The 57530-nt window shown below is 58.6% G+C and carries 54 protein-coding genes, 3 tRNA genes and 1 other RNA gene (2 of these 58 cut by a window edge); 18 read left to right on the top strand and 40 right to left on the bottom strand.

What is annotated here, in order from left to right; genetic code table 11:
* The 3 genes from ampE to AB7M32_RS08585 form a co-directional block, all read right to left on the bottom strand.
* Positions 1 to 447 carry the 5' portion of a regulatory signaling modulator protein AmpE gene (ampE, locus tag AB7M32_RS08595; protein WP_454249653.1) on the bottom strand. The gene continues 390 nt to the left of window position 1, outside the view, so the window shows 447 of its 837 coding nt (coding positions 1-447); it begins with the start codon at positions 445 to 447; its stop codon lies beyond the left edge, outside the window.
* Positions 444 to 1004: a 1,6-anhydro-N-acetylmuramyl-L-alanine amidase AmpD gene (ampD, locus tag AB7M32_RS08590; protein ID WP_158457640.1), complete on the bottom strand. Its 561-nt coding sequence runs from the start codon at positions 1002 to 1004 to the stop codon at positions 444 to 446. The genes ampE and ampD overlap by 4 nt, the downstream gene beginning before the upstream one ends.
* 64 nt (positions 1005 to 1068) lie before the next feature.
* On the bottom strand, positions 1069 to 3282 hold the full coding sequence (locus tag AB7M32_RS08585; RefSeq protein ID WP_454249652.1) for a DUF1631 domain-containing protein: 2214 nt from the start codon (positions 3280 to 3282) through the stop codon (positions 1069 to 1071).
* 224 nt (positions 3283 to 3506) lie between these two features.
* Between AB7M32_RS08585 and nadC the strand changes: the two genes are divergently transcribed.
* Positions 3507 to 4355, top strand: a complete 849-nt coding sequence (gene nadC / locus AB7M32_RS08580; protein WP_454249651.1) for a carboxylating nicotinate-nucleotide diphosphorylase — start codon at positions 3507 to 3509, stop codon at positions 4353 to 4355.
* Positions 4356 to 4393: 38 nt separating this feature from the next.
* Here the strand turns inward: nadC and AB7M32_RS08575 are convergent, their stop codons facing one another.
* The gene (locus AB7M32_RS08575) at positions 4394 to 4699 is read right to left on the bottom strand and encodes a DUF6388 family protein (RefSeq protein WP_072341097.1); all 306 of its coding nucleotides are present in this window, start codon (positions 4697 to 4699) and stop codon (positions 4394 to 4396) included.
* Positions 4700 to 5003: 304 nt separating this feature from the next.
* On the opposite strand from AB7M32_RS08575, the gene AB7M32_RS08570 reads away from it, so the two are divergent.
* Positions 5004 to 5549, top strand: a complete 546-nt coding sequence (locus AB7M32_RS08570) for a hypothetical protein (protein WP_454249650.1) — start codon at positions 5004 to 5006, stop codon at positions 5547 to 5549.
* A 14-nt stretch (positions 5550 to 5563) separates the two neighbouring features.
* Here the strand turns inward: AB7M32_RS08570 and AB7M32_RS08565 are convergent.
* The 16 genes from AB7M32_RS08565 to rlmE all read right to left on the bottom strand — a co-directional run bounded on the left by AB7M32_RS08565 (position 5564) and on the right by rlmE (position 21104).
* Positions 5564 to 5636 (bottom strand) — tRNA-Thr (locus tag AB7M32_RS08565).
* A 125-nt stretch (positions 5637 to 5761) separates the two neighbouring features.
* Complete coding sequence (gene pnp / locus AB7M32_RS08560; protein ID WP_072411314.1) at positions 5762 to 7867, bottom strand: polyribonucleotide nucleotidyltransferase; 2106 nt, start codon at positions 7865 to 7867, stop codon at positions 5762 to 5764.
* Between the two features lie 194 nt (positions 7868 to 8061).
* Positions 8062 to 8331: a 30S ribosomal protein S15 gene (gene rpsO / locus AB7M32_RS08555; RefSeq protein WP_011332409.1), complete on the bottom strand. Its 270-nt coding sequence runs from the start codon at positions 8329 to 8331 to the stop codon at positions 8062 to 8064.
* A gap of 143 nt (positions 8332 to 8474) precedes the next feature.
* Positions 8475 to 9392: a tRNA pseudouridine(55) synthase TruB gene (gene truB / locus AB7M32_RS08550; protein WP_060739216.1), complete on the bottom strand. Its 918-nt coding sequence runs from the start codon at positions 9390 to 9392 to the stop codon at positions 8475 to 8477.
* Between the two features lie 3 nt (positions 9393 to 9395).
* Positions 9396 to 9797, bottom strand: a complete 402-nt coding sequence (gene rbfA / locus AB7M32_RS08545; RefSeq protein ID WP_454249649.1) for a 30S ribosome-binding factor RbfA — start codon at positions 9795 to 9797, stop codon at positions 9396 to 9398.
* A gap of 159 nt (positions 9798 to 9956) precedes the next feature.
* Positions 9957 to 12476 (bottom strand): translation initiation factor IF-2, encoded by a 2520-nt coding sequence (gene infB, locus AB7M32_RS08540; RefSeq protein ID WP_060739218.1) that lies wholly within the window; start codon positions 12474 to 12476, stop codon positions 9957 to 9959.
* A 27-nt stretch (positions 12477 to 12503) separates the two neighbouring features.
* The gene (gene nusA, locus AB7M32_RS08535) at positions 12504 to 13985 is read right to left on the bottom strand and encodes a transcription termination factor NusA (RefSeq protein ID WP_003177868.1); all 1482 of its coding nucleotides are present in this window, start codon (positions 13983 to 13985) and stop codon (positions 12504 to 12506) included.
* A gap of 59 nt (positions 13986 to 14044) precedes the next feature.
* A complete protein-coding gene (gene rimP, locus AB7M32_RS08530) occupies positions 14045 to 14503 on the bottom strand; it encodes a ribosome maturation factor RimP (RefSeq protein ID WP_053118762.1) in 459 nt (152 codons plus the stop codon).
* Positions 14504 to 14643: 140 nt separating this feature from the next.
* Positions 14644 to 14720: transfer RNA gene (locus AB7M32_RS08525), tRNA-Met, on the bottom strand.
* A gap of 97 nt (positions 14721 to 14817) precedes the next feature.
* Positions 14818 to 14903 (bottom strand) — tRNA-Leu (locus AB7M32_RS08520).
* Between the two features lie 21 nt (positions 14904 to 14924).
* Positions 14925 to 15308, bottom strand: a complete 384-nt coding sequence (gene secG / locus AB7M32_RS08515; RefSeq protein ID WP_454252113.1) for a preprotein translocase subunit SecG — start codon at positions 15306 to 15308, stop codon at positions 14925 to 14927.
* A gap of 4 nt (positions 15309 to 15312) precedes the next feature.
* The gene (gene tpiA / locus AB7M32_RS08510; protein WP_060739219.1) at positions 15313 to 16068 is read right to left on the bottom strand and encodes a triose-phosphate isomerase; all 756 of its coding nucleotides are present in this window, start codon (positions 16066 to 16068) and stop codon (positions 15313 to 15315) included.
* A gap of 66 nt (positions 16069 to 16134) precedes the next feature.
* A complete protein-coding gene (gene glmM / locus AB7M32_RS08505; protein ID WP_072411318.1) occupies positions 16135 to 17472 on the bottom strand; it encodes a phosphoglucosamine mutase in 1338 nt (445 codons plus the stop codon).
* Between the two features lie 16 nt (positions 17473 to 17488).
* A complete protein-coding gene (folP, locus tag AB7M32_RS08500) occupies positions 17489 to 18340 on the bottom strand; it encodes a dihydropteroate synthase (protein WP_454249648.1) in 852 nt (283 codons plus the stop codon).
* An 8-nt stretch (positions 18341 to 18348) separates the two neighbouring features.
* Positions 18349 to 20262, bottom strand: coding sequence for an ATP-dependent zinc metalloprotease FtsH (gene ftsH, locus AB7M32_RS08495; RefSeq protein WP_053118351.1), 1914 nt, complete (start codon positions 20260 to 20262; stop codon positions 18349 to 18351).
* A 191-nt stretch (positions 20263 to 20453) separates the two neighbouring features.
* The gene (rlmE, locus tag AB7M32_RS08490) at positions 20454 to 21104 is read right to left on the bottom strand and encodes a 23S rRNA (uridine(2552)-2'-O)-methyltransferase RlmE (protein ID WP_060739222.1); all 651 of its coding nucleotides are present in this window, start codon (positions 21102 to 21104) and stop codon (positions 20454 to 20456) included.
* A 106-nt stretch (positions 21105 to 21210) separates the two neighbouring features.
* Here rlmE and AB7M32_RS08485 point away from each other — a divergent pair, with 106 nt between their 5' ends.
* Positions 21211 to 21519: a YhbY family RNA-binding protein gene (locus tag AB7M32_RS08485; protein ID WP_003177852.1), complete on the top strand. Its 309-nt coding sequence runs from the start codon at positions 21211 to 21213 to the stop codon at positions 21517 to 21519.
* 10 nt (positions 21520 to 21529) lie between these two features.
* Here AB7M32_RS08485 and AB7M32_RS08480 read toward each other — a convergent pair whose 3' ends face one another.
* From AB7M32_RS08480 to grpE, 8 genes are all read right to left on the bottom strand, one after another.
* A complete protein-coding gene (locus AB7M32_RS08480; RefSeq protein WP_072411322.1) occupies positions 21530 to 21934 on the bottom strand; it encodes an MFS transporter in 405 nt (134 codons plus the stop codon).
* Positions 21935 to 21962: 28 nt separating this feature from the next.
* Positions 21963 to 22439 carry a transcription elongation factor GreA gene (gene greA, locus AB7M32_RS08475; protein WP_030139783.1) on the bottom strand — a complete coding sequence of 159 codons (477 nt, stop codon included), beginning with the start codon at positions 22437 to 22439 and terminating at the stop codon, positions 21963 to 21965.
* Positions 22440 to 22441: 2 nt separating this feature from the next.
* On the bottom strand, positions 22442 to 25663 hold the full coding sequence (gene carB / locus AB7M32_RS08470; protein ID WP_454249647.1) for a carbamoyl-phosphate synthase large subunit: 3222 nt from the start codon (positions 25661 to 25663) through the stop codon (positions 22442 to 22444).
* Positions 25664 to 25768: 105 nt separating this feature from the next.
* Positions 25769 to 26905: a glutamine-hydrolyzing carbamoyl-phosphate synthase small subunit gene (carA, locus tag AB7M32_RS08465; protein WP_454249646.1), complete on the bottom strand. Its 1137-nt coding sequence runs from the start codon at positions 26903 to 26905 to the stop codon at positions 25769 to 25771.
* A 255-nt stretch (positions 26906 to 27160) separates the two neighbouring features.
* The gene (gene dapB / locus AB7M32_RS08460) at positions 27161 to 27967 is read right to left on the bottom strand and encodes a 4-hydroxy-tetrahydrodipicolinate reductase (RefSeq protein ID WP_060739225.1); all 807 of its coding nucleotides are present in this window, start codon (positions 27965 to 27967) and stop codon (positions 27161 to 27163) included.
* 9 nt (positions 27968 to 27976) lie between these two features.
* Positions 27977 to 29101, bottom strand: a complete 1125-nt coding sequence (dnaJ, locus tag AB7M32_RS08455) for a molecular chaperone DnaJ (RefSeq protein ID WP_030139779.1) — start codon at positions 29099 to 29101, stop codon at positions 27977 to 27979.
* A 322-nt stretch (positions 29102 to 29423) separates the two neighbouring features.
* Positions 29424 to 31340 (bottom strand): molecular chaperone DnaK, encoded by a 1917-nt coding sequence (gene dnaK / locus AB7M32_RS08450; protein ID WP_014336568.1) that lies wholly within the window; start codon positions 31338 to 31340, stop codon positions 29424 to 29426.
* 101 nt (positions 31341 to 31441) lie between these two features.
* Positions 31442 to 32008 carry a nucleotide exchange factor GrpE gene (gene grpE / locus AB7M32_RS08445; protein ID WP_092258762.1) on the bottom strand — a complete coding sequence of 189 codons (567 nt, stop codon included), beginning with the start codon at positions 32006 to 32008 and terminating at the stop codon, positions 31442 to 31444.
* Between the two features lie 243 nt (positions 32009 to 32251).
* Between grpE and recN the strand changes: the two genes are divergently transcribed.
* Positions 32252 to 33925 (top strand): DNA repair protein RecN, encoded by a 1674-nt coding sequence (recN, locus tag AB7M32_RS08440; protein ID WP_072411328.1) that lies wholly within the window; start codon positions 32252 to 32254, stop codon positions 33923 to 33925.
* 75 nt (positions 33926 to 34000) lie between these two features.
* Here the strand turns inward: recN and fur are convergent, their stop codons facing one another.
* The gene (fur, locus tag AB7M32_RS08435) at positions 34001 to 34405 is read right to left on the bottom strand and encodes a ferric iron uptake transcriptional regulator (protein ID WP_003197684.1); all 405 of its coding nucleotides are present in this window, start codon (positions 34403 to 34405) and stop codon (positions 34001 to 34003) included.
* Between the two features lie 97 nt (positions 34406 to 34502).
* Here fur and AB7M32_RS08430 point away from each other — a divergent pair, with 97 nt between their 5' ends.
* Positions 34503 to 35030 carry an outer membrane protein assembly factor BamE gene (locus AB7M32_RS08430; RefSeq protein WP_072411330.1) on the top strand — a complete coding sequence of 176 codons (528 nt, stop codon included), beginning with the start codon at positions 34503 to 34505 and terminating at the stop codon, positions 35028 to 35030.
* 59 nt (positions 35031 to 35089) lie between these two features.
* On the opposite strand, the gene AB7M32_RS08425 is transcribed toward AB7M32_RS08430, so the two are convergent.
* Genes AB7M32_RS08425 through AB7M32_RS08415 form a run of 3 tightly spaced genes read right to left on the bottom strand, consistent with a single transcriptional unit; the run spans position 35090 to position 37243 of the window.
* Positions 35090 to 35392, bottom strand: a complete 303-nt coding sequence (locus AB7M32_RS08425; protein WP_092173262.1) for an RnfH family protein — start codon at positions 35390 to 35392, stop codon at positions 35090 to 35092.
* Complete coding sequence (locus AB7M32_RS08420; RefSeq protein WP_060739231.1) at positions 35389 to 35832, bottom strand: type II toxin-antitoxin system RatA family toxin; 444 nt, start codon at positions 35830 to 35832, stop codon at positions 35389 to 35391. The genes AB7M32_RS08425 and AB7M32_RS08420 overlap by 4 nt, the downstream gene beginning before the upstream one ends.
* Positions 35833 to 35839: 7 nt before the next feature.
* Positions 35840 to 37243, bottom strand: a complete 1404-nt coding sequence (locus AB7M32_RS08415) for a sodium-dependent transporter (RefSeq protein ID WP_072411349.1) — start codon at positions 37241 to 37243, stop codon at positions 35840 to 35842.
* 118 nt (positions 37244 to 37361) lie between these two features.
* Between AB7M32_RS08415 and smpB the strand changes: the two genes are divergently transcribed.
* Positions 37362 to 37844 (top strand): SsrA-binding protein SmpB, encoded by a 483-nt coding sequence (gene smpB, locus AB7M32_RS08410; RefSeq protein WP_042730880.1) that lies wholly within the window; start codon positions 37362 to 37364, stop codon positions 37842 to 37844.
* A 195-nt stretch (positions 37845 to 38039) separates the two neighbouring features.
* Here smpB and AB7M32_RS08405 read toward each other — a convergent pair whose 3' ends face one another.
* Entirely contained in the window at positions 38040 to 38807 is a 768-nt protein-coding gene (locus AB7M32_RS08405; protein WP_072411334.1) for an FCD domain-containing protein, read from the bottom strand.
* Positions 38808 to 39070: 263 nt separating this feature from the next.
* Here AB7M32_RS08405 and AB7M32_RS08400 point away from each other — a divergent pair, with 263 nt between their 5' ends.
* From AB7M32_RS08400 to AB7M32_RS08355, 10 genes are all read left to right on the top strand, one after another.
* Positions 39071 to 40765 carry a lactate permease LctP family transporter gene (locus AB7M32_RS08400; RefSeq protein WP_158457381.1) on the top strand — a complete coding sequence of 565 codons (1695 nt, stop codon included), beginning with the start codon at positions 39071 to 39073 and terminating at the stop codon, positions 40763 to 40765.
* Positions 40766 to 40915: 150 nt separating this feature from the next.
* A complete protein-coding gene (locus AB7M32_RS08395; protein WP_454249645.1) occupies positions 40916 to 41740 on the top strand; it encodes a (Fe-S)-binding protein in 825 nt (274 codons plus the stop codon).
* On the top strand, positions 41737 to 43206 hold the full coding sequence (locus tag AB7M32_RS08390; protein ID WP_454249644.1) for a LutB/LldF family L-lactate oxidation iron-sulfur protein: 1470 nt from the start codon (positions 41737 to 41739) through the stop codon (positions 43204 to 43206). The genes AB7M32_RS08395 and AB7M32_RS08390 overlap by 4 nt, the downstream gene beginning before the upstream one ends.
* Entirely contained in the window at positions 43203 to 43874 is a 672-nt protein-coding gene (locus tag AB7M32_RS08385; RefSeq protein WP_072411341.1) for a LutC/YkgG family protein, read from the top strand. The genes AB7M32_RS08390 and AB7M32_RS08385 overlap by 4 nt, the downstream gene beginning before the upstream one ends.
* Positions 43871 to 46711: an FAD-binding and (Fe-S)-binding domain-containing protein gene (locus tag AB7M32_RS08380; protein WP_454249643.1), complete on the top strand. Its 2841-nt coding sequence runs from the start codon at positions 43871 to 43873 to the stop codon at positions 46709 to 46711. The genes AB7M32_RS08385 and AB7M32_RS08380 overlap by 4 nt, the downstream gene beginning before the upstream one ends.
* 124 nt (positions 46712 to 46835) lie before the next feature.
* A complete protein-coding gene (locus tag AB7M32_RS08375) occupies positions 46836 to 47117 on the top strand; it encodes a hypothetical protein (protein WP_454249642.1) in 282 nt (93 codons plus the stop codon).
* A gap of 97 nt (positions 47118 to 47214) precedes the next feature.
* Positions 47215 to 47611, top strand: a transfer-messenger RNA (tmRNA) gene (gene ssrA / locus AB7M32_RS08370).
* A gap of 183 nt (positions 47612 to 47794) precedes the next feature.
* Positions 47795 to 48019, top strand: coding sequence for an integrase arm-type DNA-binding domain-containing protein (locus AB7M32_RS08365; protein WP_454249641.1), 225 nt, complete (start codon positions 47795 to 47797; stop codon positions 48017 to 48019).
* A 345-nt stretch (positions 48020 to 48364) separates the two neighbouring features.
* Positions 48365 to 48727 (top strand): DUF6124 family protein, encoded by a 363-nt coding sequence (locus AB7M32_RS08360; RefSeq protein WP_454249640.1) that lies wholly within the window; start codon positions 48365 to 48367, stop codon positions 48725 to 48727.
* Positions 48728 to 49034: 307 nt separating this feature from the next.
* Positions 49035 to 49352, top strand: coding sequence for a hypothetical protein (locus AB7M32_RS08355; protein ID WP_072411086.1), 318 nt, complete (start codon positions 49035 to 49037; stop codon positions 49350 to 49352).
* 361 nt (positions 49353 to 49713) lie between these two features.
* On the opposite strand, the gene AB7M32_RS08350 is transcribed toward AB7M32_RS08355, so the two are convergent.
* A complete protein-coding gene (locus AB7M32_RS08350; RefSeq protein WP_454252112.1) occupies positions 49714 to 49887 on the bottom strand; it encodes a hypothetical protein in 174 nt (57 codons plus the stop codon).
* A gap of 158 nt (positions 49888 to 50045) precedes the next feature.
* Between AB7M32_RS08350 and AB7M32_RS08345 the strand changes: the two genes are divergently transcribed.
* Complete coding sequence (locus AB7M32_RS08345; protein ID WP_454249639.1) at positions 50046 to 50258, top strand: DUF4224 domain-containing protein; 213 nt, start codon at positions 50046 to 50048, stop codon at positions 50256 to 50258.
* 70 nt (positions 50259 to 50328) lie between these two features.
* On the opposite strand, the gene AB7M32_RS08340 is transcribed toward AB7M32_RS08345, so the two are convergent.
* The 6 genes from AB7M32_RS08340 to AB7M32_RS08315 form a co-directional block, all read right to left on the bottom strand.
* Positions 50329 to 51327 (bottom strand): DUF4238 domain-containing protein, encoded by a 999-nt coding sequence (locus AB7M32_RS08340; protein ID WP_454249638.1) that lies wholly within the window; start codon positions 51325 to 51327, stop codon positions 50329 to 50331.
* 164 nt (positions 51328 to 51491) lie between these two features.
* Positions 51492 to 51818 carry a hypothetical protein gene (locus AB7M32_RS08335; RefSeq protein ID WP_454249637.1) on the bottom strand — a complete coding sequence of 109 codons (327 nt, stop codon included), beginning with the start codon at positions 51816 to 51818 and terminating at the stop codon, positions 51492 to 51494.
* A 307-nt stretch (positions 51819 to 52125) separates the two neighbouring features.
* Positions 52126 to 53616, bottom strand: a complete 1491-nt coding sequence (locus AB7M32_RS08330; protein WP_454249636.1) for a hypothetical protein — start codon at positions 53614 to 53616, stop codon at positions 52126 to 52128.
* Between the two features lie 23 nt (positions 53617 to 53639).
* Positions 53640 to 54248: a hypothetical protein gene (locus AB7M32_RS08325; protein WP_454249635.1), complete on the bottom strand. Its 609-nt coding sequence runs from the start codon at positions 54246 to 54248 to the stop codon at positions 53640 to 53642.
* A gap of 819 nt (positions 54249 to 55067) precedes the next feature.
* Entirely contained in the window at positions 55068 to 56006 is a 939-nt protein-coding gene (locus tag AB7M32_RS08320) for an AraC family transcriptional regulator (protein WP_060739244.1), read from the bottom strand.
* A 22-nt stretch (positions 56007 to 56028) separates the two neighbouring features.
* Positions 56029 to 56862: an oxidoreductase gene (locus tag AB7M32_RS08315; RefSeq protein WP_454249634.1), complete on the bottom strand. Its 834-nt coding sequence runs from the start codon at positions 56860 to 56862 to the stop codon at positions 56029 to 56031.
* Between the two features lie 209 nt (positions 56863 to 57071).
* On the opposite strand from AB7M32_RS08315, the gene AB7M32_RS08310 reads away from it, so the two are divergent.
* Positions 57072 to 57530, top strand: the 5' portion of a protein-coding gene (locus AB7M32_RS08310; protein WP_072411106.1) for a sigma-70 family RNA polymerase sigma factor. 57 nt of this gene lie beyond the right edge of the window; the window shows 459 of its 516 coding nt (coding positions 1-459); its start codon is at positions 57072 to 57074; the stop codon falls past the right edge of the window.

Here is a 57530-nt window from a genome sequence, read left to right as displayed (position 1 = left end):
CACCGCGAAAAAGCTCTGGTAGGCCTGCCACAACAAATGCCCCTGGACCCGCTCCAGCAATTGCTCACCGTCATCGGCCTCAATGTCCAGGTCGCGCTTGGCCACATGGGCCGCCGCTTGCAGGTCCTCCCGACGCCAGGCGTCGCGAAACGGCCCGAGGGCGGCCAGTAGATCCCCGCGCCCCAGGCTGTAAATCACCACCAGCAAATGCACCGGCAGCGCCAGCAGACCATAGGCCACTGGCTCCAGCACCCACAAAAGCAGCGCCAGCAGGGCCACAGGCAGCAGGACCATCACCGTCAGCACCAGCCAAGGTCGGTTGACCCACCGTGGGCTCGCCTCGAGCTTGTTCAGCTCGCCCAGCCAACCGCCGTCGCGCTGGACCCGCTGGCGCAAGGCCGAGAATTTCTCGATCCAGACGGCCAGCAGCAACACCAGAAAACTCATTGTCCTTCCCCTTCTGTCAGGGCCGCGCGATAGCGCGCCCAGTCGAATGCCGGTCCCGGATCGGTCTTGCGCCCCGGTGCGATGTCGCTGTGCCCGCAGATACGCTGCACAGTGATCGCCCTGAACGCCGCTTGCAACTGCCGGGTCAGGGCTACCAATGCGACATATTGCGCGTCGGTGAACGGCAGATCATCCGTGCCCTCAAGCTCGATGCCCAGGGAAAAATCATTACAGGTCTCACGCCCCTCGAAGCACGAGACGCCCGCATGCCACGCACGATCCAGACAAGAGACAAATTGGGTCACGGCGCCGTCACGCTCGATCAGAAAATGCGCGGAAACGCGCAGGTCGGCGATACCGGCAAAGTAGGGATGTTCCGTGACATCCAGACGATTCTGGAAGAACTCCTGCACCTTGCCGGTGGCGAATTGTGCCGGGGGCAGGCTGATGTTGTGGATCACCAGCAGGGAGATTTCGCCCTCGGGGCGCGCATTGAAGTTGGGCGATGGGCAATGACGCACCCCCTCGCACCAACCGCTCGCGGAGTCCAACTGCATACAGGTTCCTTCGATGACGACGGTGAATGCCGTCAGTATGCCGTGATCGGACCGGCCTGCGCGATCACTTGCCGCGATTGAGCTGGCGCAGATTGCCCAGCACCGATTCCAGCGCCCGGTCGAACAACAGGGTGTCGTCCAACAGCCGCGCCGCGCCGCGACGAAACTCCAGGGCCAGGCTGGTGCGGCTGTGCTCCAGCACCTTGAGGCCGGTGCGATTGACGAATACGTATTTGCCGGTGGCCTCGATGATCGCCGCCAGCTTGCAACGCAGGGTATTGTCATCCTCCTCCTGGAACTCGACCCAGCTACCCAGGTGCAGCTGGTCGACCTGCAGCAGGCCGACATCATCCGCCGGCAAATGCACGGCCACGCTCTCCCCCGCCGATTTTTGCGGGGGGCGCAGGACGATCTTTTCCCGCACCTCGACCATGGCTGGCGAATCGAACGGCTGGGCCTGTTCCGTTGCCTGGCCCGTGCGTTCGAGCGCCTGCACATGCAGGACTTCCAGCTCACTGAAAAACTCGCTGGTGGCGAACGGGTCGAACGCCGAACGGCTCAGGCCTTCACGCAGGGCCTTGAGCAGCTCCGGCACCATCGCCAGCAAACGCAGGCCGGCGTCGGGCTCGTCATGCGGCTGGACGCTCCAGATCAATTGCTCCAAGGTCAGGACGTCGGCCTGCCACTCGGCGGAATACTTGCCGTGCTTGAAACAGGTCAGCAACAACACCTGACTCCAGGCGTGTTGCACGAACTCCACCACGGCTTGCGGCAGGACTTTGCCCAGCATCACCTGGTTCAGCGCCCCTTCGACGCGCTGGCGCGCCAGTTCGGCTTTGGCCCGGCCCTCCTCGGCGTCACGGATACGCTGCTCAAGCAACTCGCTGCGCCGCCGCTCGTCACTGGTGAAGGCCAGGAAATCGGCCAGCAGCTCGGAGAAAATCGCCGGGTCATCGACGAAATCATTCAGCAGGCGCTGCACGACTTGTTCGATGCGCAAATACAGGCTGTCGCGCTGATGATCGTCGCAATCGCCCCAGCCCATGGCGGCGGCCGCGATTTCGTTCAGCAATCGCCGGGCCGGATGATTGCCGCGGCTGAAGAAGCTCTTGTCCTGCACCGCGACCTTGAGCATCGGAATCTGCAGGCGGCCGATCAGGGCCTTGAAGGAGTCTGGGAGGTTATGGTCGTCGAGGATGAATTCGAACATCATCGAGATCAGGTTGATCACATCTTCATCGGCGCCTTCGACCACTCGGGACTTGCCACTTCTGACGCTGACCCGGGTCAACAGTTGTTCGAGCTGGCTACGCAGATCGAATTCGTCCTGCACGGCAGGCGCTGGCACGTACTGCTGCAAATGCGAGAGCAGCCGCAGCAGGTCACGGGTCGAGATGGGCTGGGGCGGCACGCTGGCTTCCAGGGTCGGCGCCACACTGCCACGCACTTGCATCAACAGCTTCTGCAAGGCGGCGAACACTTCCTGCACGCTGTCGTCGACCTCGGCATCGCTGGGCTTGGCAACGATTTCAGCGTTGGGCCTGGGGGTATCCTCGGAGCGATCCGACGCCCGGCGCGCCGGGGTCACCTTGAGCTCCGGCAAGATGCCCGTGGCGGCCAGCAACTGGTTGGCCTCGGTATAGAGCTGGTCGCACTCGCTGAGCACATAACGCTCGAAGAGCTTGAGCAGGATCAGCTTGACCTTGATGCCCACGCCCAGGTTACGCCCGGCCTGCAGGAACTTCTCGCACAGCAGTGCCGGGCTGAGGGGGTTGTATTGGTTGACCAGCGGTCGGTCCAGCAGTACACCGAGCCGGGCCGTCAGTTGCTCCAGCGACACGCCATCGCGCCTGAGCACCCGAGTGACCATGGCCTCGACTGCCAGATGACGTTCCAGCTCATCGTGGGAGCGCTGGGTCTGGCCGTCCGGCGCCAGGGCGGGCGCCAGGCTGGCGTGGGTCAGGTCGTACTGGGCCAGGCTGACGAAGGTCTCGAAAAACTGCTCGATGAACTCGCGCTCGATGCTTTTGCGCTTCAGGCGCAGATCCCGCATGGCCTCGAAGTACAGGTTCTGCTCGACGTCGTCGCGCGCCCGGTCGGCCATTTCAAACAAGGTGTCGTCGGCGTTATCGAACAGCCCCTGCAAGCCCAGGCGCAACTGTTGAGCGGCCTTGTCGCGAACCTGAAGCAGAATCACAGGCAGGCGGGCGAGCGGCGAACGATTCGCCTGATCGGTAGCCACCTTGTGTAAAGGCACTACATTCCCGTCGTTGTGCATCCTGGCCTCCTGAAACGGTTTTCGGTTCGCAACGTCAAAGCTATGACGTCAATCGAAAGGCGGATTATCGGGTAAAACAACCCTGTCGTACCAGCAGACTCTGTGAACCAGCTCGAAATACGGCGCAATTAAGTGACCGGGAAAATAGGGAAATGTTGCGAGGACGCGACCAAATGCAGGTTTCGACACCCTATAATCACGCCACTTTGTTTGTGGAGCCCGTTATGCCGAATCTACGCCTCGCCGATCTGACCGCCGAAATCGAAGCCAACGTGCGCCGCGCGTTGCTTGAAGACATCGGCAGCGGCGACATCACCGCGCAACTGATCCCCGCCGAACGCCTGGCCAAGGCCACCATCATCACCCGCGACGCGGCGATCATCAGCGGCACGGCCTGGGTCGATGCCGTGTTCCGGCAACTGGATCCGCGTGTCGCGGTGCATTGGCAAGTGCACGACGGCGACCGGGTCAGCCCCGATCAGGCGTTGTTCCACTTGGAGGGCCCGGCCCGCTCGCTGCTGACCGGCGAACGCAGCGCCCTGAACTTCCTGCAAATGCTCTCGGGCGTCGCCACGCGTGCCCGTTACCTGGCCGACTTTGTCACCGGGACCCAGGTCAAGCTGCTGGACACCCGCAAGACCCTGCCCGGGCTGCGCCTGGCCCAGAAGTACGCGGTCACCTGCGGTGGCTGCCATAACCACCGCATCGGCCTGTACGACGCTTTCCTGATCAAGGAAAACCACATCGCCGCCTGCGGCGGAATCGCCCAGGCCATCGCGGCCGCCCACAAGATCGCACCGGGCAAACCGGTGGAAATCGAAGTGGAAAGCCTGGCGGAATTGAAAGAAGCGCTGGCGGCCAACGCCGACATCATCATGCTCGACGAACTGAGCCTGGACGACATGCGTGAAGCCGTGCGCCTCAATGGCGGCAAGGCAAAGCTGGAGGCCAGCGGCGGGATCAACGAAAGCACGTTGCGCCCGATCGCCGAGACCGGGGTGGACTACATCTCGATCGGCGCGATGACCAAGGATGTAAAGGCAGTGGATCTGTCGATGCGCTTGAGCCTCTGACAACAAAAAACGCCAGCCTTGAAAGGCTGGCGTTTTTTTCAGACCACCAGATTGTTCATCTCGCAGTACTCATCCCATTCCACACCCAGCACCTCGGCCGCTTCCTTGTGCAACGCAAGGCGCTGCGCCTCGAATTCTTCAGGCGTGCTGGTGTACTTGAGCGTCAACTCCCAGGGTTGCAGCCCCTGGGCTTCGGCCTCGTCCTCGAATGCCCATTGGATCTGGTCCTTCTGATCGTCGGCGGACAAGTCCTTGATCTCTTCCAGCAACTGGGGCGCATCCAGCACGTACTTCTTCAGCGCTTCTTCGTGTCTGGCTTCCTGGGTCAATGCTTTAACAGTCATGGCGTTCTCGTTGATCGGGGGAATGGAAGATGGATCTGGATCATCAAGGATCTCTCTGACGCAAAAAACCGTGTGAAGCCCGGTTTATCTGGCCTTCAGAACCATTCGGGGATCATCTGAAAACTGCTGGGCGATGCACATGCAGGCAACGAATATAGGATGTTTTGCCGACGATTTACACGGTTCTTTACATCTATCCCACAAAAAAACCTGTGCAGAAGAAGCGCTGTGGGCTGTGGAACATCTGTCAAAATAACCAGTCATAGCCATGTGCCATACCGGCACTTCACAAGGAACCCCAGTGATGCGCAGCTTTTCGAAACGCTCGTCGATCCAACTTGCCACCGCGACCTTGCTGCTTGGCAGCCTGACCTTGATTGACGTTGCTCAAGCGGCGGTTGAAGTCTCCTCCGATGGGCCGTCTTACAACGACTTCATTCCCGCCCTTCACTATGACCAATCCGACAAGTACAAGCTCGTCAAGACCGATGTCAGCGCCAGCGTCCTGGAAAACCTGCCGAAAAGCGTGAAGAACAACACTGAGGAACTGGAAAACCAGAAGCGCACCCTCAACGAGCAGGCTGGTCAGATCGAAGAACTCAAACGCAACAGCGGCTCCAGCTCCAACTCCAGCAGCAAGGAGATTGACGAGCTCAAGCGCACCATCAAGGAACAGGAACGCGACCTGAACGACCTTGGCAAGCAAATGGAAGAACTCAAGCGCAATAGCGGCTCCTCAAGTTCAAGCAACAGCGAGATTTCGTCCCTGAAACGGGAACTCAGCGATCAGGATCAAGAGATGGATCAGCTCAAACGCACGGTCGAGGAACTGAGCAGGAAGGTGAAATAACGAGGGGGAGATCTTGCCCGAGACAGGAATCGAACCTGCGACCTTCGCGTTACGAGTGCGCTGCTCTACCGACTGAGCTACACGGGCGGTGGCTAAAACTAGCACCGTCTCCGGTGGCCAGGCAACCTGCCTGGCCGGGATTTTCATCACAAAGCAAAACGCCCCGAACCAGTCGGGGCGTTTGCTTGTTCAGCGCTTAGGTGACGGGGTGATTAAACGCCCGATGCCTTGGCTGCTGCGACGTCCTTGATGGACAGCTTGATACGGCCGCGGTTGTCCACGTCCAGTACCAGTACTTCCACTTCCTGGCCTTCTTTGAGGATGTCGGTCACTTTCTCGACGCGAGCATCGCTCAGCATGGAGATGTGAACCAGACCGTCCTTGCCCGGCAGGATGTTGACGAACGCGCCGAAGTCGACGATGCGTTCAACCTTGCCGACGTAGATCTTGCCGATCTCGGCTTCCGCGGTGATCCCCAGGACGCGCTGGCGTGCTGCTTCTGCCGCTTCCTTGGTTTCGCCGAAGATCTTGATCGAACCGTCGTCTTCGATGTCGATCGAAGCCTTGGTTTCTTCACAGATCGCACGGATGGTCGCGCCGCCTTTACCGATGACATCACGGATTTTGTCGGTGTCGATTTTCATCGCGATCATGGTCGGAGCATTTTCCGACAGCTCGGTACGGGACTGACCGATGATCTGGTTCATCTGGCCGAGGATGTTCAGGCGCGCTTCCAGGGCTTGGCCCAGGGCGATTTCCATGATCTCTTCGGTGATGCCCTTGATCTTGATGTCCATCTGCAGTGCGGTGACGCCCTTGGCGGTACCGGCCACTTTGAAGTCCATGTCGCCCAGGTGGTCTTCGTCACCCAGGATGTCGGTCAGGACGGCGAATTTCTCGCCTTCTTTCACCAGACCCATGGCGATACCGGCAACCGGAGCCTTCATCGGCACACCAGCGTCCATCAGGGCCAGGGAAGCGCCGCAGACCGACGCCATCGAGCTCGAACCGTTGGACTCGGTGATTTCCGATACCACACGAATGGTGTACGGGAACACGTCAGCGGCTGGCAGCATGGCCTGGACCGAACGACGGGCCAGACGGCCGTGACCGATTTCGCGACGACCGGCGCCACCCATGCGACCACACTCGCCCACCGAGAACGGCGGGAAGTTGTAGTGCAGCATGAACGGGTCTTTCTTTTCGCCTTCCAGGGTGTCCAGCAGTTGCGCGTCACGGGCGGTGCCCAGCGTGGCGACAACCAGGGCCTGGGTTTCGCCACGGGTGAACAGTGCCGAACCGTGAGTCTTCGGCAGGACGCCAACCTCGATGTTCAGCGGACGTACGGTGCGGGTGTCGCGACCGTCGATACGCGGCTTGCCGTTGACGATGTTTTCGCGAACGGTGCGGTACTCGATTTCACCGAAAGCAGCTTTCACTTCAGCGGCAGACGGCTGGCCTTCTTCACCGGACAGCTTGGCAACCACTTGGTCTTTCAGCTCGCCCAGGCGCGCATAACGGTCGGCCTTGACGGTGATGGTGTAGGCCTGGGAGATCGCTTCGCCGAACTCGGCACGGATCGCACCCAGCAGTTCGGTGGCTTCGGCTTGCGGAGCCCAGGTCCAGGTTGGCTTGGCGGCTTCGGCGGCCAGTTCCTTGACGGCGTTGATCACCACCTGGAACTCGTCGTGGGCAAACAGCACGGCACCCAGCATCTGGTCTTCGGTCAGCTCTTTGGCTTCGGATTCAACCATCAGCACGGCTTCGGAAGTGCCGGCCACGACCATGTCCAGGCTCGAAGCCTTCAACTGCTCGTAGGTCGGGTTCAGCAGGTAGCCGGTGCTTTCGTGGAACGCGACGCGGGCAGCGCCGATCGGGCCATCGAAAGGGATGCCGGAGATAGCCAGGGCAGCCGAGGTACCGATCATCGCAGCGATGTCCGGATCGGTTTTCTTGCTGGTGGAGACGACGGTGCAGACAACCTGCACTTCGTTCATGAAGCCTTCTGGGAACAGCGGACGGATCGGACGGTCGATCAGTCGGGAAGTCAGGGTTTCTTTCTCGGAAGGACGGCCTTCGCGCTTGAAGAAACCGCCAGGGATCTTACCGGCAGCGTAAGTCTTTTCCTGGTAGTGAACAGACAGAGGGAAGAAACCCTTGCCTGGATCGGCTTGCTTGGCACCGACAACGGTCACCAATACGCTGACGTCGTCGTCAACGGTGACCAGCACTGCGCCGGAGGCCTGACGGGCGATACGGCCAGTCTCGAGGGTAACGGTCGACTGACCGAACTGGAATTTTTTGATTACCGGGTTCACGGTGTCCTACCTTCTTTGTGGCTCTTGGGGAACTTGTCTTCTTGCGAAATTCTTGGGCAATGACGGGAATCGGCCCGACGCCTGTCCAGGGTAAAACGTGTATCCAGATAAAACTTGAGGCTGGGAGCCTGCCATGCGCCAGCGGGAAACCCACTGACGCACGACAGACCACCAACCTCTAGCGCAATCGCTTATTAGCGACGCAGACCCAGGCGAGCGATCAGAGCGCTGTAACGGCTCACGTCCTTGCCTTTCAGGTAGTCCAGCAGCTTACGACGCTGGTTTACCATGCGGATCAGACCACGACGGGAGTGGTGATCCTTACCGTTGGCCTTGAAGTGACCTTGCAGTTTGTTGATGTTGGCGGTCAGCAGTGCAACTTGCACTTCTGGCGAACCAGTGTCACCAACAGCTTGCTGGTAGTCAGCTACGATTTGAGCTTTTTCTTGAACGTCGAGAGCCATGAGGCAATCCTTCTAGTCAGGAAACTGTTCCGAGGAAACAGCTTCAACAGGCCAGGGACAAATCCCTGTATCTATAAATGAGTAGTGACCGTGCCTGTTAACAGCCACACTCGCCAACCTACTGTTACGCAGGCTGGTTCCGGTCATTCCGACCGAATCAATCGACGCGGCGCAATGCGCCCGTCTTCGCTCACTTCACCGATACCGATGAAGCGACCGTTGTGATCCTGTACCCGAACCATGCCGAACTTCGGCGCATCCGGGGCGCGTACCGGCTGGCCGTTGAGCCAGTAGAACGCACTGTGTTCCGAGAACTGCAAGAGCGGCCAATCCAGCAACCCGCTGTCCGATGGCATCAGGAAACGGTCGACCGCTTCGTTGCCGCCTTCGGCATGCACCGCTTCAAGCTCTTCCAGCGTGACCGTCTGGGCCAACGTGAAAGGCCCGGCCTGGGTCCGTCGCAATTCTGCCACGTACGCGCCACAGCCGAGCTGCTCACCGATATCCTCCACCAGGGTCCGGATATAGGTGCCTTTGCTGCAATCTACGGCCAGCCGCGCAGTATTACCGTCAAAGGCCAGCAATTCCAAGCGCGCAATAGTAACAGAACGCGGTTCACGCTCCACTACTTCGCCTGCACGGGCCAGTTTATACAACGGCTGCCCATCACGCTTCAAAGCGGAGTACATCGGCGGTATCTGGCTGATTTGCCCGCGAAAACCCGGCAAGACCGCTTCGATATCCGCCTGACCAACGGTCACCGGGCGCTCCAGCAAAACCTCACCTTCGGCATCCGCCGTGGTGGTGGTCTTGCCCAATTGCGCCAGGGTTTCATAACCCTTGTCGGAATCGAGCAGGTACTGGGAAAACTTGGTCGCCTCGCCAAAGCACAGCGGCAGCACGCCGGTGGCCAGCGGATCGAGACTACCGGTGTGCCCGGCCTTTTCAGCATTGAGCAGCCAGCGAACCTTCTGCAACGCCGCGTTGGAGGTGAACCCCAGCGGCTTGTCGAGCAGGATGATACCGCTGACGTTACGACGGATACGTTTGACCTGAGCCACCGATTACTCCTTGGTGTCTTCGGGGTCAGCCGCAACCGGGTGCTGGCTGTCTTGCGCCACGGCGCGCTCGATCAGTGCCGACAGATGCGCACCCCGTGCGACGCTTTCGTCGTAGTGGAAGTGCAACTGTGGGACGCTGCGCAGCTTCATCTCCCGGGCCAGCTGCATACGCAGGAAGCCGGCGGCCGAGTTGAGCACCTTGATGCTCTGGGCGATTTCTTCGGCGCTGTCCTGCCCCATCACGGTCATGAAGATCTTGGCGTGACCGACGTCACGGCTGACTTCCACTGCGGTGATGGTGACCAGGCCGACGCGCGGGTCTTTGACTTCGCGACGGATCAGTTGGGCCAGCTCGCGCTGCATCTGATCGCCGATTCGTTGGGTACGGCTGTATTCTTTTGCCATGTCTTGTTACCTGTTACTGCCCCACGGTGAAACCCGCGAGGTCTGAAAGCGGCAAACGCCCGGCCTGGCAAGAGCCAGACCGGGCGTTGCGTTTAGAGTCCGCCAGCCAGGCAGTGCATGTTCATGCGACTGCCCGGTGCGGCTCTTGAAGTGCGCGAGTTAGAGGCTGCGAGCAACCTGGACCTTCTCGAAGACTTCGATCTTGTCGCCGACCTTGACGTCGTTGTAGCTCTTGACGCCAATACCGCACTCCATGCCGGCACGTACTTCGGAAGCGTCATCCTTGAAGCGGCGCAGGGATTCCAGCTCGCCTTCGAAGATCACGATGTCTTCACGCAGTACACGGATCGGACGGTTACGGTGAACGACACCCTCGATCACCATGCAACCGGCGATAGCGCCAAACTTCGGCGAACGGAACACGTCGCGAACCTCGGCCACGCCCAGGATGTTCTCCCGCACGTCGCTGCCCAGCATACCGGTCAACGCTTTCTTGACGTCTTCGATGATGTCGTAGATCACGTTGTAGTAACGCATATCCAGGCCTTCCTGCTCGACGATCTTGCGAGCGCCGGCATCGGCACGCACGTTGAAGCCGAACAGTACAGCGTTGGAAGCCAGTGCCAGGTTGGCATCGGATTCGGTGATACCACCGACACCGCCGCCGACCACACGCACTTGCACTTCGTCGTTACCCAGGCCATTCAAGGCGCCGTTCAACGCTTCGAGGGAACCACGGACGTCGGATTTGAGGACGATGTTGAGCGTCTTCTTCTCTTCCTGACCCATGTTCTCGAAGATGTTTTCCAGCTTGCCGGCGTGAGCACGAGCCAGTTTGACTTCGCGGAACTTGCCTTGACGGAACAGAGCCACTTCACGGGCTTTCTTCTCGTCAGCCACAACGCTCATCTCGTCGCCAGCATCCGGGGTGCCGTCCAGGCCGAGAATCTCGACCGGGATAGCCGGACCGGCTTCCTTGATGGACTTGCCGTTCTCGTCGAGCATGGCGCGCACGCGGCCATAGTTCGAGCCGACCAGCACCATGTCGCCTTGACGCAGGGTACCGTCCTGGACCAGGACGGTCGCCACCGGGCCACGGCCCTTGTCGAGACGGGACTCAACGACCACACCACGGCCAGGAGCCGAAGGCGTAGCGGTGAGTTCCAGAACCTCGGCTTGCAACAGAACGGCTTCGAGCAGTTCGTCAACGCCGGTACCCATCTTCGCCGAGACCGGAACGAATGGCGTGTCACCACCCCACTCCTCGGAGGTCACGCCGTGGACCGACAGTTCGCTGCGGATGCGATCGAGATCGGCGCCCGGCTTGTCGATCTTGTTCACTGCAACCACCAGCGGCACGCCAGCTGCCTGGGCATGCTGAACGGCTTCGATGGTTTGCGGCATGACGCCGTCGTCCGCTGCAACCACCAGGATCACGATGTCGGTCGCCTTGGCACCACGGGCACGCATTGCGGTAAACGCGGCGTGACCCGGGGTGTCGAGGAACGTCACCATGCCGCGGTCGGTTTCAACGTGGTAGGCACCGATGTGCTGGGTAATGCCGCCCGCTTCACCGGCTGCCACCTTCGCACGACGAATGTAGTCGAGCAGGGAGGTTTTACCGTGGTCGACGTGGCCCATGACGGTCACGACCGGTGCACGGGAAACCGCCTCACCTTCAAACTTCAGGGACTCGGCCAGGGAATCTTCCAGGGCGGTGTCGCTGACCAGGGTCACTTTGTGGCCCAACTCTTCAGCAACCAGTTGGGCAGTTTCCTGGTCCAGTACCTGGTTGATGGTGGCTGGCGTGCCCAGCTTGAACATGAACTTGATGATTTCAGCAGCCTTGACCGACATCTGCTGGGCCAGATCGCCCACAGTGATGGTCTCGCCGATCTTCACTTCACGCACGACAGGGCCGGTAGGGCTCTGGAAACCGTGGGCGTTGCGTTTCTTCAGCTTGGCCTTGCCGCGACCGCCGCGACGGAAGCCATCGCTTTCCTCGTCGGTGGTACGTGGCGCAACACGAGGTGCTGGAGCCTTTTCCTTGACCGACGCACGATGAGGCGCGTTCTTGCGCTCGCCATCGCCACTGCCACGACGGTTGTCGTCGGCACGTGGTTTGTCCGGACGACGCTGTTCGTCGCGCTTGCGAGTGTCGGCTGGAGCCGGCGCTGGTGCCACGACTGGAGCCGCTTCGCGCACAGGTTCGGCGACCGGGGCAACAGCCTCGACGGCTTCTACCGGAGCGGTTTGCGCAGCAGCAGGCTGGCGGCGCGCTTCTTCTTCGGCGCGACGCTTGGCTTCTTCTTCAGCCTTCTGACGAGCAGCATTTTCTACTGCGCGACGTTCTTCCTGTTCGCGTTTGCGCTCGGCTTCGATTTCTTCCGGGCTGCGTTGTACGAAGACTTTCTTCTTGCGTACTTCAACGCTGATGCTTTTGCTACCGGCAACACGCAGGGTGCTGGTGGTTTTACGCTGCAGAGTGATCTTGCGCGGTTCTTCCACTTTAGCCTTGTGACTGCTCTTCAAGTGAGTCAGCAGGGACTGCTTCTCACTGTCGGTCACATGTTCCTCGGCGGCGGTGTGCGGCAGACCTGCCTCACGCATCTGCTGCAACAGGCGCTCTACCGGTGTTTTGACCTCATCGGCCAGTTGTTTCACCGTGACTTGCGTCATGCACTTCTCTCCTCAGGCCGCGCCTAATTACTCGAACCAGTGGGCTCGGGCGGCCATGATCAACTTGCCGGCACGATCATCGTCAATGCCGTCGATGTCGAGCAGATCGTCAATAGACTGCTCGGCCAGGTCTTCGCGGGTAATTACGCCGCGCACCGCCAGTTCCATCGCCAAATCCTTGTCCATGCCCTCAAGCGAGAGCAGGTCTTCGGCCGGATGGGCGTCTGCCAGCTTTTCCTCAGTAGCGATGGCTTTGGTCAACAAACGATCCTTGGCCCGAGCGCGAAGCTCGTTGACGATTTCCTCGTCAAAGCCGTCGATGTTGAGCATTTCCTCCACCGGTACGTAGGCAATCTCTTCCAGGCTGGTAAAGCCTTCATCCACCAGCACCTGTGCCAGCTCTTCATCGACTTCAAGCTCTTCGATGAAGTTGCGCAGGATGTCGCCGGTTTCAGCTTGCTGTTTAGCCTGGATGTCCGATTCGGTCATCACGTTCAGGGTCCAGCCAGTCAATTGGCTGGCCAGACGCACGTTCTGACCACCGCGACCGATGGCCTGAGCCAGATTGTCTGCGCCAACGGCGATGTCCATGGCGTGGGCATCTTCGTCGACGATAATTGCCGCCACTTCAGCAGGCGACATGGCATTGATCACGAACTGAGCCGGGTTGTCGTCCCACAGGACGATGTCCACGCGCTCGCCGCCCAACTCGCCGGATACGGCCTGGACACGCGAACCACGCATGCCGATGCAGGCACCTTGCGGGTCGATGCGCTTGTCCTTGGAGCGGACCGCGATCTTGGCACGCGAACCCGGATCACGGGAGGCGGCCATGACTTCGATCAGGCCTTCAGCAATTTCCGGCACTTCGATGCGGAACAACTCGATCAGCATTTCCGGCGCTGTACGCGACAGGATCAGCTGCGGGCCCCGGTTCTCGGTGCGGATTTCCTTGAGCAGCGCACGCAAACGCACGCCAACCCGGAAAGTTTCGCGAGAGATGATGTCTTCGCGAGCCAGCAACGCTTCGGCGTTGTTGCCCAGGTCGACGATCACATTGTCGCGGGTCACTTTTTTCACGGTGCCGGAGATGATTTCCCCCAGGCGCTCGCGATAAGCGTCGACGACTTGCGCACGCTCGGCTTCGCGAACTTTCTGCACGATGACCTGCTTGGCCGTCTGTGCAGCGATGCGACCGAATTCGATGGACTCGATCTTTTCTTCGACGACATCACCCACCTTGGCGCCCGGATGCGTTTCTGCAACCTTGCTCGGCCAGGTTTCGATAGCCGGATCGTCCAGGTCGGCTTCCTCGACGACCGTCCACCGACGGAAAGTCTCGTAGGCACCCGTGTGGCGATTGATCTCCACACGCAAATCAACTTCGTCTTCGAACCGCTTCTTGGTAGCAGTGGCCAGAGCCAGCTCCAGCGCTTCAAAAATAACGTTAGCCGGTACGCCCTTTTCATTGGATACCGACTCAACAACCAGCAGTACTTCTTTGCTCATCGTACGCCTCGCCTTTCGCAAGCCATTGGATCCGCGGGATCCGCAGTATCTGGCACGTATCAGTCAAAACTGGGAATAATGTTGGCCTTGTCGATCATATCGATCGGCAACAGGAACTCATGGTCATCTACCTGCACCACGACGTCCTGCTCTTCTACACCGCGCAGAAGGCCTTGGAAGTTGCGTCGACCTTCGAAAGGCGAGCGCAGCTTGATCTTCACTTGTTCACCGGCAAACAAAGCGAACTGTTCAAGTGTGAACAGGGGGCGCTCCATGCCAGGCGAGGAAACTTCAAGGGTGTATTCGGAGGTGATTGGATCTTCGACATCCAGTACACCGCTGATCTGACGGCTGACGATGGCGCAGTCATCCACCAACACGCCGCCTTCCTTATCGATATAAACGCGCAACAGTGAGTGGCGACCTTGAGCCGAAAACTCAATACCCCAGCATTCATAGCCAAGGGCCACGACCACCGGGGCCAACAAGGCCTGCAACTGTTCTAGCTTGCTCGACACCTGAACCCCCTCGTGCATGTTTGTGCATGCTGTGCAAATAAAAAAAAATGGGCGAATCGCCCATCCCTGAAACGCCGTCGAATAGCGGCGTTATAAAGTGTCCAGCTAACAAAAAGCCCCTTGGAAGGGGCCCCTGAAACTGGTTGCGGGAGCCGGATTTGAACCGACGACCTTCGGGTTATGAGCCCGACGAGCTACCAGACTGCTCCATCCCGCGACAAAGCTGGGGCGGAAGTATACGACCGATCCTTTACAGGGTCAATGTAACCCTTCCACCTACAAGAAAGCCCGCAATTGCGGGCTCTCCTGATAATTGGTACCGAGAAGGGGACTCGAACCCCTACACCCTATGGGCACAACCACCTCAAGGTTGCGTGTCTACCAATTCCACCACCTCGGCAATACAACGTTTGAAACCTTCTTACTTCTGCTCTTGAGCTGGAGGCACGTCAGTCGCCGGGTTGGCCGACTTTTGCTCTTGAAGCACCGGGACATCATCAGAAGCCGGTTGTTGCTTGGGCGCCTCCAGTACCGCTGGGTTTGGCAAACCTACTTGAGTCAGCTCGTGAGCTTTCTCTTTAGCAAAGTAACCTAACCCCAAGCTGGTTATGAAGAAACCGGCGGCAAGTATAGCAGTAAACTTACTAAGAAAGGTAGAGGAACCTTGGCCTCCGAACACAGTATTTGAAGCACCTGCACCGAAAGACGCACCAGCATCCGCACCTTTACCCTGCTGCAGCAATACGAGAGCAACTACGCCCAGTGCACCCAGCAGATGAAAAACGACTACGACTGTTTCCAGCATTTTTTCAGTTTCCCGCGGCGCGACAGATCGCACCGAACTCATCTGCATTCAGGGACGCTCCACCAATGAGCCCCCCATCGATATCCGGCATGCCGAACAGTTCGGCCGCATTGGCCGCCTTCACGCTGCCGCCGTATAGAAGCCGCACACCTCGTGCCACTTCAGAATTCTCTTCCGCCAATTGCGCGCGAATGGCTGCATGCACATCCTGCGCCTGTTGCGGCGAAGCCGTCAGCCCGGTACCAATGGCCCAGACCGGCTCGTAGGCAATGACTGCCTTTGCAAAAGCACCGACACCCAGGTCTTCGATGATGCTGCCCAGCTGACGCCCGACAACTTCAAGGGTCTTGCCGGCTTCACGCTGCGCGAGGGTTTCCCCTACGCACAACACCGGAATCAGACCACAGGCCTGGGCCGCAGCAAACTTGCGGATCAAGGTCTTGTCCTGCTCGCCCATGATCTGGCGACGCTCGGAATGTCCAACCAGGACCAGGGAGCAACCTGCATCCACCAACTGACTCGGTGCAATCTCACCGGTCAACGCACCTTGCATGGATTCCACCGCAGAGTTCTGCGCGCCGACCGAAATCGACTTGCCTTTCAAGCCATCAATCACTTGATTGATATACAAGCAAGGCGGGAATACCGCGACATCAACACCGCTTGGCAAGGCCAGATGACGAAGGCCATTGATCAGCTCAGCGACGCTGGCGCGGGTACCGTGCATCTTCCAGTTACCAGCTACCATAGGGCGACGCATGCTGTACCTCGTCGGTCAAAGTGGGCGCAGATGTTACCCAACCGATTCATGACTGGCAAGCCGAATTCAGGCAGAAACTTCAGTAACCAGTTTTGCCAGCTCTTCGGCATAACCGCGAACTTGCGCTTCGTCCTCGCCTTCGACCATGACACGCACCAAAGGCTCTGTGCCGGACTTGCGCAACAACACGCGCCCACGTCCCGCCATCGCCTCTGTCACACGCTCGCTGGCCTGCTTGACCTGCGCATGCTCGAGAGGGTTTGCACCGCCGCCGAAACGCACGTTGATCAACACTTGCGGGCATTTACGCAATGCCTGGCGCGACTGTGCGAGCCCTTCGTTGCGCGCCTTGAGCGCCATCAGCACCTGCAGGGCGGCAATGATCGCATCACCGGTAGTGGTATGGTCGAAGCACACGATGTGGCCGGAGTTCTCGCCCCCGATCACCCAATTGCGCTCCAGCAACTCCGAAATCACGTAGCGGTCGCCCACGTTGGCCCGCACGAACGGGATATCCAGGTCCGCCAGGGCCAGTTCAAGCCCGAGGTTGCTCATCAGGGTGCCGACCACACCGCCCTGCAACTTGCCGCGCCCATGCAGGTCACGAGCGATGATGAACAGCAGTTCGTCACCATCGACGACCGTACCGGTGTGATCGACCATCAGGACCCGATCACCGTCGCCATCGAAGGCGATGCCGAGATCGGCCTGTTCGGCCAGCACTGCGGCCTGCAACGCCTCGGTATGGGTGGAACCACAGTTGTGGTTGATGTTCAGGCCATTAGGCTGGGCGGAAAGCACCACCACGTCGGCACCCAACTCGCGAAAGACGCTCGGCGCGACTTTATAGGTGGCGCCATGAGCACAATCGACAACAATTTTCAGGCCGGAAAAGCTCGTACCGGTGGGCACGCTGCCTTTGCAGAACTCGATGTAGCGACCCGATGCATCGTTGATCCGCGACACCTTGCCGATCTTGCTCGACTCGACCACGGTCATCGGCGTGTCCAGCAACTCCTCGATCATCAGCTCGATATCATCCGGCAGCTTGGTACCCTGGCCGGAGAAGAACTTGATGCCGTTGTCATCATGGGGGTTGTGCGAGGCGCTGATCACGATGCCTGCCTGGGCCTGGAACGTACGGGTCAGGTAGGCGATGGCCGGCGTCGGCATCGGGCCCAGCAGCATCACATCGGCGCCCGCCGACGTCAGGCCGGCCTCAAGCGCCGATTCGAACATGTAGCCGGAAATTCGCGTGTCCTTGCCGACCAGCACCTTGCAGGCGCCCATCTTGCGGAACGCCATGCCTGCCGCCCAGCCGAGCTTGAGCATGAAATCAGGGGTAATAGGGTATTCGCCGACCCGACCACGAATACCGTCGGTGCCAAAGTATTTCTTGCTCATAAGTGCTCCGTCATTCTTATTCGGCTGAATCCACAGCTGCGATCATCCGCACGACATCCATCGTTTCGGCTACATCGTGCACGCGCAATATGCGTGCACCTTTGGCAAGGGCCAAGGCCGCAAGGGCGAGACCACCATACAGGCGCTCGCCCACGGGGCGACCCAGGGCATTGCCTATCATGCTCTTTCGCGAGACCCCAACCAACAGGGGCCGCCCCAGGGCGTGCAAGGCTTCCATATGTTTGAACAGGCTCAGGTTGTGCGCCAATGTCTTGGCAAAGCCGAACCCGGGATCAAGAATGATCCGCTCGGCGGGAATGCCCACGGCAGCACATTGGTCCAGACGCGCCGCCAGGAATTCACCCACCTCCCTGGTCACATCATCATAGTGCGGGTCGTTCTGCATGGTCCCCGGCTCGCCGAGCATATGCATCAGGCATACCGGCAACCCGGTGGCCGCCGCGGCATCCAGGGCACCATCGCGCTGCAAGGAGCGAACATCATTGATCAGGCCCGCTCCCAGTCGCGCAGTCTCGCGCATGACCGCAGGCGTGGACGTATCGACCGAGATAATGACATCGAGTTCGCGATGGATGCGCTCGACAATCGGCGCCACCCGCTCCAACTCTTCGGTGGGCGAAACCGCGCGTGCACCCGGCCGGGTCGACTCCCCCCCCACATCGATCAGCGTCGCGCCAGCGGCCACCATGGCCTCGGCATGCCGTAGCGCAGCATCGAGCTGGCTGAATCGACCACCATCGGAAAAGGAATCAGGCGTGACATTGAGAATGCCCATGACATGTGCATGGGCCAAATCAAGAACCCGGTTGCCGCAAGGCAACCGGGTCGAGGACTGAACAGAAGTCATTTCAAGCCTTAGACATCAGCGGCCGGACCGCCAATCGGTGTTTCCGGACGCTCCCCCTGTACCGCCGGAGGTGTACCGGAGGTACCGGTACCACCGCCCGACCAGTCACGAGGCTCGCGAGGCTCGCGACCCGCCATGATGTCGTCGATCTGCTCGGCATCGATGGTTTCGTACTTCATCAGGGCATCGGCCATGGCATCGAGCTTGTCACGGTTGTCCGTGAGGATCTGCCGGGCAGTGCCATAGCACTGGTCGATGATGCTGCGCACCTCGGAGTCGATCAGCTTGGCCGTCTCGCCGGAGAAGCTTGCATGCTGGCCACCGCCACCACGACCGAGGAACACTTCCCCTTCTTCTTCGGCATACATCAGCGGCCCCAGCTTCTCGGACAGGCCCCACTTGGTGACCATGTTCCGAGCGATCTGACTGGCGCGCATGATGTCGTTGGAAGCCCCCGTGGTCACACCGTCGAAGCCCAACGTCATCTCTTCAGCGATACGACCGCCGTACAAGGAACAGATCTGGCTGATCAATGCACGCTTGGACAGGCTATAGCGATCCTCTTCCGGCAGGAACATGGTCACGCCCAGGGCACGACCGCGCGGAATGATCGAGACCTTGTAGACCGGATCATGCTCGGGCACGACACGACCGACGATCGCGTGACCTGCCTCGTGGTACGCGGTGTTCTGCTTTTCTTTCTCCGACATGACCATGGATTTGCGCTCCGCGCCCATCATGATCTTGTCCTTGGCCAGCTCGAATTCCTTCATTTCCACGACGCGCTTGCCGGTACGAGCGGCGAACAGCGACGCTTCGTTGACCAGGTTCGCCAGGTCGGCACCGGAAAAGCCCGGCGTGCCACGCGCGATGACGGCCGGAGCGACGTCGTCGCCCATCGGCACCTTGCGCATATGGACCTTGAGGATCTGCTCGCGACCACGAATGTCCGGCAGTCCCACCACGACCTGGCGGTCGAAACGACCTGGACGCAACAGCGCAGGGTCGAGCACGTCAGGACGGTTGGTGGCAGCGATCACGATGATGCCGTCGTTCATTTCGAAACCGTCCATCTCGACCAGCAACTGGTTGAGCGTCTGCTCGCGCTCGTCGTGACCGCCACCCATGCCGGCGCCACGATGGCGACCAACGGCGTCGATTTCGTCGATGAAGATGATGCACGGTGCGTGTTTCTTGGCCTGTTCGAACATGTCGCGGACACGACTGGCGCCCACGCCGACGAACATTTCGACGAAGTCGGAACCGGAAATAGTGAAGAACGGCACCTTGGCTTCACCGGCAATCGCCTTGGCCAGCAAGGTTTTACCGGTACCTGGCGGACCTACCATCAGCACGCCGCGTGGAATACGACCGCCCAGGCGCTGGAACTTGCCCGGATCGCGCAGGAACTCAACCAGTTCGCCCACTTCTTCCTTGGCTTCGTCGCAACCTGCGACATCGGCCAGGGTAGTTTTCACCTGGTCTTCGGAAAGTAGCCGGGCCTTGCTCTTGCCAAAGCTCATCGGCCCGCCTTTGCCACCGCCACCGCCCTGCATCTGGCGCATGAAGAACATGAACACGGCGATGATCACCAGGATCGGGAAGCTGGCCACCAGGAGTTGGGTCCAGATGCTTTGCTGCTCAGGCTGCTTGCCTTCGACCACGACATGGTTGTCCACCAGGTCGCCAATCAGGCCATTGTCCTGGATTGCCGGACGAATGGTCTTGAAGCTGTCGCCATCGGTGCGCTTGCCGGTAATTACATAGCCATCAACGGCTACGCGCTCGACCTTGCCATCCTTGACCTGCTGGATGAAGTCGGAATAGTTGAGGGTCTGCGGCTCGTTAGGGCTGGAGAAGTTGTTCATCACGGTCACCAGGACAGCGGCGATGATCAACCACAGGATCAGATTCTTTGCCATATCGTTCAATTAACTACCCTCTGAAGCAAGCTCCGCTACTGGCGCGCGCTTCGCATGATATTCACCGGCCTAACTTACTACATTACCTACGACTCTGGCAGGCGCCGTCTGTAACCCTTTGTGAAACTTTGACCGCATAATTTTGGTTACGCGGCTTTTTCAATGCGAGACAAAAAAAACTATCGCCCTGCTCAAAGACGCTCATCACTGGCCGCGCCTTCAACACCGCGAAACCCCCGCGCCAGCAGATACTGCTCGCGAGAACGGTCACGGGACGACAATGGCTTGCGCATCTGCACCTTGTCGAACAACTTGCGGATGCCCTTGTGGTATTCGTCGAAGCCTTCACCCTGGAAGACCTTGATCAGAAAATCACCGCCTGGACGCAAAACCCGCCCGGCAAGATCCAGGGCCAGCTCGCTGAGGAACATGGCACGAGGCATGTCGACAGCCGCTAATCCACTCATATTGGGGGCCATATCGGAAATCACAAGGTCGACTTGCGTATTTCCGACGGCTTCCAGGATTTTCGCCAGTACCGCGTCCTCCGTGAAATCGCCTTGGATAAAGGTCACATCAGGGATGCTGTCCATTTCCAGGATGTCGGAAGCGATCAAGCGGCCCTGACCACCAATCAGACGACTGGTGACTTGAGACCAGCCGCCCGGCGCCGCGCCGAGGTCGATCACGGTCATGCCTGGACGGATCAGGCGATCCTTTTCCTGGATCTCCAGCAATTTATAACTGGCACGAGAGCGATAGCCGTCTTTTTGCGCCATTTTGACGTACGGATCGTTGAAATGCTCTCTGAGCCAGTTCTGGCTAGTCTTGGAACGGGCCACGGGCCACCTCTAAAAATAAAACGGGTCGTGATTAAGTGGGCGGTCCCGGACTTGCTCGGGTAAACTGGCCGCCGCTTTTTACAAGATCAGACGCAGGGGTCAGATTATGCCGCTCACTCAAGAGCAGAAGAAACAATACAAATCCATTGGCCACCATCTGAAACCGGTTTTGACTGTGGCTGACAACGGTTTGACTGAAGGTGTACTCGCCGAACTGGAACGCGCCCTGGGCGATCACGAGCTGATCAAGATCAAGCTCAACATCCTCGATCGCGAAGCCCGCCTGGCTGCCGTTGCCGAATTGTGCAAGACCGGCAAGGCAGACCTGGTGCAGGTCATCGGCAAGATGGCGCTGATTTATCGCAAGAATTTCAGCGTCAACAAGCAACTGTCGAACGTTCACCGCTTCAAGTGATGCCAAAGGGTCAAGGGTGTGCCTCGCACACCCTGCCGCTCCATCCGGGAACCGGCTGCAACACCAGCACCAACCCGGAAAAACCCAGCACCAGGTAACTGAATACCTGCCACCGGCTCGCATCCGGCCAGCCGAGCTGCACGGCAAAGAACATCCCGCACGCGTACAACGACATGAGCAGCAATTGCCCACGAATGTCGCGCCATAGACTGGCAAGGCCCTCGGCCTGAACCAGCACCAACGCCTGAGATATTACGCACGCCGCGGAAAAACCCACCAGCAGCGCCGTCAGCATACCTGCGATTTCATCGATGAGCAGCGGTGCCAGGCCTACTCGACCCAGCACCGGCAGCAAACCGATGTGCAGCAACCAGACGCCGCCCACCCACAACATCTGGGTGAGCTGCCAGATCATGGCACCCGCTCGCAGCGGGCGCCTTCGTTCAGATGTGACGGACTTCGACAATCTCATACTCGATGACACCACCCGGTGTCTTCACCGCCACCACATCGCCCTCTTCCTTGGCAATCAAGGCACGAGCGATGGGTGAACCGACGGAAATCTTGCCGAGCTTGATGTCTGCCTCGTCCTCGCCAACGATCTGGTAAGTCACGCTTTCATCGGTCTCGACGTTGGCGATTTCCACCGTGGTGCCGAAAATCACTTTGCCGGTATGTGGAATCGTCGTGACATCGATGATCACCGCATTCTGCATGCGGCCCTCGATATCACGGACACGGGCCTCGACCATCCCCTGCTCCTCTCGGGCAGCGTGGTATTCGGCGTTTTCCTTGAGATCGCCCAGCTCACGCGCTTCACCGATAGCCTGGCTCAAGCGCGGGCGCTCGACCTTGGTCAGGAAAGCGTGTTCTTCTTCCAGGGCCTTCGCGCCCTGAACAGTCATCGGGTACTTGGTTATGCTCATGCCTTCAATCCTGCATGTAGATCCTGCAAGCGACGTACGGTCTTCTCGGGACCGAACTTGAGCGCTTCGCAGATCGCTTCGCCTGCCGCAATGGTCGTGGTGCAGTAGATCTTGTGCTGCAGCGCATTGCGACGAATGGAGTAGGAATCGGCGATCGATTGACGACCCTCGGTGGTGTTGATGATCAGCGTGACTTCGTCATTCTTGATCATGTCGACCACGTGCGGACGCCCCTCGGTCACCTTGTTCACGCGGCGCACTTTCAGGCCTGCCGCTTCGATCAGCTTGGCGGTACCAGCCGTGGCGACCACTTCAAAGCCCAAGTTGATCAGATCACGGGCCACGCCTGCAACCAGTGGCTTGTCGTCATCACGCACACTGATGAACGCCGTGCCGCCCGTCGGCAACACTTCGCTGGCGCCCATCTGGGCCTTGGCAAACGCCTCACCGAAGGTATCGCCCACGCCCATCACTTCACCGGTGGACTTCATTTCCGGGCCGAGGATCGGGTCCACGCCAGGGAACTTGGCGAACGGGAACACCGCCTCTTTCACGCTGTAGAAGTTCGGAATGATTTCTTTGGTGAAGTTCAGCTCTTTCAGGGTTTTGCCAGCCATGACTCGCGCCGCGATCATCGCCAGGGAAACGCCGATGCACTTGGAGACGAACGGCACCGTCCGGGAAGCGCGCGGGTTGACTTCGATGACGTAGATGTCTTCGCCCTGCAGGGCCAGTTGCACGTTCATCAGGCCGACGACGCCCAGCTCCAGGGCCATTTTCTTGACCTGCTCGCGCATTTCGTCCTGGATGTGCGCCGGCAGCGAGTAAGGCGGCAGCGAACAGGCGGAGTCACCGGAGTGAACACCGGCCTGCTCGATGTGTTGCATGATTGCGCCGATCACCACGTCCTTGCCGTCGCTGACCGCGTCCACGTCCATTTCGATGGCGCAGTTGAGGAAGTGGTCCAGCAGCACCGGGCTGTCGTTGGACACCTGGACCGCTTCGCGCAGGTAGCGCTTGAGTTCGTCTTCCTGATAGACAATCTCCATCGCACGGCCGCCCAGTACATAGGACGGACGCACCACCAGTGGGTAACCGATCTTGGCGGCGGCACGAATCGCTTCGTCTTCGCTGCGCACAGTGGCGTTTGGCGGCTGACGCAGGTTCAGGCGCTCGACCATCTGCTGGAAGCGCTCACGGTCTTCGGCGCGGTCGATCGCATCCGGGCTGGTACCGATGATCGGCACGCCGGCGGCTTCAAGGGCACGAGCCAGTTTCAGCGGGGTCTGGCCGCCGTACTGGACGATCACGCCTTTTGGTTTCTCGACGCGGACGATTTCCAGCACGTCTTCCAGGGTCACTGGCTCGAAGTACAGGCGATCGGAGGTGTCGTAGTCGGTGGACACGGTTTCCGGGTTGCAGTTGACCATGATGGTCTCGTAACCGTCGTCGCGCAGGGCCAATGCCGCGTGTACGCAGCAGTAGTCGAACTCGATGCCCTGGCCGATCCGGTTGGGACCGCCACCCAGGATCATGATCTTGTCCCGGGTCGATGGCGCGGCTTCGCACTCTTCTTCGTACGTGGAGTACAGGTAGGCGGTATCGGTGGCGAACTCGGCCGCGCAGGTGTCGACGCGTTTGTAGACCGGGAACACATCCAGCTTGTGGCGATGGGCGCGCAAGCTCTTCTCGGTCACACCCAACAGCTTGGCCAGGCGCATGTCGGAGAAACCTTTGCGCTTGAGGCGGAACATCATGTCGCGATTGATACTGGACATGCCCAGGGTCTTGACCTTCTCTTCTTCCTTGATCAGATCTTCGATCTGCACCAGGAACCAAGGGTCGATCATGTTCATGCCGAAGATCTGCTCGACGGTCATGCCGGCGCGGAAGGCATCGGCCACGTACCAGATGCGCTCGGCACCCGGCACGGTAAGCTCGCGCTTGAGCACGCTCATGCTTTCCGGGTCGTTCAGATCCAGCTTCGGATCGAGGCCACAGACGCCCACTTCCAGGCCGCGCAGGGCTTTCTGCAGGGACTCCTGAAAGGTCCGGCCGATGGCCATGACTTCGCCGACCGACTTCATTTGGGTGGTCAGGCGGGCATCGGCCTTGGCGAACTTCTCGAAGGCGAAGCGTGGCAGCTTGGTGACGACGTAGTCGATGGACGGTTCGAAGGACGCCGGGGTCTTGCCGCCGGTGATGTCGTTCGACAGCTCGTCCAGGGTGTAGCCCACGGCCAGCTTGGCCGCGACCTTGGCAATCGGGAAACCGGTGGCCTTGGACGCCAGGGCAGACGAACGGGAGACCCGCGGATTCATCTCGATGACCACCATGCGACCGGTGTTCGGGCAGATGCCGAACTGGACGTTGGAGCCGCCGGTTTCCACGCCGATCTCGCGCAGTACCGCCAGGGAGGCGTTACGCAGGATCTGGTATTCCTTGTCGGTCAGGGTCTGGGCCGGTGCGACGGTGATCGAGTCGCCGGTGTGCACGCCCATCGGGTCAAAGTTTTCGATGGAGCAGACGATGATGCAGTTGTCCTTTTTGTCGCGGACAACTTCCATTTCGTATTCTTTCCAGCCGATCAGGGATTCGTCGATCAGCAGTTCCTTGGTCGGCGACAAGTCGAGACCACGGGCGCAGATTTCTTCGAATTCTTCACGGTTGTAGGCGATGCCACCACCGGTGCCGCCCATGGTGAAGGACGGACGGATGATGCACGGGAAGCCGAGGCGTTCCAGGACGGCGTTGGCCTCTTCCATGCTGTGGGCGATGCCCGAGCGAGGGCAGTCCAGGCCGATGGATTTCATCGCCTTGTCGAAGCGCGAACGGTCTTCGGCCTTGTCGATGGTGTCGGCGTTGGCGCCGATCATTTCCACACCGAACTTCTCCAGGACGCCTTCGCGCTCCAGGTCCAGGGCGCAGTTCAGCGCGGTCTGGCCACCCATGGTCGGCAGCAGCGCGTCCGGGCGTTCCTTCTCGATGATCTTGGCAACGGTCTGCCACTTGATCGGCTCGATGTAGGTGGCGTCGGCCATGGCCGGGTCGGTCATGATGGTGGCCGGGTTGGAGTTCACCAGGATGACGCGGTAACCCTCTTCGCGCAGGGCTTTACAGGCCTGGGCGCCGGAGTAGTCGAATTCGCAGGCCTGACCGATCACGATCGGGCCAGCGCCGAGAATCAGGATGCTTTTTATGTCTGTACGTTTTGGCATGGGTTTGTCACTCAAATCCGCAGGTCAGTCGGCTAGGCCGTCGAACAATCTTTGAAGCGCCCGAAGGGGCCGCCGCACTCGGGGCCGCCCTCGGGCTTCACGCGGTCAGCGTCGCTTGGCCATCTCGTTGATGAAGCGATCGAACAGCGGCGCCACATCGTTCGGGCCCGGGCTCGCTTCAGGGTGGCCCTGGAAGCTGAACGCGCTCTTGTCGGTACGCTCGATACCTTGCAGCGTGCCGTCGAACAGCGACTTGTGAATCGCACGCACGTTGGCCGGCAGGGTCGCCTCGTCCACCGCAAAACCGTGGTTCTGGCTGGTGATCATCACCACGCCGGTATCCAGGTCCTGCACCGGGTGGTTGGCACCGTGGTGGCCGTGGCCCATTTTCAAGGTCTTGGCGCCCGAAGCCAGAGCCAGCAACTGGTGACCGAGGCAGATACCGAACACCGGGATCTCGGTTTCCAGCACCTCCTTGATCGCCTGGATCGCGTAGTCGCACGGCTCCGGGTCACCCGGGCCGTTGGACAGGAACACGCCGTCGGGCTTGAGGGCCAGGACATCGGCGGCCGGGGTCTGGGCCGGTACCACGGTGACGCGGCAGCCACGCTCGACCAGCATGCGCAGGATGTTCAGCTTGACGCCGTAATCGTACGCCACCACGTGGTAGGGCAGCTCGGAAGCCTCGATCGTCGCGTGACTGTCGGTCTTCAGGTCCCAGACCGTGGAGCGCCATTCGTACTGCTTCTTGGTGCTGACAACTTTCGCCAGGTCCATGCCCTTGAGGCCCGGGAAGCCCTGGGCAGCGGCAATGGCGGCTTCTTCGGAAATGTTGTCGCCAGCCATGATGCAGCCGTTCTGCGCGCCTTTTTCCCGAAGGATGCGGGTCAGGCGGCGCGTGTCGATACCGGCGATCGCCACGACGTTGTTGGCTTTCAGGTAATCGGACAGGGACATCGTGTTACGCCAGTTGCTCGCTACCAGCGGCAAGTCACGGATGACCAGGCCGGCGGACCAGACACGATCGGACTCGGCGTCTTCCGGCGTGGTGCCGGTGTTGCCGATGTGCGGGTAAGTCAGGGTAACGATTTGCTGGGCGTAGGAAGGATCGGTAAGAATTTCCTGATAGCCGGTCATTGCGGTGTTAAACACCACCTCACCAACGGTCTGACCGTTGGCTCCAATGGCTTCGCCGCGAAAAATGCTGCCATCAGCAAGGGCGAGTATGGCTGGCTTAGTCAAGAAGACCTCCCGTAAATAAAGCCTGAAAGGGCGATCGCAGGTTGTAAAAAAGCGGAGTGACGTATGGACACGTCACCCCGCTTGTTCACTGAATTATTCTGCGCGCTTTTAGTGGACACACTAAAGCTGTAGCTTACAGAAAAAGGCTTTTTTGGTCCACCGCTAATGAGCCTTAAAGGCAGGGGAATGCGACAGGTCGTCGCGAAGCGGTGTAAAACGGGGCGCAGTATAACCTGAACCCCGTCCTCAATGGCATCAACGCAGGTCGAGAACGTCCTGCATGTCGTACAAACCAGGCTCGCGGCCATCCAGCCACAGCGCGGCACGTACTGCGCCCTTGGCGAAGGTCATCCGGCTGGAAGCCTTGTGGGTGATCTCCAGGCGCTCGCCTTCAGTGGCGAACAACACCGTGTGATCACCTACCACATCACCACCGCGCACAGTGGCGAAACCGATGGTGTCGCGCTCACGGGCACCGGTATGCCCTTCACGCCCATACACGGCGACTTTCTGCAGATCACGCCCCAGCGCATCGGCAATCACTTCACCCATGCGCAAGGCCGTTCCTGAAGGTGCGTCGATCTTGTGCCGGTGATGCGCTTCGATGATTTCGATATCGGCATCGTCACCCAAGACCCGGGCCGCCATGTCCAGCAGCTTCAGCGACAGGTTCACCCCCACACTGAAGTTCGCCGCGAACACGATTGCAATGTCGTTGCCCGCCTCGGCCAGCAGTTGCTTCTGCGCAGCATCCAGTCCCGTGGTGCCAATCACCATGGCCTTGCCATGCTTGCGACAGATCGCGAGGTTTTTCAGCATCACGTCCGGCAGGGTGAAGTCGATCAGTACATCGAACTCGTCAAGCACCTTCTCCAGGCCACCAGACATCGGCACACCGATACGCCCCAGCGAAGCCAGCTCGCCAGCATCGGCGCCCACCAACGTACTGTCGGGCCGAACGATGGCCGCCGTCAGGCCGGAGAGCGGCGAGCGCTGCTGCACCGCCTCGACCAGCGCCTTACCCATGCGCCCCGCAGCGCCCATCACAGCTATACGTCGCATGCGAACTCCTTACAGGTCGCCGAAGAAGCGCTTCACGCCTTCGAACCAACCGGTGGTTTTCGGGGAGTGACTGTTGTCATCCGCCAGCGAGCTGCGGAACTCTTCCAACAACTCACGTTGACGCCGACTCAGGTTGACCGGTGTCTCCACCGCCACACGGCACATCAGGTCACCCGCACCACCGCCACGCACTGGCGCGACGCCTTTGCCACGAATCCGGAACTGCTTGCCGGTCTGCGTGCCCTCGGGGATTTTCAGCTTCACGCGACCGTCGAGGGTCGGGATCTCGAGCTCGCCACCCAAGGCCGCATCGACGAAGCTGATCGGCACTTCGCAGAACAGGTGCTTGCCGTCGCGCTGGAAAATCGCATGCTCGCGCACGTTGATGACCACATACAGGTCGCCAGTCGGGCCACCCTGGGCACCCGCCTCGCCTTCGCCGGACAGGCGAATGCGGTCACCGGTGTCGACACCGGCCGGCACTTTGACCGACAGCGTCTTGTACTCTTCGACACGCCCTTCGCCATGGCAGGAGTCGCACGGGTCGGAAATGATCTTGCCTTGGCCATGGCAACGCGGGCAGGTCTGCTGGACCGAGAAGAAGCCCTGCTGCATGCGAACCTGGCCGATGCCACCGCAAGTCGGGCAGGTCACGGGCGAGGAGCCCTTCTTTGCACCCGAGCCATCGCACGGCTTGCAATTGACCAATGTCGGCACACGGATATTGACGGTGGTACCGCGCACCGCTTCTTCCAGGTTCAGCTCCAACGTGTAGCGCAAGTCACTGCCACGCTGGGCGCCACCACGGGCACCGCCGCGACCGCCGCCGAAGAAATCACTGAACACGTCGCCGAAAATATCGGAGAAGTTCTGGCCGCCGAAACCGGCACCGCCGCCGCCCATGCTCGGGTCGACACCGGCATGCCCGTACTGGTCGTAGGCCGCGCGCTTGCTGGAATCGGACAGAACCTCGTAAGCCTCGTTGGCTTCCTTGAACATCTCTTCCGACGCTTTGTCGCCGGGATTACGGTCCGGGTGGTGCTTCATCGCCAGGCGACGATAAGCCTTTTTCAGCTCTGCCTCGCTGGCCCCCCGCTCGACACCCAATACTTCGTAAAAATCACGCTTCGCCATTAGTCTTTGCACTCTTATAGGACGTCCGGCAAACCTCTCCTGAACCTTGCCAAACTCGTTGAGCCCCAATACAGGCCCGGACCCAACTCACGTCAATTCAACGATCCTGGTCTTTAAATATTTCAGCCAGGGCCCCGGCCAAAACGCAGTGCCCATCGCCGGAAAGCAGGAGCATTCCCGAACGCACCGCCAACATCCGAACACTGTCGCATGCTGTAAAAATTCCCTAGCTCCAGACACGCCAACGCGGGAGCAAGCCCCCGCGCGGCGACATCCTACCAGCCACCGCACAAGTGCAGTCAACCGGCCGACCAACAAGCGATTACTTGTGGTCTTTCACTTCTTCGAACTCAGCGTCGACAACGTCGTCAGCTTTCTCGGCCGACTCGCCCTGGGCAGCCGCGCCTTCGGCAGGCTGAGCCTGTTCGGCGTACATCTTCTGAGCCACGGGAGCCGAGACCTTGGACAACTCTTCGATCTTCGCCTCGATGGCTGCCTTGTCGTCACCTTTCACAGCGGCTTCCAGGGCAACCACGGCCGCTTCAATGGCGGTTTTCTCTTCCGCAGTCACTTTTTCGCCAGCATCGGCGATCATCTTGCGGGTCGAGTGCACCAAGGCATCGCCCTGGTTGCGGGCGCTGGCCAGCTCTTCGAACTTGCGGTCTTCCTCGGCGTTGACTTCAGCATCGCGTACCATCTGCTGAATCTCTTCCTCGGACAGGCCGGAGTTGGCCTTGATCACGATCGACTGGGTCTTGCCGGTGGCCTTGTCTTTCGCGCCGACGTGCAGGATGCCGTTGGCGTCGATGTCGAAGGTCACTTCGATTTGTGGCACACCACGTGGCGCTGGTGGAATCTCGGCCAGGTCGAACTTGCCCAGGGATTTGTTCTGGGCAGCCTGCTTGCGCTCACCCTGCAGCACGTGGATGGTCACGGCGCCCTGGTTGTCGTCGGCCGTCGAGAACACCTGGGATTTCTTGGTAGGAATCGTGGTGTTTTTCTCGATCAGCGCGGTCATCACGCCGCCCATGGTTTCGATACCCAGGGTCAGCGGGCTGACGTCGAGCAGCAGAACGTCCTTCACGTCACCGGCCAGAACAGCGCCCTGGATGGCAGCACCCATGGCAACAGCTTCGTCCGGGTTCACGTCCTTGCGGGCTTCTTTGCCGAAGAAGTCGGTGACCAGTTTCTGCACCAGCGGCATACGAGTCTGGCCGCCCACCAGGATCACGTCGTTGATCGAGCCAACGTCGATACCGGCGTCTTTCATGGCAATGCGGCAAGGTTCGATGGTGCGCTGAACCAGGTCTTCCACCAGCGCTTCGAGCTTGGCGCGGGAGATTTTTACGTTCAGGTGCTTAGGACCTGTGGCGTCTGCAGTGATGTACGGCAGGTTCACGTCGGTCGACTGGCTCGAGGACAGTTCGATCTTGGCTTTTTCAGCGGCTTCTTTCAGGCGCTGCATGGCCAGCGGGTCACCCTTGAGGTTCATGCCGCTTTCTTTCTTGAACTCGTCGACAAGGTAGTCGATCAGGCGGATGTCGAAGTCTTCACCACCGAGGAACGTGTCACCATTGGTTGCCAGTACTTCGAACTGGTGCTCGCCGTCGACTTCAGCGATCTCGATCACGGAGACGTCGAAGGTACCGCCACCCAGGTCGTAGACGATCACGGTGTGGTCGCCCTTGGCCTTGTCCATACCGTAGGCCAGAGCGGCCGCGGTCGGTTCGTTGATGATACGTTTTACGTCCAGGCCCGCGATGCGGCCGGCGTCTTTGGTCGCCTGGCGCTGGCTGTCGTTGAAATAGGCAGGAACTGTGATGACCGCCTCGGTCACCGCTTCGCCGAGGTAGTCTTCGGCGGTTTTCTTCATTTTCTTGAGGATTTCAGCCGAGATCTGTGGCGGTGCCATTTTCTGGCCGTTCACTTCAACCCAGGCGTCGCCGTTGTCAGCCTTGGCGATTTTGTAAGGCACCATCTTGATGTCTTTCTGAACGACTTCTTCGTCGAACTTGCGACCGATCAGACGCTTCACCGCGTACAGGGTGTTATGCGGATTGGTCACTGCCTGACGCTTGGCCGACTGGCCAACCAGAATTTCGCCATCATTGGCGTACGCGATGATCGACGGCGTGGTACGCGCGCCTTCAGCGTTTTCAATAACCTTGGCTTTGCCGTTTTCCAGCACGGAGACGCACGAGTTGGTGGTCCCCAGGTCGATGCCGATAATCTTGCCCATGTTAACTCTCCCGGAACTTGGATTTTGTTGCCGCAGCAGTGGTGGCTAACTGCGGTAGCACTTAAACGCTTGACTTATAGATGGGGCCGCTGCGCCCGATTTCAAGCCTGCTCATCAATAGAAGGCGAAACCGGTGCCGGCGCCTTGCTGACCACGACCATGGCCGGGCGCAGCAGACGGCCATTAAGCAGATAGCCCTTCTGGAAAACCTTCAAAACACTGTTTGGCTCGACGTCGGCACTTTCCTGCATCGCCATGGCCTGGTGATGCTCGGCGTTGAAGGGCTCGCCATGGGGATCAAGGGCTTCGAGCTGATAACGCTTGAGGGTGTCCTGGAACATTTTCAGGGTCAGCTCGATGCCTTCACGCATCGGACGGATGTTCTCGTCGTCCGGGTTGGACAGCTCCAGGCCGCGCTCCAGGCTGTCGATGATCGGCAGCAGGTCGCCGGCAAAACGCTCCAGGGCGAATTTATGAGCCTTTTCTACATCCTGCTCGGCGCGACGGCGGACATTCTGCAGGTCGGCGGCTACACGCAACGCCTGATCCTGCGCACCGGCCAGTTGCTCCTCGAGCACTTGTACACGTGCCGTCAGGTCCTCACCGGAATCCTGGGAGGCCTGATTGGCGTCTAGATTTTGCGTGTCCTGCGTCTGTTCGTCAGCCATAGAGATTTCTCCTTTCAACTTCGTCCGCGAGCTCGACTCGCGCTTCTGCCCCGGTATATGGGGCCGGGTTTTCCAGCTTCAAGGGCCACCCGACGAATTAACCTTACAAAAAGCAGCTGCATAATCATTCCTCGCAGCGCTAAGAAAATCACTTTCCCAAGCAAATCGAGCTAAGCGCAGGCATTGTCAGGCCGAAACAAAACACTGTATAAATAACCAGACCTAAAGCCTGGGAGCGGCCTTATGCTGGTGCACCTGTCCGTACACAACTACGCCATCGTCGAACATCTCGACCTCGAACTCGATCGAGGCATGAGCGTGATCACCGGTGAAACCGGCGCGGGCAAGTCGATCATGCTCGACGCCCTGGGCCTGACGCTGGGCGACCGCGCCGACAGCGGCGTGGTGCGCCCCGGAGCGGACAAGGCCGACATCCTGGCGACGTTCGACCTGGTCGACATCCCCGAGGCCAGCGCCTGGCTGGCCGAACGCGACCTGGACACCGACGGCCTGTGCATTTTGCGCCGAGTCATCACCGCCGAAGGCCGCTCCCGAGGCTACATCAACGGCACGCCCTGCCCCCTGGGCGATCTCAAGGCCCTCGGCGAACTGCTGATCGACATCCACAGCCAGCATGAACACCAATCCCTGCTCAAGACCGATACCCATCGTCGCCTGCTGGATGAATACGCCGGCGCCACCGACCTGGCCCGACAAGTCCAACTGGCCGCCCAACGCTGGCGCCAGACCCGGCAGGAGCTCGATCGCCTTTCCAACTCCGGCGACGAACAACGTGCCCGTCACCAGCTATTGAGCTACCAGCTCGAAGAACTGGAAAACCTGTCCCTGGGTGAAAACGAACTGGAAGAACTGGAGCAGGAACACAAGAACCTGACCAACGCCGAAACCCTGCTGGGCATCTGCCGCCAGGTGGTCGAACAATGCAGCGAGAGCGATTCGGGCAATGTGCTCAACGCCCTGACAGCGAGCCTGAACCGACTCTCCAGCGTGAACAATTCGGTGGGCGCCCTGAACGAAGCGACCAACCTGCTGACGAGCGCGCAGATCCAGGTCGAGGAAGCCGTTGGGGAACTGAACCGCTTCCTCGATCATTTTGATGCCGACCCGGCGCGCCTGCAGTACTTGGAAGAGCGCCTGGACACCATCTATACGCTGGCGCGCAAGCACCGCATCCAGCCGACCGACGTTGCCGAACTCCAGCAGCGCCTGCTGGAAGAACTGGAAACCCTGAACGCCAACGATGAATCCATCGAGCGTCTGGGGGACGAACTGGCTTCTTATGCCCGTCATTACCAGGAAAAGGCCAAGGAGCTCAGTGAACTGCGGCGCCAGGCTGCGACAGGACTGGCCAGTGCCGTGGAGCAGGAAATCCAGCGCCTGGGCATGCCGGGCGGACGCTTCACCATCGAATTGCGCCCCAATGCCGGTGACGAGCTCCAACCCAATGGACTGGAACAGGTGGAACTGCTGGTCAGCGCCAACCCCGGGCAACCGCTCAAGGGCCTGGCCAAGGTCGCCTCCGGCGGTGAGTTGTCGCGAATCAGCCTGGCCATCCAGGTCATCACCGCGCAGACCTCCCGTGTGCCGACACTGGTATTCGACGAAGTGGACGTGGGCATCGGTGGCCCAACCGCGGAAATTGTCGGCCAACTGCTGCGCCGACTGGGGGAACGCGGCCAGGTGCTGACCGTCACTCACCTGCCCCAGGTCGCCGCCCAGGGCCACCAGCATTTATTCGTGCACAAAGTGCGTGGCGAGGACGCTACTCGCACCGCCGTGTCCAAACTCAACAAAAACGAGCGGGTGGAAGAAGTGGCGCGAATGCTCGGGGGTATCGACCTCACCAAGGAATCCCTGGCCCACGCGAAAAAAATGGTTGTTACCGCGAAAATCTGAGAGCGACAGAAAGCACGAAGGCGACCCTGAGGTCGCCTTCGTTCGTTTCGCGAACCTCAAGTCCGCGCGACATGCTTACTTTTTCTTGCGTACGTACAGTACAAGATTGTGATCAACCATCTCGAAACCATACTTGTCGACAATTGCTTTCTGCAGCCGCTCGATTTCTTCGTCGAAGAATTCGATGACCTCACTGGTCTCGACGTTGACCATATGGTCGTGATGCTTTCCATCGTCCAGCTCGAAGACCGCATGGCCTCCGTCGAAGTTGTGTCGCACCACAAGGCCAGCTGCCTCGAACTGGGTCAGAACACGGTAAACCGTGGCCAGACCGACGTCCTCGCCAGCCTCCATAAGCGCCTTGTAGACATCCTCGGCACTCATGTGGCGTTGCTCTGCGGAATCGAGCATTTGTAGAATCTTGACCCGTGGCAGGGTCACTTTGAGGCCGGCTTTGCGTAGTTCGCTATTTTCAACCATGGTCAGCTTTCTCGCGATGCTGCTTCGCAGCTTCTCTTAATGCGGGTATGATCGGCGTTTACGTTGTCCCAGCCAAGATAGTGGAAGTCGCCCACCGATGCAAAACACCAAGCTCTTGCTAACCAGTTTCACCTTTGTGGGACTGCTCGCACTCGCCGGTTGTTCATTCCCCGGGGTTTACAAAATCGACATCCAGCAGGGCAATGTCGTCACGCAGGACATGATAGACCAGTTACGCCCGGGAATGACCCGCCGGCAAGTACGGTTTATCATGGGTAACCCTCTGCTGACCGACACGTTCCATGCCGATCGCTGGGATTATCTGTACAGCTTGCAGCCAGGCGGCGGTGAGCGCCAACAGGAACGCATCAGCGTTATCTTCAGCCCTGATGACCAGCTCGTCAGCCTGTCTGGCGATTTCATGCCTGGCGTGAGCCGCGACGAGGCCATCATGGGTAAGGAGAGCGGCACCACCGTGACCGATCCGACCCAGAATGCCGAACAGCCGAAACCGGAAAAACCGGCCAAGCCAGGTTCCCTACTGGACCAGATCCAGAAGGACGTGGACAACGTCGAGACCGTACCGGTCCCGACGCCAGAGCCGCTGGATACCTCGCCGCAATAAATTGCGACATGAAAAAACCCGGCATGCCGGGTTTTTTATTGCCTGCGATTCAGGCCAGGTCATTGCTCCGATTGTCGCGCCAGGGCTGCCTTGGCCGCGCGCAGGCGACGAATTTCCTTCGGATCAGCCAACAAAGGTCGATAAATCTCCAATCGATCCGCCGCTTGCACCACCTGATTAGCCGGATCGGCAACCACCTTGCCAAAAATCCCCACCGGGCACGTCGCCAGGTCCAGCTCCGGGAATGCATCGGCAATCCCCGAGCCCAGCAGTGCCGCGCGAACACTGGTACCTTCCTGCACCACACACGTGCGCAAGACCTGGCGGTCCACCGCGGCATACACCACTTCTATCTCAATCAACGCTTGAGCTCTGCATTCTGCTTGGCCCGCTGGCAGAACGCGTCAACCAGCGTATTGGCGGCCTGATTGAACAGCGGCCCCAACGTCGCTCGCACCAGCGGACCGGCGTAGTCGAACGACAGGTCCAGGCTGATCTTGCAGGCCTTTTCACCTAACGGCTTGAACACCCAGACGCCGTGGAGCTGATTGAAAGGCCCCTCTTCGAGGTTCATTTCGATAGACTGCCCCGGCACCAGCGTATTACGCGTGACGAAACGCTGGCTCAAGCCACTCTTGGCTATGTTGAGGCTGGCGCGCATCTGGGTTTCGGAGCTTTCCAGCACCTCGGCGGATGAACACCACGGCAAGAACTCCGGGTAGCTCGCCACATCGTTGACCAGGTCATACAGCGCCTGCGCCGGGTAAGGCAGCAAGGCCGAGCGTTGAATATGTGTCGTCATGTAAGCGTCACTTCCACAGCTGGGCGGCAAACACTACGAGAATGCCGATGGGCGCCACATAGCGCATCAAGAACAGGCTCAAGGCAAACAACACCGGGCTGCGCAGCGACAGTTCATCACGCACCGCTTCACGCCCCATGACCCATCCTGCAAACACCACGAAACACAAACCACCCAATGGCAGCATGATCCGTGATGTGAAGAAATCAATCACGCCGAAGAAATCCAGCCCTCCGGTCGCCCCCCACTGATAGAGATGGAACAGCCCACCTTCGTTCACGAAAAACTTCGCTTGCTTCCATATATTGAAGGAAAACACCGTACCCAGGCCGACAAACCAGCAAGTGAAAGCCAGCCAGAAAGTCACCCAGGCGCGGCTGATGCGGGTCCGCTCGACCAGGTAAGCCACCATGGGTTCCAACAGGGAAATGGCCGAACTCCAGGCCGCGATGGCCACCAGCACAAAAAACACCACGCCCATCACTTGGCCGAAAGCCATGCTGCCGAAGGCGAAGGGCAGGCTGACAAACATCAACCCCGGCCCCTCGCTGGGGTTCAGGCCAGCGGCGAACACAATTGGAAACAATGCCACCCCCGCCAGCAACGACACGAAAGTGTCCAGCAGCGCGACGCCAAAGACGGTTCGGGTCAGGGAGGCGTTCTTGGGCATGTAGGCGCCGTAGATCATGATCGAACCGACCCCGACGCTCAGGGAGAAGAACGCATGCCCCATGGCCGGCAGCAGGCCGTCCAGGACTTTCTCCGGCTGGAAATCGAACATGAAATGCACGCCCTCCATGAAATGCCCGGTGGTCATGCTGTAGCCCAGCAGCACCAGGATCATCACGAACAGCAACGGCATCATGATCCGCAGACTGCGCTCTAGTCCGGCCACCACGCCCCGGGCAATCACCACCGCCGAGAGGACCATGAAGATCGTGTGCCAGAGGGTCAGCCTCCAGGGATCGGCGATCACATTGCCGAAGTAGGCGCCCACCTGGTCCGGCGTGGCCCCTTGGAAATCCCCGCGCCCCATGTCGATGATGTAGTCCAGGGACCAGCCACCGACCACGCTATAGAAAGACAGGATCAACAGCGCCGTGATCATCCCGGCGAAGGCGCCCCACGACCACTTGGTCGAATGGCCAGCCTCTACCGCCAGTACCTTCAGGGCATTGGCCGGGCTTTGCCGGGCCCGACGCCCGATCAGGGTCTCGGCCAACATCACCGGTGCGCCGATCAGCGCGATGCACGCCAGGAACATCAATACGAAGGCGCCGCCACCGTAGACGCCGACCATGTACGGAAACTTCCAGATACTACCCAGCCCCACGGCAGAACCGGTCGCCGCGAGTATGAAGACCCAGCGGCTAGCCCAACTGCCGTGGACAGAAACCTTGTCTGTCGACATCGTGATCACGCCCAAGCGTTCAAAAAAGAGGCCGCATTGTCCGGGATTCACTCAACGTGCTCAAGCACGCAGGTTCACCGTAGCCGACACGCCCGCAACTGCCTATAATGCCGCCCCTATGGCTAAACAGAAGAAACACCCCACAGGGACCATCGCGCAAAATAAAAAGGCGCGACACGATTACTTCATCGAACAGCGTTTCGAGGCTGGCATGGTCCTGGCCGGCTGGGAAGTAAAGAGCTTGCGTGCCGGCAAGGCGCAACTGGTCGACAGCTACGTGCTGCTCAAGGACGGCGAGGCCTGGCTGCTGGGCAGTCATATCACGCCGCTGACCACCGCCAGCACCCACGTGATTGCCGACCCGGTGCGCTCGCGCAAGCTGCTGCTCAACAAGCGCGAGCTGGAAAAGCTCTTCGCCTCCGTGCAGCAGAAGGGCTACACCTGCGTCTGCACGTCGTTGTACTGGAGCAAGCACCTGATCAAGTGCGAAATTGCCCTGGGCAAGGGCAAGAAGGAGTACGACAAGCGCGATACCGAGCGCGAACGCGACGCCGGCCGCGAGCTGCAGCGTGCCGTGCGCAACAAGGGCAAGGAAGACTGATTCTTTCGTCCTTGGGACCGCTATCGCGAGCAAGCTCGCTCCCACAGGATCACGGCGATACGCAAACCCTGCGTTCACCGAAGATCCAATTGTGGGAGCGAGCTTGCTCGCGATGGCGTCGACTCATTCAGCATTGATGGATCAGACTGACCGCTTTCGCGAGCAAGCTCGCTCCCACAAGCTTCGCAAACACGCTCACATCCCCTTGCGCCGCTCCGCCCGCGCCACCCGCTGCACCTCCTGACGCACCTCTTCCAGGACTTCCTGCACGTACAAGATATGTCGGCTGGACACTTCCCGCGCCTGTTCGGCGTGCCCGTCCATAATGGCTTGGTACAATTCCCGGTGCTGGCTGATCAGCATGTCGCGGGTTTCACTGCGCTGTTTGTACATGCCGCCGATGTTGGTGACGACGTTGCGCTTGAGCAGGTCGAACAAGCCGCGAATGGTGTGCAGCAAGACTGCGTTATGACTGGCCTCGGCGATCGCCAGATGGAACCGGGCATCTGCCGCACCCTCCTCCGCCCGGCTGACCTCGTCGTGGCGCGAGTAACAATCCTGCAGCTCGTCGAAGGCTGCCGTCAGCCGCTCGCGATCCACATCCGTGGCCCGTTGTGCCGCGTAGTACGCACAGGAAGCCTCCAGGGTGTGGCGGAACTCCAGCAAGTCACGTTGCGCTTCGGGATTGCTTTCCAGCAGTTGCAGCAGCGGATCGCTGAAGGTCGAGCCCAGTGACTCGACCACATAGTTACCACCGCCCTGGCGACTGACGAGCAAGCCCTTGGCGGCCAATTTCTGGATCGCCTCGCGCAACGAAGGACGTGACACGCCGAACTGTTCGGCCAGGGTCCGTTCGGCCGGCAGGCGCTCGCCGGACTTCAGCGTGCCCTCGAGGATCATGCCTTCAAGCCGCTCGACAATATCGTCAGACAAACGGCGCTGACGAATCTGATCAAACCCCATAACTCAACTCTCCACGATCCCGACGGCTCGCCGGGCTCTCTATTCTGGCCCATCCGGGCCGCGCCCACACCCACCAAAAACCATTTGTTCGAACGGATCAGATGCCCTCTGCACCGCTTATTCGACGAAAGTTTCAGGGCGGCAAATTGACACACGACAACCAAGGCTTTTACCCTAGCCAACAGCGCTTGTAAATTGGTATTACCAATTAACCAAACCCGCTGACCAGTGCCTGACCAACAACAATTAGGGGCCCACCCATGATGCAAACCTGGCAACAGCTCTATAGCCCGCTCGGCAGCCTCGGCTTGTCCGCACTCGCGGCTGTTATTCCCATCGTATTTTTCTTCCTGGCCTTGGCGGTATTTCGCCTTAAGGGCCATGTGGCCGGCAGCATCACCTTGGCCCTGGCGATTGCCGTGGCGATTTTCGCGTTCAACATGCCCGCAGACATGGCCTTCGCCGCCGCCGGCTATGGCTTTGCCTACGGCCTGTGGCCCATCGCCTGGATCATCGTCGCCGCGGTGTTTCTCTACAAACTGACCGTCAAGAGCGGCCAGTTCGAGGTGATTCGCAGCTCGGTGCTGTCGATTACCGATGACCAACGCCTGCAAGTGCTGTTGATCGGTTTCTGCTTCGGCGCATTCCTGGAAGGAGCCGCCGGCTTCGGTGCTCCGGTGGCGATCACCGCCGCGCTGCTGGTCGGCCTGGGCTTCAACCCCCTGTACGCCGCGGGCCTGTGCCTGATCGCCAACACCGCTCCGGTGGCGTTCGGCGCCCTGGGCATTCCGATCATCGTGGCCGGCCAGGTCACTGGGATCGATGCCTTCAAGATCGGCGCCATGACCGGTCGTCAACTGCCCCTGTTGTCGCTGTTCGTGCCGTTCTGGCTGGTGTTCATGATGGACGGCCTGCGCGGCGTGCGGGAAACCTGGCCAGCAGCGCTGGTGGCAGGTTTGAGCTTCGCCATCACCCAGTACTTCACCTCCAACTTCATCGGCCCGGAACTGCCGGACATCACCTCAGCCCTGGCCAGCCTGATTTCCCTGACATTGTTCCTGAAAGTCTGGCAGCCCAAGCGCACCGCTGGCGCCCAGATTGCCGGCGCGACTTCCAGCGCAGCGGTCATCGCCAGTGTCGGCGGTTTCGGCCAGCCGCGCAGCACCGTGGCTTCGCCCTATAGCCTGGGGGAAATCATCAAGGCCTGGTCACCGTTCCTGATCCTGACCGTGCTGGTGACGATCTGGACCCTCAAGCCGTTCAAGGCCATGTTCGCCGCGGGCGGCTCGATGTACGGCTGGGTGTTCAACTTCGCCATCCCGCACCTGGACCAGATGGTGATCAAGGTCGCCCCCATCGTGATCAACCCCACCGCCATCCCGGCTGTGTTCAAGCTTGATCCGATTTCCGCCACCGGCACGGCGATTTTCTTCTCCGCGTTGATCTCGATGCTGGTACTGAAAATCAACCTCAAGACTGGTCTTACCACTTTTAAAGAGACGCTTTTCGAGCTGCGCTGGCCGATCCTGTCCATCGGCATGGTGCTGGCCTTCGCCTTCGTCACCAACTACTCGGGCATGTCGTCGACCATGGCCCTGGTACTGGCCGGTACGGGCGCGGCGTTCCCGTTCTTCTCGCCGTTCCTGGGTTGGCTGGGCGTGTTCCTGACCGGTTCCGATACCTCATCCAACGCGCTGTTCAGCTCGCTGCAAGCCACCACCGCGCACCAGATCGGCGTCAACGACACCCTGCTCGTCGCGGCCAACACCAGCGGCGGCGTGACCGGCAAGATGATTTCGCCACAATCGATCGCGGTGGCCTGCGCCGCGACCGGGCTGGTGGGCAAGGAATCGGATCTGTTCCGTTTCACCCTCAAACACAGCCTATTCTTTGCAACGATTGTCGGCCTGATCACGTTGGCCCAGGCCTACTGGTTCACCGGCATGCTGGTTCATTGAGTCCTACACGCAATACTGGAAAAACCGACGCCGAACCGTGATTCGGCGTCTGCTATTCACAACCGGGTCTGCAAGGCTGCTGAAAGATTTCCTGGCTATATTCAGCAGCCTCAGCGGACGGATAACCGGGACCACCCGGAGACACGCCTGATGAGCGAGCTTTTTTACAACGCCGTACCGAACGCGACCCGTGTCGCCCCGCCCTTGGCCGAGCCTCGGCAGTACCCCAGCGAGAAGCCGCGTCGGGTCTACCTGTTCGGCACCTGCGTGGTGGACCTGTTCTATCCCGAAGCCGGGATGGATGCGATTCATCTGCTGGAGCGCGAAGGGATCCGGGTGGACTACCCGCAAGGGCAAAGTTGCTGCGGACAACCGGCCTATACCTCGGGCTACACCGAGCAGGCGCGGACGGTGGCACGGGCGCAACTGGCCCTGTTTGCCGAAGACTATCCGGTGGTGGTGCCCTCGGGTTCCTGCGCCGGCATGCTGCGCGAGCATTACGCCGACCTGTTCAAGGACGAGCCGGAAACCCTCAAACAGGTGCAGGCCCTGGCGGCCCGGACCTATGAACTGGCCGAGTTCCTGCTGCTGGTCTGCAAGGTGCGGTTGAACGACAACGGCGAGCCGGTGAAGGTCGCGCTGCATACGTCTTGCTCGGCACGGCGTGAGATGAATACCCACTTGCACGGCCGCGCGTTGTTGGCGCAGTTGCGTAACGTGGAGCGAGTCGAACACAGCCACGAAAGCGAGTGCTGTGGGTTTGGTGGGACGTTCAGCGTTCGCATGCCGGATATTTCCGGCGCGATGGTGGCCGACAAGACCCGGGCGCTGAAGGAATCCGGCGCACATGAGGTCGTCAGCGCCGACTGCGGTTGCTTGATGAACATCAACGGCGCGCTGGAAAAACAGCAGGAGGCGTTGCGCGGCAAACACCTGGCGAGTTTCCTCTGGCAGCGTACCGGAGGTGCCGCATGAGCACGCCGACGCTGATCCCGACCGTTGAAGTACCGATTGAGGCGCAGGAAGATTTTCGCGCCCGGGCCCACAAGGCCCTGGACGACACGCAACTGCGAAACAACTTTCGCAGCGCGATGGATTCACTGATGACCAAGCGGGCAGCGTCCTTCAGCGATGCCCACGAACGAGAACACCTGCGGGTGCTGGGCAATGCCGTCCGCGCCCGTGCGTTATCCAAGCTGCCCGACCTGCTCGAGCGACTTGAAACCAACCTGACCCGCAACGGTGTGCACGTGCACTGGGCGGAGACGGTGGACGAAGCCAATGGCATCGTCCTCTCGATCATCCGCGCTCACGAGGCGCGGCAAGTGATCAAGGGCAAATCGATGGTCAGCGAAGAGATGGAGATGAACCATTTCCTCGAGGCTCGGGACATTGAATGTCTCGAATCCGACATGGGGGAATACATCGTCCAGCTCGACCACGAGAAGCCTTCACACATCATTATGCCGGCGATCCACAAGAATGCCGGTCAGGTCGCGTCCTTGTTCCACGACAAACTCGGCGTGGAGTACACCAAGGACGTCGACCAACTCATTCAGATCGGCCGCAAGGTATTGCGCCAGAAGTTCTTCGAAGCCGACATCGGCGTCTCCGGCGTCAACTTCGCCGTCGCCGAAACCGGCACGCTGCTGCTGGTGGAAAACGAAGGCAACGGCCGGATGTCCACCACCGTACCGCCAGTGCACATCGCCGTGACCGGCATCGAAAAAGTGGTGGAGAACCTGCGCGATGTCGTGCCGCTGCTCTCGCTGCTGACCCGCTCGGCTCTCGGCCAGCCCATCACGACCTACGTCAACATGATCTCCGGGCCACGCAAGGCCGATGAGCTGGACGGCCCCCAGGAAGTCCACCTGGTCCTGCTCGATAACGGTCGCAGCCAGGCGTTTGCCGACAGCGAACTGCGCCAGACGCTGAACTGCATTCGCTGCGGCGCCTGTATGAATCATTGCCCGGTCTATACCCGAATCGGCGGCCATGCCTACGGCGAGGTGTACCCGGGGCCTATCGGAAAAATCATCACGCCGCACATGGTCGGCCTGGCCAAGGTGCCGGACCACCCGAGCGCGTCTTCGCTGTGCGGCGCCTGCGGTGAAGTGTGTCCGGTGAAGATTCCGATCCCCGCGCTGCTGCGGCGGCTGCGGGAAGAGAACGTCAAGGCACCGGATAGCCCTAACCAGGTGATGCGCGGCCAGGGCAGTAAATACTCGCCCAAGGAGCGTTTCATCTGGAATGCCTGGGCCTGGCTCAACAGCTCGCCGCGGCTGTACCGAGTGTTCGGGTTCCTCGCCACGCGCTTGCGCGCCCTGACCCCGAAAAACCTCGGCCCATGGACCCAGAACCACAGCGCCCCCCAACCCGCCGCCCGCTCGTTGCATGACCTGGCTCGCGAACACCTGAACCAGCAGGGAGACCGCCGATGAGCGCCAAGAACAATATCCTCGCCAAGCTGCGTAAAAGCCTGACGGGCGCCACACCCGTTGCCGACAATTTCGATGTCGAACTGGTGACGCAAACCTATCGCTATGCACCCGAGGAACGTATCCCGCAATTGCGCAAGCTGATGGAGGCGGTCCACACGGAAATCCATCTGACGTCCGAGGACGGCTGGCCGGCCCTGCTCGCGCAATTGCTGCGCGACCGTCAATTGCCGAGCCTGCTCATCGCCCCGACCACCGCACACGGGAAAAAAATCGCACAGTTCTGGGCGAACAATCCGGACCTGCCAACTCTCAAGGCTTACGACCGACCCATAGAGGAATGGAAAGCCGAGTTGTTCAACGACACCCCGGCCAGCCTCACCGGAACCCTCGGCGCCATCGCCGCCACCGGCAGCCTGATTCTCTGGCCTACGCGGGAAGAGCCACGGCTGATGAGCCTGGTCCCGCCGGTGCATTTCGCCCTGCTCAAGGCCAGCGAGATCCGCGACAACTTTTATGAAGTGCAACAGGAGTTCGAATGGGCCCAAGGCATGCCCACCAATGCCCTGCTGGTGTCCGGCCCGTCGAAAACCGCCGACATCGAACAAGTCCTGGCTTATGGCGCCCATGGTCCGAAGGATCTGGTGGTCTTGATTCTGGAGGACCAATGACCCTTCCGGCCCCTTTCCTGCGCGACGTCCAACAGCTGATCCCACAAAAACGCCGTTTCGACGATCCCTTGTCGACCTTGGCCTTCGGCACCGACGCCAGTTTTTATCGGCTGATTCCGAAACTGGTGGTACGCGTCGAGTCCGAAGATGAAGTGATTGCCCTGCTGAAACTTGCCCAACGGGATCAGGTCCCGGTCACGTTCCGCGCCGCCGGCACCAGCCTGTCCGGCCAAGCCATCAGCGACTCGGTGCTGATTGTGCTGGGGGATAACTGGAACGGTCGCGAGATTCGCGAGCAAGGCACACAGATTCGTTTGCAACCCGGCGTGATCGGCGCCCAGGCCAACGCCTGGCTGGCCCCGTTCGGGCGCAAGATCGGCCCAGACCCAGCGTCGATCAACGCCTGCAAGATCGGCGGCATCGTCGCCAATAACGCCAGCGGCATGTGCTGCGGCACCGCGCAGAACACCTATCACACCCTGGCCGGCATCCGCCTGGTACTGGCCGATGGCACACGCCTGGACACCGAAGACGACAACAGCGTGGCGGCTTTTCGTACAAGCCATGGCGAACTGCTGGAACGCCTCGCCACCCTCGGTCGCGAAACCCGCGCCAACACCGAATTGGCCGCCCGAATTCGTCACAAATACCGTCTGAAAAATACCACCGGCCTGTCACTCAACGCCCTGGTGGATTTCGACGAGCCTGTGGATATCTTGAGCCACCTGTTGGTGGGCTCCGAAGGTACCCTCGGCTTCATCAGTGCGGTGACCTACAACACCGTCATCGACCATCCTAACAAGGCGTCGGCGCTGATCGTATTCCCGGATGTGGAAACCTGCTGCAACGCCGTCACCGTGCTGAAAAGCCAGCCGGTATCGGCCGTGGAACTGCTGGACCGCCGCAGCCTGCGCTCAGTGCAGGACAAACCGGGCATGCCGGACTTCGTACAGCATCTGTCGATAAATGCCTGCGCCTTGCTGATCGAATCCCGCGCGGCTTCCTCGTCGTTACTACAAGAACAGCTGGCCCGGATCATGACATCCCTGGCCGGTTTCCCGGTGGAAAAACAGGTCGACTTTACCGAAGACCCACGGGAAAACGCCCGGCTCTGGGCGATCCGCAAAGACACCTTTCCAGCCGTGGGGGCGGTACGCAAAACCGGAACCACGGTGATCATCGAAGACGTGACCTTTCCAGTGGAGCAACTGGCCCTCGGCGTGAACCGCCTGATCGAGTTGTTCGACAAACATCACTACGACGAAGCGATCCTTTTCGGACACGCGCTGGAAGGCAATCTGCATTTTGTCTTCACCCAGGGCTTCAACAGCGCCGAAGAAGTCGCACGCTACCAGGCGTTCATGGATGACGTGGCGCACTTGGTGGCCGTGGAATTCGGCGGCTCGCTGAAAGCCGAACACGGCACCGGGCGCAACATGGCGCCGTTCGTCGAGCTGGAATGGGGCAGTGATGCCTACCAGTTGATGTGGCAGCTCAAACGACTGCTCGACCCCAATGGCATCCTCAATCCGGACGTTGTGCTCAGCGAAGATCCGCAGATCCACCTCAAGCACCTCAAGCCCCTGCCGGCCGCCGATGAGATCGTGGACAAGTGCATCGAATGCGGCTTCTGCGAGCCGGTGTGCCCGTCCAAAGACCTGACCTTGAGCCCGCGCCAGCGCATCGTCATCTGGCGGGATATCCAGGCGAAAAAACGCGCCGGCACGGACACTACCGAACTGGAACATGCCTACCAATACCAGGGCATCGACACCTGCGCCGCCACGGGCCTGTGTGCGCAACGTTGCCCGGTAGGCATCAATACCGGCGAGCTGGTGAAAAAACTGCGCAGCCGTGACGCGACGAAGATGAAAACCGCCAACTGGATTGAAGGAAACTTCGCCACCACGCTGCAAGGCGCACGCTTTGCCCTGCACATCGCAAATGGCGCGCGGATGTTGCTCGGGGCTCCCCGCCTGGCGAAACTGTCGACCTCGTTGACGCGCCTGTCCAAGGGCCAGGTGCCGCAATGGACCCACGCCATGCCTCAGCCGGAAAAGGCCATCCGTTTCAGCCCCACCGTGCCGGACGAACGCCCGAGAGTGGTGTACCTGGCGGCGTGCGTGTCGCGGGTCATGGGCCCGACGGCGGCGGACAAGGAGCAGATGTCGCTGTACGACAAGACCCGCGGCCTGCTGGAAAAGGCCGGCTACCAGGTGGTCTTTCCAGACAATGTGGACAGCCTCTGCTGCGGCCAACCCTTTGCTTCCAAAGGCTACACAGAACAGGCCGAGCACAAGCGCCAGGAACTGATCGGTGCCTTGCTGCACGCCAGTCGCGGCGGGCTCGACCCCATCTACTGCGACACCAGCCCCTGCACGCTACGGTTGGTCCAAAACCTTGGTGACGTGCGCCTGGACCTGTATGACCCGGTGCGCTTCATCCGTACCCATTTGATGGAGCGTCTCGACTTCATCCCCCAGGAGGCGCCCATCGCCGTGCACGTCACCTGCAGCACGCAACACCTCGGCGAAAGCCAGGCGCTGATCGACCTGGCGCGCAAATGCAGTAAAAACGTGGTCATCCCTGAAGGCATCCATTGCTGCGGTTTCGCCGGCGACAAGGGCTTCACCACGCCGGAGCTCAACGCCCACTCACTGCGAACCCTCAAGGACGCGGTTCAATACTGCACCGAGGGCATTTCCACCAGCCGTACGTGTGAGATCGGTCTGACGCGCCATGGCGAAATCGACTATCACGGATTGGTGTATCTGGTGGACCGGGTGACACACCCCAAAGCCGCCACCAAGGAAGAGGCTCTTCCGGCATCAGGTTAAAAAATCGAATTCCTGCGCTTCGTTGTAGTCACTTGAATAGGCCCGGTTCCGCTGGGCCATCTACCGACTCGGCCCGGCCGCGACTGTCCAGCGGCACCGAGACCATACGTTTAAGGAGATACACATGAAGCGCACCGCACTTGCTGGCTTGTTCATTTCCGCTGCGATGTTGGCCTCTCCGGTGTTTGCCGCGGACCTGTGCGAGACCAACCTGAGTAAAATCCGAAATGATATCGTCAGTACCCAGCAATTGAGCGAAGACCTCAAGGTCGATCTAAACACCACGGTAACCCAAGCCGAGGAGGCACATAAGAGAGGCACCGAGGAAGGCAAGGAAGAATGCATCAGCCTAACCACCCAGGCCCTCCAAAAGCTTCAGAACAATACCAAGGGTGACCCTCAGTGAAGATGTCCTGAGACCAACCTTCGGGTTGGCCTCCGAGATAGATTGGCGTACACTGCACATGCCTGCCGCTCCAACCGCTTCATGGAGCGACAGGTTCGGGGCCGTTTAGGATTCGACGCCGGTTGCGAAACTTTAGGTGCATGCCGAGTTGGTAACAGAACTCGTAAATCCACTGTTGCAACTTCTATAGTTGCCAATGACGAAACCTACGGCCAGGAATTCGCTATCGCTGCGTAAGCAGCCTTAGATCCTGAGCTTCTGGTACCTTCGGGTCCAGCAATCATTAGGGGATGTCCGTAAACCCAAAGTGATTGTCATATAGAACGGAATCGCCGTGCAGTACGTTGTGGACGAAGCGGCTAAAACTTACACAACTCGCCCAAAGCACCCTGCCCGTCGGGTCGCTGAGGGTTAACTTAATAGACACGGCTACGCATGTAGTACCGACAGCAGAGTACTGGCGGACGGGGGTTCAAATCCCCCCGGCTCCACCACTTCATCATCTAAAGACGTCCACGGACGTCTTTTTTTGTGCCTGAAACCCAGTAAATACGGGGGTTTCAGCCCCATCGAGCTCCATAGCACTTCACGCAGATCCATTTTGAAATGTATTCCAAGCCGTATTCCAAGCCCGCGGCTGGTAAATTTTGGAATACACAAACAGCGTTGGAGTACCCATGGGCGCCCAAGCCACACGCCTTTCAGACCTGAAAATCAAAGCCGCAAAACCCAAAGCCAAGGACTACATACTGACCGACGGCAACGGCCTCCAACTACGAGTCCGCACCAACGGTTCAAGGCTATGGAATTCCAAAAAAGAGATTTTCAAGTATTTATCCGTTCTGGATATCGAAGGCGTGCAGGTTGCCGTCGGCACGTCAAAGGTATCAGGCTTTCGCTAGAAAACCTCTCTCCTACAGCCGTCACCTACACTCATCTATCAAGCTACGCATCCTTGCGCCTTTGCCTACAACTACGCCAGAATGCGCCTGCTTGTGCGCCGTGTCCCTGGGTTTTATTGTCGTTCCTGCCACTGCCCATCAGTGGTCGGGTTTAGTAGCCCGAGGTAATCGAAGTCGTACAAGCACTTCTCAAACAGGGCCCTCCCCTGTTCTTGATGGTGGCTGTACGCAGGGCGCTTAGGCGCGCCGGCTTCTTCGGTTCCCCGGTCTACTAACCTGCGTACAGCTGCCACCCCCTTGTTTAGTAGCTTCGGGGTGTCGGCATTACATCAGGAACCGAAGCTTATGTTCAAAATAACTCCGAACCCACCAGAATCAGGGTCCACCGCACAATCCGCAAAATCCAAAGCTAAGCAGCAAGACGAAACCACCAAACGCGTGCTCGATCACTACTTGCTACCGAAATCGGAAAAATCTCAAGACGACCCCAAACCGGGTCAGCTCTTCACCGTCGTGAAAGGCCTCGATAACGAGTGTCTGCTCGCCAACCTCAGTGAAACGCTGGCTTCAGCCGATGCGATGGTTGCTGAGCTGGCGTTCGACCTGAAAGGCTCGCGGCGCCATTTGGCGCTGGGGATTCAGCAGTTGATTGAGCTGAGTTCGTTGTTGGCCAATCAGGTGTTGGATAATGTGGAGCCGAGGCCGTAGGTAAACTGTTTCCAACGAAAAACCCGGCATTTTGCGCCGGGTTTTTCGTTCTTCTGCAGGGCGAATGGCTGGATTTTAAAAACCTCAACGCTCCGCCACTAATCGCTCTTCATACCCGAATCGTGGACCTTGGAAAGGGGACTGGAAAAAGGGGCCGTGCAAAAACAAAAAAGGGGACAGATTTATTGTCTGAAAAAATAAATCTGTCCCCTTTCTTTTACTTGATGTCGATGGAAGCATGACTTTCCCACCCACGACGGGCCTTTCCCGTCGTGGGGAAGGCCTTTTTTTGTTTCAGGAGGCCTTAATGAAAATGGAACTGGCGATGTATCAGGCACTGCGCGCAATCGACGTGCCTGAGCTCAAAGCTGAAGCCGTTATCCAAGCATTGGAATCTGACATGCTCACACTACTCGCTACGAAAAGTGATCTCACCAATCTAGAGCAGCGACTGACTACTGAGTTGGCTAAAGCTGATCATCGGCTGACTTCCGAGATATCTAAAATTGATCACCGGCTGACTGCAGAGATCGCTAAATCTGATCTCAAGTTATCCATTCGCATGGCTTCCATGCTCGCAGTCACAATCGGCATCTTGATCGGGGCGATGAAAGTCTTCTTATAGTTTTCCTCAGCGATTACTGGAACCATCAAAACCACCTGTCATTCGATAGGTGGTTTTTTTGCGACTTCTTCAGCGGTATATGGGTACATGTGGTGAAAAGGCGGGCAGCATCAACCAGGGATTGACCAGGCTAAAGGAAGGAAGTCGGCCTGGCCCCCGCCGCTGGGGGCCGCGGATGGACAAAGGCTAGAGTCGCCGCCAGCGGCCCTTATGATTCTCGCAATAGCAGCTCTCGACCGGCCGAAGTCGGCCATAAGTGGACATCAGCAAGCGACCGCTGTCGGCCAGAAGCGGTCACTCGCGCTTAGCTTCCACAGCGGTCATTTGACTCAAATTCGGTATCGAGAACACGTATTTAGGTTCAAGTTGTGGGCGAAGCGTCAGTAGCTCCCTCAGCCGGTTCGCACGCGTTTAGAAGCGGCCAACGAACACCAGAGGCGAAATTTGGGTGACGCGGTGCGTCTTCAGGCAGCCCGTGTAGGTCTCTGATTTCATCAATTTCTCGCAGGTATCGTGCAGCCAGTCCGTATCTCACCAGGTCGGGTTGGATGGCTTGAGTCAGCAATCATTGCTTGGCAGGAAAATCCTGGCAAGTGGTGCTCCATAGATGCCCTGTGACTCATCCTTCCAGATAACTTCGCCCCAGTCGCAGCGCCAGGCTGCCTGGGGCGCTTCACATACGAGGTATACGCTATGAGTTCCCACGTGGACAACGTCTTGGTATTTGCAGATCTCCAACGTATTACCGGCTACCAGCGCCGCTATGATGTCGAGAAGACACTTGCCGAACAGGGCATCCGATTCTTCCGAGGTCGCTGTGGGCCATGGACAACGATTGATCTCATTGACTATGCAGGCGGCATCACAGCGACCAACAGCGAACGCTACAACGCCGATATTTTATGAGGCATCAAGGGAAACCATCCTATGCGAATTACGCAGCCCTCCCCCTGATCAGGGAAAAGCGTGCGGTCGGTCAGACCGTAACACGACCCTCAAAAGTTCTCCGGTACCGTCTCCCGATGTGCGTTTGGAAGGGACGAATGGCCTTCTCGGTATCACCGATAATATGCACCATCGATTGAGCTGCAACCTTGGCATTGAGCTCCACCACGGTGTCTTCATCAACCCAATTCTTGCCCGATGTGAACCGTTCGGAATCGCAAATTATGTAGGCGATTCGCGGAGAGATCGGATAGTAAAAATCAGCATGTTCAGGTGCGACGAACTCTGTCTCTGAGACACACGGGTGCACGTTGACGACAGGATGGTCTGACGTAATGAAAGGCACATTGGTGTCGTTTACCAATAACGCATGCCTATCATTCTGGCGACTCGCGTACAGGTTGAATCCGATACTCATCCCAAACATATAGCTTAGAAACCACCAGGCGTGCGCCATCGCGTCGGCCACTTCAATCTCTAGAGCGTTGCGTCGGGGTTGAGCCTTGATCACGCCATCTCGGAAAGGCTTCGTGCGGGAGATCTGGTGTCCAAAGAACATCATGAACTCAATCATGTGCTGGTCATCTTGCAGTACATCAAGTTGCTCATCAGCAAGCGCGGACAACACAGTGAGTGCCCCTTTTTCGTGGGATGCGTGAAGATTCTCCAGCAGGTTGCACTTCATGGCATGAAGATGCAGCTCGGCTTCTTGATTCTGCACACCAGACTCACGATAGATAGCCTCAGCGTGCTGCATCCTCAGGAAGTCATTGAGGTATGACACATGCTGCTGATGAAGACGGTCAGGGCTTTTTCTGGAGAAGCCTTTAATCACTTCCACGTGCATGTTGGTAAGCGCAGTGGTCTTGTAGAAATAGTCGTCAGCAGCTATGGCTCGCACGCTGTCGTGGGCAATCTTGCCAGTCTTCGTGGTGTAGAAAACTTTATTCGTGCCGCTTCCCCAGCGGGTCAAATATTTCGCCCAAACGTAATGGTGACGCTTCTTGGCTTCGAGGTCTTTGCGCGACATGGGCGTCCGTTCCATATGGTGTTGGCTCGCAAGCTCTCAGCCTACGAAGCTCCCGTCAAGCCATTCGTTGTACCTACCTGGGGATGACAGCTCGCCTGCTGACTGGCCAACTTAGCGTCGGTGTCAGGCCGCTCTCTGCTAGTCATTACTACCGCGTGTTCTCGTTAAGGGGATGCAAAGGGTTGACGCCACGAATGCAATTGACTGGTCAGTGAAAACGCAAATATGCGATCACGTCCATGCAATGACGCAAACGCCCCCGCAAGCACTTGCATGTCGAGAAGTGAAAATGAAATAACCAGCCAGACCAGGCTGGAAGCTTTGCACCATAAGGCCTGCACGCTTTCCGTGTGCTCCCACTTCATAAGCGTGAACCCCAAGAAAACAAGCCGTTCACTTTGAGAAAACTCCGCCGCCCCCCTATTGCCATTGGGTTTGGTGACTTGAAACGCCGCCTTGAAGGGGGCGCTGTCTGTGTAATGGTTTGTCATTTTCTTTCAAAACTTTGCACAAAATGAAATTGACGATTGCCTGGGAGGCCCCACGGCCCGCCTGGGCTGGAGGATGGTTTGCACTACACCTGTGTTTGCAATAAAAACTCACACGAAGCGCGTCGGCGGGAGGGGGATAAGTGCTTTTCCATGGCGTTTTTTTTAAGCATTCGATTGCAGCTGTTGCAGTGAGTGCTTTTTTACATCCCTCCCCGGCGTGAACAAAAACAGCTACGGGATGCTCATCAACATCATGAACATCCCGCGTCAAGCGATTACATGCCGCATGTTGCGGGGTCTACCACATTCAAGACATTATTATTCGATTTTTTATATCGTTCAATATATCTTCAAGAGGAGTTTTCTTTTCAAACTTGAGACCTTCAAGTGCAACAATAAAATCAGCGTCAGTTAACGGTATTATCAAGCCGTGACCATTCTTGAATGAGTCCCTGCACCTTTCAATGAACAGATCCTTTTTAGATATTCCCCTACAAGTTATGATCCCAAGCATGCCGCGATTAACAGTCAACCTTCCGATCATCTGATCGAGCTCAGGATTTTGTATATCCTTAGTATAATTCTTGCATTCGATGATCACATACGGACAAGGGATTTTATTAATCATATGGAGATTGTAGAAAAAGCCTTCCTTAGCACAATTTTCAAAGTATATATCGATCCTCTTCCTACCTTGATTGATCTCGGCCTCAAGAACTGGAGAAGATGCACTCGGATAAAACAACATCTCCAGCACACCAACTATGGTCTTGTGGTACTCCGAAGCAGTTGCAGCACCTTGCTTGATAGCGTTAAGTCTAGAAATCAAGTGATCAACCACAACATTTAAATTCAACTCGGTATCAATTGAGTCAGATGGTAGAGGTCTTACCTGTTCCGCTTGCTGCTCTCTGAACGACTGAAAAACCAACGGATGATTTTCTGTAAATTCAAACAGCCACTCTTTGCTGAACTTCTTAACGAAATTCTCTTTTAAGCTCTTTTTGGATATATAGGGAGTCCCATCTTTACGGTGCTCAACCCATATACTGCCAGACCTTATATGCTCGTGCTGAAGATACTCCAGCACGTGCATATTGTAGTAGTTCTCAGGTGCATAAGCCTTGCTATAAGAAACGATACCTTTCGGTGTTAGAAGGATCTTCTTCCCCTCCACCAGTAATGTATCCTCATGAGAAAAAGTCCATTTTTTCTTAGAGGCATCCCAGATCGGCCCCGCAGACACACCAGCAGTCAAAGCAATGCCGTGTAATTTGCACTGAGCTTGCGTGTAGGCAATGAGACTCCCCCTAATGAGGTTGGTAGTCATGTCAGATACCTTATCTTTCCCAATGCCTGGGATGAATAACCTGAAGTCCTCTAAATCAGTAATTTTTCCAGACTTTATCGCCTTGCTGCCCATTATGCTTTCAAATAATTTTTTTGCATCTTCACTTCCAATGCCATTACCTCTAGGCTTACCCGAAGAAAGCCCCAAGCAAGTTTCATTTGGTTCATGAAGATGGGAAAACAACTCAAAAGCATCTTCATCCTTTCCTTCACGAACAAGATCTAAAAAATGTGAGAAAAAAGATCTCACAGAACTAGATGCCTTCATTGACCAGCGATCCGGCCTAAGTCCTAACAAATAAGGATCAACAAATAGCCTAGTATCAAGACCAGTATCAATATCCACAAAATCGAGTTCAAACTGAGTTTTTGAAAGACTGAAGCGCTTCGATAATTTCATAAATCCCTTAATCCACCAGAAAACACTGACCGCTTTTTGAGAACTCATCGACTACTGAATAATCTTGAGAACTATATTTGATCCCAAAGCGCAGACACGTATGCCAGCTCCGCATTAACCATCTTCATTAGTTTCGCTTGCGAAACCGAGTCATTAGAACTGCAAAATAACTTTCCATTTCTGACATCAAGCACCGCCATTTTACAGTCTGCAACTGCCCCCCCAGATAGTGCGGTCACCATCAACGCTAGGACAATATCTATGCGGAGCTTTTGCAGAGGCTCATCTTTGAGATACAGTTTTATTAGAAACGGCTCGCCTTCAATGACGAGACCTAGCTCCGGATTAATTCCAATATCAATACCTTGAAAGCTATAATTCGAACTGAACGGCGCACTCCAAGCAATATTCTTTTTCCCCCACCACTTCTCGTAACCTTGGATGGCTTTCGGATAATTTTTTATCTTTTTTTCATCAGTGAGAAATTTCAGAATTTCGTAAAGTTCTTTTTTCGAATGACTGTTCTGGTGAACTGAAACAATGCCTTCCCTGAGAGCCTTATAGAAGTCAGTCTGAGGAGAATAAGATTGGCGATATTTTATTTGACTGACTTTTGTTGCCTTGGGAGTTCCCGACTTGGAAATAATGTCTACAACGTCGGTGAGAGAAATTCTCGGCATCCTTGACCCCCTAGACAAAAAATCGCTTTTTTTGCTCGATTTATAAACTCTAGACCAATAGAGGCTTTTTGCAATCACAAGAAGGAAGGATCAGGCGTTTTGTAGGGTAATGCTGTCAATCCGCAACAAGCTGCGAATCGCGCGCTTTGTTTATCCCGCCACGGCGCAGAAGGACTGATTCAATTTCAGCGTCGTCAGGGTCTGAGAGCTGAAAATAGGGAAGAAATCTCAGCAGAAGTATAGAGAGGAGTAACCAGGAGCATCTAGTTTGCTGTCACGCTGCTGTCACCGCATGAGAAGAAAACGACCTTCCTGGTCCGAAAGGATTGAAAAATATGGTGTCCCAGGGCAGGTTCGAACTGCCAACCTTCCCCTTAGGAGGGTGGAGGTCCGCTTCTGGCCGTGAGCGGACGAAGTCGAACGTCGACGACTGTGCCATTTACGCTCTGTTACCCAAGTGCCGTTGCGCAGGCCTACTTCAGGCTACGGAGACACAAAACTAGTTTTTCACAAGGAATGCCATTCGAGTCATCATTGGTTACACAGATGTCCCCTTGAGCAAAGGTATTCCATAAAGTATTCCAACAAAAACAATCCAACTGAATTTATCCAGAAAAATCAGCTAGATACCCGATCAATTCAAATTACCCCGGCCCACCATTTCATCATCTAAAGACGTCCACGGACGTCTTTTTTTGTGCCTGAAATCCACTGAATCAATGGCTTCAGCCTCCTTGAACTTTCATAGGAGCATCTCCAGTTCCGCTCATTAGATATTCCACCCCTAGCACCCATTCCCCGAATACCAACCGGCGCCCCCTAATGCGACGACACATAGATGGACGGCCCGGCAGGCGCCGGCAACGCATAAGTCGCCTTCATCCATTCAATCTCCGCCTGGGGCGTTCGGCCAAACAGGCGCTTGAACTCGCGGCTGAATTGCGAGGCGCTTTCGTAGCCGACGTTGAACGCCGCCGTCGAGGCGCTCATGGTGTTGCGCAGCATCAATAATCGCGCCTGGTGCAGGCGCGTCGATTTCAAGTACTGCATGGGCGTGGAGTCCGTCACGCTGCGAAAGTGCAGGTGAAAGTTGGGGATGCTCATGTTGGCTTCGTGGGCGAGTGTTTCGACGTCCAGATGCTCGTGGTAGCAGCTGTGGATCTTGCGTATCGCCCGGGTGATCTTGCCGAAGTGCCCCTGGCGACTGAGCGCGGCGCGCATCGAGCCGCCCTGCTCGCCGGTCAGGATCCGGTAGTAGATTTCCCGTATCAGCGAAGGTCCCAGGATCTGCCCTTCGCCCGGGCGACTCATGGCCTCCAGAAAACGCAGCGTCGAGGTGCGCAGCAAGTCGTCCATGGGCGAGGCGTACATGCCTTTGGGTTGTGCATCGCTGGGGCCCAGGGTTTCGTCCACTTGCAACATCAACTCGCTGGCCAGTTGCAGGTCCAGGCGCATGTAGACCGCCAGCATGGGTTCCGCGGCGCTGGCGTCGGTCTCCATGGTGAAGGGAACCGGGACAGACACCACCAGGTAATGCTGGGCGTCGTAGACATAGACGTCGTCGCCCAGGTAGCCGCGCTTGCGCCCCTGGCACAGGATTACGATGCCGGGCTCATACAACACCGGCGTGCGCGTCAGCGGTCGGTTCGACCGCAGAAAACGGATGTCTTCCAGTGCGCTGAGGTTGTAGCCCTCTACCGGTGCGAGCTTTTCCATCAACCGCACCATGCGCGCGGTGCAGGCATCAACCTGGGTCATTGACGTGCCTCTTGCTTGCCATTCAATCGTCCGTCGAACGGCTCAGCGCTTCCCATTGATCGATCTCCCTGGCAACACGGCTCAGCTTGTCGAGCACCAGGCTGAGGGCATCACTGCCCAACAGCAAGTGGGCCGGCGGTGTCGGGCTGTCGATCAGTTGCAACATCGCTTCGGCCGCCTTCTGTGGGTTACCCGGCTGCTTGCCGCTTTTCTCTTCTCGCGCCTTGCGTATCGGGTCGAAACTGGCGTCGTAGTCGGTAATGCTTCGCGGGGTGCGTTGCATCGAACGTCCCGCCCAGTCGGTGCGAAACGAGCCCGGTGCCACGGCGGTCACGAAGATGTTGAACGGCAGCAATTCCTTGCTCAGCGTATCGGAGATACCTTCCAGCGCAAACTTGCTCGCGCAGTAGTAGGCAATGCCCGGCATGGTGATGGTGCCACCCATGGAGGTGATGTTGAGGATATGCCCGGCGCGGCGCTCGCGGAAATAGGGCACGAAGGCCTTGGTCACCGCCACCGCGCCGAACACGTTGACGTCGAACTGGCGGCGCATCTCCTCCAACGGTGACTCTTCGAAGATGCCCTCATGGCCATAGCCAGCATTGTTGACCAGTACGTCGACCGGGCCGTGGCTGGCTTGTGTGGCGGCGACGACGCTGTCGATCCGCTCGAAGTCGGTGACATCCAGGAGCACGCCATGGGCCTGATCCGGGGACAGTGCCTCGAAAGCCTGCAATGCCGCGTCACTGCGCACGGTGCCGATCACCCGATGGCCCGCCGCAAGCGCTTCCCGCGCCAGGGCATTGCCCAGGCCGCTGCTGACGCCGGTGATGAATAGGGTTTTTCTGCTGCTCATGGTGAGCCTCCAATAAAGTGGGAACGAGGCCATGCTAGCGACGCAGAACCTCGCCACCTATGCCGGTTTGCCTTGCAGCATTGCCTATTCCTATCAGGACTCGGATGCCAGGACCCGTCTGGCGCATCGGCTCCCACACATTTGCACTGACGTCAGCCGCCTGAATATAATGCGAGTCATTATCAATTATGTATGTTTCCGGGATGCTGATGCGCAGCAACGACACACTGGGCAATGCCGACCTCACCCTGCTCTATCGCAGCCACCATTCCTGGTTGCACAGCTGGCTGAGCCGGCGCATCGGCTGTCACGAAAGCGCGGCGGACCTGGCGCAGGACACATTTGTACGTCTGCTCAAATCGCGTCAATTGAGCCCCTTGCGCGAACCCCGGGCTTATCTGAGCAGCATCGCCCGTGGGCTGATGATCGATCGGTATCGCCGTCGCGAGCTCGAACGCGCCTACTTCGAGAGCCTCGCGCTGCTCCCTCCACAAGCGGCCCCCTCTGAAGAAGAACGCTTGCTGATTCTTGACAGCCTCGAGCGGATCGACCGCCTGCTAGACCTGCTCAAGCCAAGGGTGCGCGAGGCGTTTCTGTTGGCCCAGCTCGACGGTTGGACATGCCAGCAAATAGCCGAAAAACTGGGTGTTTCCCGCTCCACGGTGGAA

It is taken from the genome of Pseudomonas sp. R151218B TE3479 (genome assembly GCF_053629195.1).
The sequence above is the reverse complement of the archived record's forward strand: the minus strand, read 5'-3'. Positions and strand labels throughout refer to the sequence as shown.

Excerpts from the sequence above, each read along its gene's own strand:
- AB7M32_RS08335 (WP_454249637.1), bottom strand. The coding sequence starts at position 51,818 with ATGACAAACCATTACACAGACAGCGCCCCCTTCAAGGCGGCGTTTCAA.
- nusA (WP_003177868.1), bottom strand. The coding sequence starts at position 13,985 with ATGAGCAAAGAAGTACTGCTGGTTGTTGAGTCGGTATCCAATGAAAAG.
- carB (WP_454249647.1), bottom strand. The coding sequence starts at position 25,663 with ATGCCAAAACGTACAGACATAAAAAGCATCCTGATTCTCGGCGCTGGC.
- AB7M32_RS08385 (WP_072411341.1), top strand. The coding sequence starts at position 43,203 with ATGAGCGCCAAGAACAATATCCTCGCCAAGCTGCGTAAAAGCCTGACG.
- AB7M32_RS08430 (WP_072411330.1), top strand. The coding sequence starts at position 34,503 with ATGCAAAACACCAAGCTCTTGCTAACCAGTTTCACCTTTGTGGGACTG.
- dapB (WP_060739225.1), bottom strand. The coding sequence starts at position 27,967 with ATGCGACGTATAGCTGTGATGGGCGCTGCGGGGCGCATGGGTAAGGCG.
- tpiA (WP_060739219.1), bottom strand. The coding sequence starts at position 16,068 with ATGCGTCGCCCTATGGTAGCTGGTAACTGGAAGATGCACGGTACCCGC.
- smpB (WP_042730880.1), top strand. The coding sequence starts at position 37,362 with ATGGCTAAACAGAAGAAACACCCCACAGGGACCATCGCGCAAAATAAA.
- folP (WP_454249648.1), bottom strand. The coding sequence starts at position 18,340 with ATGACTTCTGTTCAGTCCTCGACCCGGTTGCCTTGCGGCAACCGGGTT.
- AB7M32_RS08400 (WP_158457381.1), top strand. The coding sequence starts at position 39,071 with ATGCAAACCTGGCAACAGCTCTATAGCCCGCTCGGCAGCCTCGGCTTG.
- AB7M32_RS08355 (WP_072411086.1), top strand. The coding sequence starts at position 49,035 with ATGAAAATGGAACTGGCGATGTATCAGGCACTGCGCGCAATCGACGTG.
- dnaJ (WP_030139779.1), bottom strand. The coding sequence starts at position 29,101 with ATGGCGAAGCGTGATTTTTACGAAGTATTGGGTGTCGAGCGGGGGGCC.
- AB7M32_RS08375 (WP_454249642.1), top strand. The coding sequence starts at position 46,836 with ATGAAGCGCACCGCACTTGCTGGCTTGTTCATTTCCGCTGCGATGTTG.
- AB7M32_RS08325 (WP_454249635.1), bottom strand. The coding sequence starts at position 54,248 with ATGCCGAGAATTTCTCTCACCGACGTTGTAGACATTATTTCCAAGTCG.
- AB7M32_RS08485 (WP_003177852.1), top strand. The coding sequence starts at position 21,211 with ATGCCGCTCACTCAAGAGCAGAAGAAACAATACAAATCCATTGGCCAC.
- AB7M32_RS08575 (WP_072341097.1), bottom strand. The coding sequence starts at position 4,699 with ATGACTGTTAAAGCATTGACCCAGGAAGCCAGACACGAAGAAGCGCTG.
- AB7M32_RS08390 (WP_454249644.1), top strand. The coding sequence starts at position 41,737 with ATGAGCACGCCGACGCTGATCCCGACCGTTGAAGTACCGATTGAGGCG.
- ftsH (WP_053118351.1), bottom strand. The coding sequence starts at position 20,262 with ATGGCAAAGAATCTGATCCTGTGGTTGATCATCGCCGCTGTCCTGGTG.
- AB7M32_RS08420 (WP_060739231.1), bottom strand. The coding sequence starts at position 35,832 with ATGACGACACATATTCAACGCTCGGCCTTGCTGCCTTACCCGGCGCAG.
- fur (WP_003197684.1), bottom strand. The coding sequence starts at position 34,405 with ATGGTTGAAAATAGCGAACTACGCAAAGCCGGCCTCAAAGTGACCCTG.
- rbfA (WP_454249649.1), bottom strand. The coding sequence starts at position 9,797 with ATGGCAAAAGAATACAGCCGTACCCAACGAATCGGCGATCAGATGCAG.
- grpE (WP_092258762.1), bottom strand. The coding sequence starts at position 32,008 with ATGGCTGACGAACAGACGCAGGACACGCAAAATCTAGACGCCAATCAG.
- secG (WP_454252113.1), bottom strand. The coding sequence starts at position 15,308 with ATGCTGGAAACAGTCGTAGTCGTTTTTCATCTGCTGGGTGCACTGGGC.
- AB7M32_RS08360 (WP_454249640.1), top strand. The coding sequence starts at position 48,365 with ATGTTCAAAATAACTCCGAACCCACCAGAATCAGGGTCCACCGCACAA.
- rpsO (WP_011332409.1), bottom strand. The coding sequence starts at position 8,331 with ATGGCTCTCGACGTTCAAGAAAAAGCTCAAATCGTAGCTGACTACCAG.
- AB7M32_RS08340 (WP_454249638.1), bottom strand. The coding sequence starts at position 51,327 with ATGTCGCGCAAAGACCTCGAAGCCAAGAAGCGTCACCATTACGTTTGG.
- AB7M32_RS08415 (WP_072411349.1), bottom strand. The coding sequence starts at position 37,243 with ATGTCGACAGACAAGGTTTCTGTCCACGGCAGTTGGGCTAGCCGCTGG.
- AB7M32_RS08480 (WP_072411322.1), bottom strand. The coding sequence starts at position 21,934 with ATGATCTGGCAGCTCACCCAGATGTTGTGGGTGGGCGGCGTCTGGTTG.
- AB7M32_RS08570 (WP_454249650.1), top strand. The coding sequence starts at position 5,004 with ATGCGCAGCTTTTCGAAACGCTCGTCGATCCAACTTGCCACCGCGACC.
- nadC (WP_454249651.1), top strand. The coding sequence starts at position 3,507 with ATGCCGAATCTACGCCTCGCCGATCTGACCGCCGAAATCGAAGCCAAC.
- AB7M32_RS08585 (WP_454249652.1), bottom strand. The coding sequence starts at position 3,282 with ATGCACAACGACGGGAATGTAGTGCCTTTACACAAGGTGGCTACCGAT.
- AB7M32_RS08365 (WP_454249641.1), top strand. The coding sequence starts at position 47,795 with ATGGGCGCCCAAGCCACACGCCTTTCAGACCTGAAAATCAAAGCCGCA.
- infB (WP_060739218.1), bottom strand. The coding sequence starts at position 12,476 with ATGACGCAAGTCACGGTGAAACAACTGGCCGATGAGGTCAAAACACCG.
- AB7M32_RS08405 (WP_072411334.1), bottom strand. The coding sequence starts at position 38,807 with ATGGGGTTTGATCAGATTCGTCAGCGCCGTTTGTCTGACGATATTGTC.
- AB7M32_RS08330 (WP_454249636.1), bottom strand. The coding sequence starts at position 53,616 with ATGAGTTCTCAAAAAGCGGTCAGTGTTTTCTGGTGGATTAAGGGATTT.
- AB7M32_RS08345 (WP_454249639.1), top strand. The coding sequence starts at position 50,046 with ATGAGTTCCCACGTGGACAACGTCTTGGTATTTGCAGATCTCCAACGT.
- AB7M32_RS08380 (WP_454249643.1), top strand. The coding sequence starts at position 43,871 with ATGACCCTTCCGGCCCCTTTCCTGCGCGACGTCCAACAGCTGATCCCA.
- AB7M32_RS08320 (WP_060739244.1), bottom strand. The coding sequence starts at position 56,006 with ATGACCCAGGTTGATGCCTGCACCGCGCGCATGGTGCGGTTGATGGAA.
- glmM (WP_072411318.1), bottom strand. The coding sequence starts at position 17,472 with ATGAGCAAGAAATACTTTGGCACCGACGGTATTCGTGGTCGGGTCGGC.
- recN (WP_072411328.1), top strand. The coding sequence starts at position 32,252 with ATGCTGGTGCACCTGTCCGTACACAACTACGCCATCGTCGAACATCTC.
- dnaK (WP_014336568.1), bottom strand. The coding sequence starts at position 31,340 with ATGGGCAAGATTATCGGCATCGACCTGGGGACCACCAACTCGTGCGTC.
- AB7M32_RS08315 (WP_454249634.1), bottom strand. The coding sequence starts at position 56,862 with ATGAGCAGCAGAAAAACCCTATTCATCACCGGCGTCAGCAGCGGCCTG.
- ampD (WP_158457640.1), bottom strand. The coding sequence starts at position 1,004 with ATGCAGTTGGACTCCGCGAGCGGTTGGTGCGAGGGGGTGCGTCATTGC.
- AB7M32_RS08395 (WP_454249645.1), top strand. The coding sequence starts at position 40,916 with ATGAGCGAGCTTTTTTACAACGCCGTACCGAACGCGACCCGTGTCGCC.